The organism is Paenibacillus sp. S150, assembly GCF_019352175.1.
Lineage (GTDB): Bacteria > Bacillota > Bacilli > Paenibacillales > Paenibacillaceae > Paenibacillus_AQ.
Window position 1 is genome coordinate 1 of record NZ_JACBYI010000043.1, and the last position, 57,671, is coordinate 57,671.

55 protein-coding genes and 1 tRNA gene (1 of these 56 running past the window's edge) are annotated in these 57,671 nt (G+C 49.3%); 45 read left to right on the plus strand and 11 right to left on the minus strand.

What is annotated here, in order from left to right; genetic code table 11:
- Positions 1–390: 390 nt before the first annotated feature.
- Both HYD27_RS26185 and gyrA read right to left on the minus strand, forming a co-directional pair.
- The gene (locus tag HYD27_RS26185) at positions 391–1,494 is read right to left on the minus strand and encodes an HD-GYP domain-containing protein (RefSeq protein WP_219220149.1); all 1,104 of its coding nucleotides are present in this window, start codon (positions 1,492–1,494) and stop codon (positions 391–393) included.
- Between the two features lie 194 nt (positions 1,495–1,688).
- Positions 1,689–4,235 (minus strand): DNA gyrase subunit A, encoded by a 2,547-nt coding sequence (gyrA, locus tag HYD27_RS26190; RefSeq protein ID WP_219220151.1) that lies wholly within the window; start codon positions 4,233–4,235, stop codon positions 1,689–1,691.
- A 332-nt stretch (positions 4,236–4,567) separates the two neighbouring features.
- Between gyrA and HYD27_RS26195 the strand changes: the two genes are divergently transcribed.
- A complete protein-coding gene (locus HYD27_RS26195) occupies positions 4,568–5,455 on the plus strand; it encodes a YheC/YheD family protein (protein ID WP_219220153.1) in 888 nt (295 codons plus the stop codon).
- Positions 5,456–5,525: 70 nt separating this feature from the next.
- Here the strand turns inward: HYD27_RS26195 and gyrB are convergent, their stop codons facing one another.
- The 6 genes from gyrB to dnaA all read right to left on the minus strand — a co-directional run bounded on the left by gyrB (position 5,526) and on the right by dnaA (position 11,851).
- Positions 5,526–7,436, minus strand: coding sequence for a DNA topoisomerase (ATP-hydrolyzing) subunit B (gene gyrB / locus HYD27_RS26200; protein WP_219220156.1), 1,911 nt, complete (start codon positions 7,434–7,436; stop codon positions 5,526–5,528).
- 46 nt (positions 7,437–7,482) lie between these two features.
- Positions 7,483–7,731, minus strand: coding sequence for an extracellular matrix regulator RemB (gene remB, locus HYD27_RS26205; RefSeq protein ID WP_219220158.1), 249 nt, complete (start codon positions 7,729–7,731; stop codon positions 7,483–7,485).
- A 16-nt stretch (positions 7,732–7,747) separates the two neighbouring features.
- Positions 7,748–8,866: a DNA replication/repair protein RecF gene (recF, locus tag HYD27_RS26210; RefSeq protein ID WP_219220160.1), complete on the minus strand. Its 1,119-nt coding sequence runs from the start codon at positions 8,864–8,866 to the stop codon at positions 7,748–7,750.
- A 22-nt stretch (positions 8,867–8,888) separates the two neighbouring features.
- Positions 8,889–9,116 (minus strand): S4 domain-containing protein YaaA, encoded by a 228-nt coding sequence (gene yaaA, locus HYD27_RS26215; RefSeq protein ID WP_074112951.1) that lies wholly within the window; start codon positions 9,114–9,116, stop codon positions 8,889–8,891.
- Positions 9,117–9,164: 48 nt separating this feature from the next.
- Positions 9,165–10,307, minus strand: a complete 1,143-nt coding sequence (gene dnaN / locus HYD27_RS26220) for a DNA polymerase III subunit beta (protein WP_219220162.1) — start codon at positions 10,305–10,307, stop codon at positions 9,165–9,167.
- 197 nt (positions 10,308–10,504) lie between these two features.
- Positions 10,505–11,851: a chromosomal replication initiator protein DnaA gene (dnaA, locus tag HYD27_RS26225; RefSeq protein WP_219220164.1), complete on the minus strand. Its 1,347-nt coding sequence runs from the start codon at positions 11,849–11,851 to the stop codon at positions 10,505–10,507.
- A 677-nt stretch (positions 11,852–12,528) separates the two neighbouring features.
- On the opposite strand from dnaA, the gene rpmH reads away from it, so the two are divergent.
- The 12 genes from rpmH to HYD27_RS26285 all read left to right on the plus strand — a co-directional run bounded on the left by rpmH (position 12,529) and on the right by HYD27_RS26285 (position 24,349).
- Entirely contained in the window at positions 12,529–12,663 is a 135-nt protein-coding gene (gene rpmH / locus HYD27_RS26230; protein ID WP_019914530.1) for a 50S ribosomal protein L34, read from the plus strand.
- A 368-nt stretch (positions 12,664–13,031) separates the two neighbouring features.
- A complete protein-coding gene (gene rnpA / locus HYD27_RS26235) occupies positions 13,032–13,385 on the plus strand; it encodes a ribonuclease P protein component (protein WP_219220166.1) in 354 nt (117 codons plus the stop codon).
- 83 nt (positions 13,386–13,468) lie between these two features.
- Positions 13,469–14,386 (plus strand): YidC/Oxa1 family membrane protein insertase, encoded by a 918-nt coding sequence (locus HYD27_RS26240; protein ID WP_219220168.1) that lies wholly within the window; start codon positions 13,469–13,471, stop codon positions 14,384–14,386.
- On the plus strand, positions 14,383–15,117 hold the full coding sequence (gene jag, locus HYD27_RS26245; protein ID WP_219220170.1) for an RNA-binding cell elongation regulator Jag/EloR: 735 nt from the start codon (positions 14,383–14,385) through the stop codon (positions 15,115–15,117). The genes HYD27_RS26240 and jag overlap by 4 nt, the downstream gene beginning before the upstream one ends.
- A 121-nt stretch (positions 15,118–15,238) precedes the next feature.
- Positions 15,239–16,615, plus strand: a complete 1,377-nt coding sequence (gene mnmE / locus HYD27_RS26250) for a tRNA uridine-5-carboxymethylaminomethyl(34) synthesis GTPase MnmE (RefSeq protein ID WP_219220172.1) — start codon at positions 15,239–15,241, stop codon at positions 16,613–16,615.
- A 54-nt stretch (positions 16,616–16,669) separates the two neighbouring features.
- The gene (gene mnmG / locus HYD27_RS26255) at positions 16,670–18,556 is read left to right on the plus strand and encodes a tRNA uridine-5-carboxymethylaminomethyl(34) synthesis enzyme MnmG (RefSeq protein ID WP_219220175.1); all 1,887 of its coding nucleotides are present in this window, start codon (positions 16,670–16,672) and stop codon (positions 18,554–18,556) included.
- Positions 18,557–18,559: 3 nt separating this feature from the next.
- Positions 18,560–19,282: a 16S rRNA (guanine(527)-N(7))-methyltransferase RsmG gene (rsmG, locus tag HYD27_RS26260; protein ID WP_219220177.1), complete on the plus strand. Its 723-nt coding sequence runs from the start codon at positions 18,560–18,562 to the stop codon at positions 19,280–19,282.
- 664 nt (positions 19,283–19,946) lie between these two features.
- Complete coding sequence (noc, locus tag HYD27_RS26265; protein ID WP_219220179.1) at positions 19,947–20,762, plus strand: nucleoid occlusion protein; 816 nt, start codon at positions 19,947–19,949, stop codon at positions 20,760–20,762.
- 210 nt (positions 20,763–20,972) lie between these two features.
- A complete protein-coding gene (locus HYD27_RS26270; protein WP_219220181.1) occupies positions 20,973–21,734 on the plus strand; it encodes a ParA family protein in 762 nt (253 codons plus the stop codon).
- The gene (locus HYD27_RS26275; RefSeq protein ID WP_219220183.1) at positions 21,727–22,569 is read left to right on the plus strand and encodes a ParB/RepB/Spo0J family partition protein; all 843 of its coding nucleotides are present in this window, start codon (positions 21,727–21,729) and stop codon (positions 22,567–22,569) included. Before HYD27_RS26270 ends, HYD27_RS26275 begins: the two co-directional genes overlap by 8 nt.
- Positions 22,570–22,664: 95 nt before the next feature.
- Positions 22,665–23,828 carry an aminotransferase class V-fold PLP-dependent enzyme gene (locus tag HYD27_RS26280; protein ID WP_219220185.1) on the plus strand — a complete coding sequence of 388 codons (1,164 nt, stop codon included), beginning with the start codon at positions 22,665–22,667 and terminating at the stop codon, positions 23,826–23,828.
- A gap of 20 nt (positions 23,829–23,848) precedes the next feature.
- On the plus strand, positions 23,849–24,349 hold the full coding sequence (locus HYD27_RS26285) for a DUF4446 family protein (RefSeq protein ID WP_219220186.1): 501 nt from the start codon (positions 23,849–23,851) through the stop codon (positions 24,347–24,349).
- Here HYD27_RS26285 and yyaC read toward each other — a convergent pair.
- Positions 24,321–24,929: a spore protease YyaC gene (gene yyaC / locus HYD27_RS26290; protein WP_219220187.1), complete on the minus strand. Its 609-nt coding sequence runs from the start codon at positions 24,927–24,929 to the stop codon at positions 24,321–24,323. The genes HYD27_RS26285 and yyaC overlap by 29 nt on opposite strands.
- A 166-nt stretch (positions 24,930–25,095) precedes the next feature.
- Between yyaC and HYD27_RS26295 the strand changes: the two genes are divergently transcribed.
- The 4 genes from HYD27_RS26295 to HYD27_RS26310 all read left to right on the plus strand — a co-directional run bounded on the left by HYD27_RS26295 (position 25,096) and on the right by HYD27_RS26310 (position 26,735).
- Entirely contained in the window at positions 25,096–25,380 is a 285-nt protein-coding gene (locus HYD27_RS26295; protein WP_219220189.1) for a putative Se/S carrier protein, read from the plus strand.
- Positions 25,361–26,389: a mechanosensitive ion channel domain-containing protein gene (locus HYD27_RS26300; protein WP_219220191.1), complete on the plus strand. Its 1,029-nt coding sequence runs from the start codon at positions 25,361–25,363 to the stop codon at positions 26,387–26,389. The genes HYD27_RS26295 and HYD27_RS26300 overlap by 20 nt, the downstream gene beginning before the upstream one ends.
- Positions 26,389–26,601, plus strand: coding sequence for a DUF951 domain-containing protein (locus HYD27_RS26305; RefSeq protein WP_219220193.1), 213 nt, complete (start codon positions 26,389–26,391; stop codon positions 26,599–26,601). Before HYD27_RS26300 ends, HYD27_RS26305 begins: the two co-directional genes overlap by 1 nt.
- A gap of 43 nt (positions 26,602–26,644) precedes the next feature.
- A tRNA-Ser gene (locus tag HYD27_RS26310) sits at positions 26,645–26,735 on the plus strand.
- Positions 26,736–27,088: 353 nt separating this feature from the next.
- On the opposite strand, the gene HYD27_RS26315 is transcribed toward HYD27_RS26310, so the two are convergent.
- On the minus strand, positions 27,089–27,286 hold the full coding sequence (locus HYD27_RS26315) for a YjzC family protein (RefSeq protein WP_219220253.1): 198 nt from the start codon (positions 27,284–27,286) through the stop codon (positions 27,089–27,091).
- A 218-nt stretch (positions 27,287–27,504) separates the two neighbouring features.
- On the opposite strand from HYD27_RS26315, the gene rpsF reads away from it, so the two are divergent.
- From rpsF to HYD27_RS26415, 21 genes are all read left to right on the plus strand, one after another.
- Complete coding sequence (gene rpsF, locus HYD27_RS26320; RefSeq protein ID WP_219220195.1) at positions 27,505–27,789, plus strand: 30S ribosomal protein S6; 285 nt, start codon at positions 27,505–27,507, stop codon at positions 27,787–27,789.
- 48 nt (positions 27,790–27,837) lie between these two features.
- Positions 27,838–28,347 carry a single-stranded DNA-binding protein gene (gene ssb, locus HYD27_RS26325; protein WP_219220197.1) on the plus strand — a complete coding sequence of 170 codons (510 nt, stop codon included), beginning with the start codon at positions 27,838–27,840 and terminating at the stop codon, positions 28,345–28,347.
- Positions 28,348–28,367: 20 nt separating this feature from the next.
- Positions 28,368–28,640, plus strand: coding sequence for a 30S ribosomal protein S18 (gene rpsR, locus HYD27_RS26330; protein ID WP_219220199.1), 273 nt, complete (start codon positions 28,368–28,370; stop codon positions 28,638–28,640).
- A gap of 755 nt (positions 28,641–29,395) precedes the next feature.
- Positions 29,396–30,577: a MutS-related protein gene (locus HYD27_RS32495; RefSeq protein ID WP_255596512.1), complete on the plus strand. Its 1,182-nt coding sequence runs from the start codon at positions 29,396–29,398 to the stop codon at positions 30,575–30,577.
- Positions 30,543–30,785: a hypothetical protein gene (locus tag HYD27_RS32500; RefSeq protein WP_255596513.1), complete on the plus strand. Its 243-nt coding sequence runs from the start codon at positions 30,543–30,545 to the stop codon at positions 30,783–30,785. Before HYD27_RS32495 ends, HYD27_RS32500 begins: the two co-directional genes overlap by 35 nt.
- Before the next feature lie 151 nt (positions 30,786–30,936).
- Complete coding sequence (gene opp4A / locus HYD27_RS26340; protein WP_219220202.1) at positions 30,937–32,664, plus strand: oligopeptide ABC transporter substrate-binding protein; 1,728 nt, start codon at positions 30,937–30,939, stop codon at positions 32,662–32,664.
- A 403-nt stretch (positions 32,665–33,067) separates the two neighbouring features.
- Positions 33,068–34,111 (plus strand): LCP family protein, encoded by a 1,044-nt coding sequence (locus tag HYD27_RS26345; protein WP_228745352.1) that lies wholly within the window; start codon positions 33,068–33,070, stop codon positions 34,109–34,111.
- A gap of 179 nt (positions 34,112–34,290) precedes the next feature.
- Complete coding sequence (locus HYD27_RS26350) at positions 34,291–34,716, plus strand: CBS domain-containing protein (RefSeq protein ID WP_219220204.1); 426 nt, start codon at positions 34,291–34,293, stop codon at positions 34,714–34,716.
- A 188-nt stretch (positions 34,717–34,904) separates the two neighbouring features.
- Complete coding sequence (locus HYD27_RS26355) at positions 34,905–35,207, plus strand: MazG-like family protein (RefSeq protein WP_206105356.1); 303 nt, start codon at positions 34,905–34,907, stop codon at positions 35,205–35,207.
- 6 nt (positions 35,208–35,213) lie between these two features.
- Entirely contained in the window at positions 35,214–36,131 is a 918-nt protein-coding gene (locus tag HYD27_RS26360; RefSeq protein ID WP_219220206.1) for a DUF2232 domain-containing protein, read from the plus strand.
- Positions 36,132–36,142: 11 nt separating this feature from the next.
- Positions 36,143–38,149 (plus strand): DHH family phosphoesterase, encoded by a 2,007-nt coding sequence (locus HYD27_RS26365; RefSeq protein WP_219220208.1) that lies wholly within the window; start codon positions 36,143–36,145, stop codon positions 38,147–38,149.
- Complete coding sequence (gene rplI, locus HYD27_RS26370) at positions 38,146–38,592, plus strand: 50S ribosomal protein L9 (protein WP_219220210.1); 447 nt, start codon at positions 38,146–38,148, stop codon at positions 38,590–38,592. Before HYD27_RS26365 ends, rplI begins: the two co-directional genes overlap by 4 nt.
- Before the next feature lies 1 nt (position 38,593).
- Positions 38,594–39,955, plus strand: a complete 1,362-nt coding sequence (dnaB, locus tag HYD27_RS26375; protein WP_219220212.1) for a replicative DNA helicase — start codon at positions 38,594–38,596, stop codon at positions 39,953–39,955.
- 212 nt (positions 39,956–40,167) lie between these two features.
- Positions 40,168–41,454, plus strand: coding sequence for an adenylosuccinate synthase (locus tag HYD27_RS26380; RefSeq protein WP_219220214.1), 1,287 nt, complete (start codon positions 40,168–40,170; stop codon positions 41,452–41,454).
- 266 nt (positions 41,455–41,720) lie between these two features.
- The gene (locus HYD27_RS26385) at positions 41,721–42,359 is read left to right on the plus strand and encodes a hypothetical protein (protein WP_219220215.1); all 639 of its coding nucleotides are present in this window, start codon (positions 41,721–41,723) and stop codon (positions 42,357–42,359) included.
- A gap of 298 nt (positions 42,360–42,657) precedes the next feature.
- On the plus strand, positions 42,658–44,202 hold the full coding sequence (locus HYD27_RS26390; protein WP_219220217.1) for a M23 family metallopeptidase: 1,545 nt from the start codon (positions 42,658–42,660) through the stop codon (positions 44,200–44,202).
- A gap of 149 nt (positions 44,203–44,351) precedes the next feature.
- The gene (yycF, locus tag HYD27_RS26395) at positions 44,352–45,083 is read left to right on the plus strand and encodes a response regulator YycF (RefSeq protein ID WP_219220219.1); all 732 of its coding nucleotides are present in this window, start codon (positions 44,352–44,354) and stop codon (positions 45,081–45,083) included.
- Complete coding sequence (gene walK / locus HYD27_RS26400) at positions 45,083–46,915, plus strand: cell wall metabolism sensor histidine kinase WalK (protein ID WP_219220221.1); 1,833 nt, start codon at positions 45,083–45,085, stop codon at positions 46,913–46,915. Before yycF ends, walK begins: the two co-directional genes overlap by 1 nt.
- Positions 46,912–48,204, plus strand: a complete 1,293-nt coding sequence (locus tag HYD27_RS26405) for a YycH family regulatory protein (RefSeq protein ID WP_219220222.1) — start codon at positions 46,912–46,914, stop codon at positions 48,202–48,204. Before walK ends, HYD27_RS26405 begins: the two co-directional genes overlap by 4 nt.
- Before the next feature lie 39 nt (positions 48,205–48,243).
- Positions 48,244–48,984 carry a two-component system regulatory protein YycI gene (gene yycI, locus HYD27_RS26410; protein ID WP_219220225.1) on the plus strand — a complete coding sequence of 247 codons (741 nt, stop codon included), beginning with the start codon at positions 48,244–48,246 and terminating at the stop codon, positions 48,982–48,984.
- A gap of 18 nt (positions 48,985–49,002) precedes the next feature.
- The gene (locus HYD27_RS26415) at positions 49,003–49,809 is read left to right on the plus strand and encodes an MBL fold metallo-hydrolase (RefSeq protein WP_219220226.1); all 807 of its coding nucleotides are present in this window, start codon (positions 49,003–49,005) and stop codon (positions 49,807–49,809) included.
- On the opposite strand, the gene HYD27_RS26420 is transcribed toward HYD27_RS26415, so the two are convergent.
- On the minus strand, positions 49,778–49,984 hold the full coding sequence (locus tag HYD27_RS26420; RefSeq protein ID WP_219220228.1) for a hypothetical protein: 207 nt from the start codon (positions 49,982–49,984) through the stop codon (positions 49,778–49,780). The two genes, HYD27_RS26415 and HYD27_RS26420, sit on opposite strands and share 32 nt — an antisense overlap.
- A gap of 433 nt (positions 49,985–50,417) precedes the next feature.
- Here HYD27_RS26420 and HYD27_RS26425 point away from each other — a divergent pair, with 433 nt between their 5' ends.
- The 7 genes from HYD27_RS26425 to cydC form a co-directional block, all read left to right on the plus strand.
- Complete coding sequence (locus HYD27_RS26425; RefSeq protein ID WP_219220230.1) at positions 50,418–51,662, plus strand: S1C family serine protease; 1,245 nt, start codon at positions 50,418–50,420, stop codon at positions 51,660–51,662.
- A 396-nt stretch (positions 51,663–52,058) separates the two neighbouring features.
- The gene (locus HYD27_RS26430; protein WP_019914582.1) at positions 52,059–52,259 is read left to right on the plus strand and encodes a cold-shock protein; all 201 of its coding nucleotides are present in this window, start codon (positions 52,059–52,061) and stop codon (positions 52,257–52,259) included.
- A 192-nt stretch (positions 52,260–52,451) separates the two neighbouring features.
- Positions 52,452–52,682, plus strand: a complete 231-nt coding sequence (locus tag HYD27_RS26435; protein WP_219220232.1) for a cold-shock protein — start codon at positions 52,452–52,454, stop codon at positions 52,680–52,682.
- Positions 52,683–52,905: 223 nt separating this feature from the next.
- Complete coding sequence (locus tag HYD27_RS26440) at positions 52,906–54,309, plus strand: cytochrome ubiquinol oxidase subunit I (RefSeq protein WP_219220234.1); 1,404 nt, start codon at positions 52,906–52,908, stop codon at positions 54,307–54,309.
- The gene (cydB, locus tag HYD27_RS26445) at positions 54,296–55,312 is read left to right on the plus strand and encodes a cytochrome d ubiquinol oxidase subunit II (protein WP_219220236.1); all 1,017 of its coding nucleotides are present in this window, start codon (positions 54,296–54,298) and stop codon (positions 55,310–55,312) included. The genes HYD27_RS26440 and cydB overlap by 14 nt, the downstream gene beginning before the upstream one ends.
- Positions 55,312–57,129 carry a thiol reductant ABC exporter subunit CydD gene (gene cydD / locus HYD27_RS26450; RefSeq protein WP_219220239.1) on the plus strand — a complete coding sequence of 606 codons (1,818 nt, stop codon included), beginning with the start codon at positions 55,312–55,314 and terminating at the stop codon, positions 57,127–57,129. The genes cydB and cydD overlap by 1 nt, the downstream gene beginning before the upstream one ends.
- Positions 57,126–57,671 carry the start of a thiol reductant ABC exporter subunit CydC gene (cydC, locus tag HYD27_RS26455; RefSeq protein ID WP_219220241.1) on the plus strand. It continues 1,254 nt past the right edge of the window, so only the first 546 of its 1,800 coding nucleotides appear in the window; its start codon is at positions 57,126–57,128; the stop codon falls past the right edge of the window. Before cydD ends, cydC begins: the two co-directional genes overlap by 4 nt.

Below are 57,671 nucleotides of genomic sequence, written 5' to 3' on the forward strand. Positions count from 1 at the left end.
CATCTGACGAGAATTTGCATTCTCTTGATGAATTCCCAAGCGTCCAAGACGCTGTGAAACCCACCGGTTTTGGAATCACCGAAGTGAATTCCGATACTCACTCGTTGTTCAGTTTTCAAAGATCAAGCTCGTTGTCGGCGCCGATTATCTCGTCACCAGCAACTCTTATAATATATCACGTTCGGCCGATTAAAGCAAGCACTTTTTTCAGTTACACATCGGGCTAGGCGTTAACCTTTCATGGCCGGAACATGAATATATCATGCACCGTAATTCATTGCAAGCATTATTTTTGAATATACTAATTAAAAAAGCCATTCCATTCTTCACCATCAAACAGACATTGCGGCAAAGAAAGAAACAGCTTCATAGTAGAAGCTAATCATACATCTAAGCAATAATCTCCTGAATGTACAATTCTCGCTCCAGCATTAAATTAACGATTATACCTTCCACCTGTACCATTGGGCGTGTGGGATTGCTGCGATCTGTAAAAATAATCTCACCATGGCGGCCATCGCTAAGCCGTATTCTTGTGCCATTATACAGATCTGTTGTTTTCTGAATGAACGTTTGAACAATGACCGGATCCAGCTTGCCGAAGCTCTCGGTTAGCAGCTGCTCCAACACCAAATAAGGGGACTGAGCCTTTCTGTAAGCCTTTTCCAGTGTCATGGCATGGAATATATCTGCTACTGCCACAATCTTGGCATAGATGTGAATCTGACTGCCCTCCAGCCGTAAAGGATAACCTGAGCCGTCGATTTTTTCATGATGCTGCAGGGCGGCCAGCCGGACTCCTTCATTGATAGCCGTAACATTACGCAATAGCTGATACCCATAGGTAGTATGTCTGCGGACTTCATCAATCTCATCAGCGGTTAACGGCGTTGGCTTCTGCAGCAATGAAGCATCAACCTTAACGTTTCCTATATCATGCAGCAAGCCTGCAAATGCAGTCTGCATCCAATCTTTTTGCGGTTGTCCGCACCATTGAGCAATTTTGTAGGAGGTTAATGCAGAGAGCACCGATTTGTGATAATTATAATCCTGTTCAAAAAGAACGCGTGGTGCAAATTTCAGAACATGGTAGTCCTTCAAGTGGCTGATTAGTGTCTCCAGCTGGCTTCGCAGCTCAAGCATGGGGAGCTGAGCAGCTGCAGCTGAGGCGTAGCTCTTCTTAACAAGTGCCATCATTTTCTCATATTCATCGTGAAGGGGCGAATTGGTCTTGGCAAGCTGAGATTCATTGATGAGCGACCGTGCTTTGACAGGTGTCGGCTGCTTCGTAGCTGCTTTGGCTGTTTCAGGAGCTTTGTTCTCCCCTTGAGCGCCTTCAATCTCTATTTGCTGAATTAAAAAAGCCTGGAGGATTTCGATATCCCGCGGCAGTATAATTTTCCCTTTGGTAAACAAAACACCGCCCAAAGGTGTTACCACATCTTTAATAATCTTTGAACCCGGTTTAACTTCTCCTACGGATATGCTTGGCATAAATTCAGCCCCTCTGTTTCTGTAACACTTGTATTCAGTGATATGACTCCCTAATTATAGTATGGATCAAGGCAAGCGACTAGATGGAAGAGGACCTTTCCATGAATTTTATTACAAAGATATCTTCAAATGCCGGCTGCAAAAAAAGAGCACAAGTCTCTGCAAACAGAAACTCATGCTCTTGCCAATAAATATTATTCGAGGTTATCGTCTTCGCTATCAGAAAGCGTTTCAGACTGCCCCTCATCACCAGTATCCTCTGAAACTGCACCTGGAATCTCTTCTCCACCTTCTTGTTCGAAGAATTCATCCTCTTCCTCATTCTTGTCCGCTCTGCAGAGAGTAGCTACAGCATCGTCTTCACGGATATTGATCAGCTTAACTCCTTGAGCATAACGGCCCATGGTAGAAATGCCATCCATACTGGTACGGATCAGGGTACCACTTGTCGTAATGATCATCAGGTCCTCATCTTTTTTGACAACCTTCAAACCGACTACCGGACCATTCTTATCTGTGAGATTAATCGTCTTGATCCCCTTACCCCCACGGGTTTGGGAGCGGTAATCGAGGGCAGGGGTCCGTTTGCCGTAACCTTTGGTTGTGACAATCAATACCTCAAGCTCCTTGTCTACACAATCCATCCCAATGACATGGTCATTGCCGTCAAGCGTGATACCTTTCACGCCGGTCGCGCTGCGTCCCATAGAGCGTACATCATTCTCCGAGAACGTAATCGACATCCCGCGTGCGGTACCGATAATCAGATTTTGCTTTCCATCCGTCAGCTTAACCTCGATCAGCGAATCCTCCTCACGGAGATTAATCGCAATCAAGCCGCCTTTGCGGATATTGTTGTAATCCTCAAGAGGCGTCTTTTTTACGATTCCTTCACGGGTAGCAAAGAACAGATATTTGTCGCTGTCCGCTTCTTCCACTTGGATAACGGCGCTAATCTTCTCACCCTGCTCAATTTGAATCAGGTTGATAATTGGCGTCCCGCGTGCGGTGCGTCCAAGCTCCGGAATCTCATAGGCTTTGATCCGGTATACCTTGCCCTTGTCGGTAAAGAACATCAGGTAATTGTGGGAGTTGCTCACAAAGAGATGCTCCACGAAATCCTGGTCCTTGGTATCCATCCCGATAACGCCGCGCCCCCCGCGCTTCTGGCTGCGGTAGGTGCTGACCGGCAGACGCTTGATGTAGCCGGTATGCGTAATGGTAATGACAACCTCTTCACGAGGAATCAGATCCTCATCGAGAATACTTTCTTCCCCAACCGTAATTTCTGTACGGCGGTCGTCAGAATATTTATCCCGAATCTCCTGAAGCTCGTTGCTGATAATCTCCAGTACCAGATGCTCATTGGCCAGAATTTCACGGTATTCAGCAATCTTGGCCAACAGCTCGTTATATTCGTTCTCAATCTTTTCCCGTTCCAAGCCGGTCAGGCGCTGCATCCGCATATCAAGAATAGCCTGCGCCTGCTCAACGCTGAGACTGAAGGTGGTCATCAGGCCGTCTCGCGCAATGTCTGTCGTGCGGGAAGCACGGATTAACGCAATAACCTCATCCAGATGATCCAGGGCGATGCGCAGACCTTCCAGGATATGTGCCCGCGCTTCAGCCTTCTTGAGATCAAAAACAGTCCGTCGGCGGATAACTTCGATCTGGTGCTGCAAATAATGGTACAGCACATCGCGTAAATTAAGAATCTTCGGTTCGTTATTAACGATAGCCAGCATGTTAATACCAAATGTTGACTGCATCGAGGTGTGCTTGTAGAGGTTGTTCAGCACCACGCTTGGATTGACATCACGCCGCATCTCAACCACAACACGCATCCCGTTGCGGTCTGACTCATCCCGCAGATCCGTAATTCCTTCGATCCGTTTCTCGCGTACTAACTCGGCGATTTTCTCAACCAATCTGGCTTTATTAACCTGGTAAGGCAGCTCGCTGACAATGATCCGCGCTTTGCCGTTATTCTCTTCGATATTTGCTTTGGCCCGCATAGTGACCGATCCGCGGCCAGTACGGTAAGCCTGGCGTATGCCCTCACGCCCCAAAATGTAACCGGCCGTCGGGAAATCCGGGCCTTGAATATATTCCATAAGTTCCATGGGTGTAATATCAGGATTCTTGATCATCGCCTGTACACCGTCAATAACTTCCCCCAGATTATGAGGAGGAATATTGGTAGCCATACCAACAGCGATACCAGATACCCCGTTAACAAGCAGATTCGGATAACGGGCCGGCAATACTACAGGCTCATTCTCTTCCCCATCATAGTTAGGTGCAAAATCAACAGTTTCCTTGTTGAGATCGCGAAGCATTTCTCCGGCGATTTTGGAAAGACGCGCCTCTGTATATCTCATCGCCGCTGCCATGTCACCATCAATGGAGCCAAAGTTTCCGTGGCCGTCCACCAGCATATACCGCATCGAGAAATCCTGCGCCATCCGCACCATAGTCTCATATACGGCAGAGTCCCCATGAGGATGGTACTTACCAATAACCTCACCGACGATTCTCGCTGATTTCTTATGAGGTTTATCGGCAAACATTCCAAGTTCCGACATCGCAAACAAAATGCGACGGTGGACAGGCTTAAGTCCGTCCCGCACATCTGGTAAAGCCCGGCTCACAATGATGCTCATCGCGTAATCCATAAAGGATTCGCGCATTTCCACACCAATGTCCCGATCTTTGACTTGCGGGTTATTTTGTTCAGCCATGAGTTGCTGGACCTCCTTCAGTTAAAAACCGCTACCCTTTATTATATTACTTTCACAAAAGTAGCACAATTAAACATAATAGCCTTTTATCTTCTAAAATGATTTTCTTTAACGGGATAGGGGTATGCGCCCTTTCCGCCAATGCCTTCAGCACATAGACTGTAAAGACAAGAAGAGCGGCCTTATAACCCTGATTTTGTCCCAAAAGACATAACCTCATATCCACATATTATAACACTGTTTGGTTGGCTTGTCCTGAATTTTCAGCATGACCCGCGCTTAAGTCTACACGCACAAAATGAGTTATAAAATAACTTTTAAGGAGGAAGATCATGGGGATACAACGGGTTTCCAGCAAATGGGCTAAGACCAAGGTCATCCTGCAGAATCGCCAGCTTTCTATTTTCATTCCCGAGACGCGGAAATATAGCCTGGAGGCATTGGCAGAATTGCTTGGAATCTATGGAACGGTATATGTTAAGCCGGATCGCGGCACTTATGGCAGCGGGGTGATGCGGGTTGAACAGCGTACGCTTCATTTGAGTCCCAGCGAGCAGCAGCCCATTAACGACTGTACTCCAAACAACGAACTTGCGGACAGCGAAGAACCCGTAATTGAACAAAAGGTCATGTACATCCTGCGTTACGCCAAAGATGCAGAAGCCTTCTCCTCACCACAAGAGCTGCATGCAGCTTTATTGCCGCGGATCAGGGGACGTATCTATTTGATCCAGCAAGGCATTGATTTGCTGTGCCGTCAGGACCGGCCTTTTGATCTGCGGGTACTTACCCAAAAAAATCTCTCCGGGGCATGGGAAACGACGGGGATGCTGGGCAGAGTGGCCGCTCCTCAAAAAGTCGTGACCAACTATCACAGTGGAGGCAGCATTTTTTCCGTAAATGATTTGCTTAAAGAACATATGAGTCCGGGTGAAATAACCACAACGATTCAGCAGTTAAAGTCCCTTGGAGTCAAAATCGCCGCACAGCTTGAAACCGCCTATCCGGGTCTTAAAGAAATCGGGCTTGATGTGGCTATTGATCCGCATCATGATCTATGGCTGCTGGAGGTCAACACGCTTCCCTCGATTATTGTATTCAGCAGCTTTCAGAATAAAGCTATTTACCGCAAAATTCATCGTTATGCCGTGGCCTACGGCAGATTGAAGAGCATCCGCTCCTCCTCAGTTTCCCGGCATAACCGGGCTAAAGGACGCTAAAAAAAGAACCTTCGCTCTCTTATTCGTGAGGAATAGAGAACGGAGGTTCATTACAACGGTTTACAACAAGCTAGATATCCAAGTTGCGCACGGATTGCGCATGCTCCTGAATAAACTCCCGCCGCGGCTCGACATTGTCACCCATCAGCGTATCAAAAATTCCGTCAGCCAAAATTGCATCCTCAATGGTGACCTGCAGCATCATACGGCTCTCAGGGTCCATGGTGGTGTCCCAGAGCTGAGCGGCATTCATCTCCCCGAGACCTTTGTAGCGCTGAACGTTCACTTTAACATTCTCGCCGAAGCCGGCAATAATCTCATCCCGTTCCTTCTCGGTCTGAGCATAGCGGATAATCTTATTGCGCTCAATCTTAAACAGCGGCGGCTGGGCGATATAAATATAGCCTGCTTCGATAATCTTCCGCATGTAGCGGTAGAAGAAAGTCAGCAGCAAAGTTCTGATATGGGCTCCGTCGACATCCGCGTCGGTCATGATGACAACCTTGTGGTAACGGGCCTTGGACAAATCAAAATCATCGCTGATGCCTGTTCCGAGCGCCGTGATAATCGCCCGGATTTCGGCATTGGACAAAATACGGTCAAGACGCGCCTTCTCAACGTTCAGAATCTTACCGCGCAGCGGCAGAATCGCCTGGAAATGACGGTCACGGCCCTGCTTGGCGGATCCGCCCGCAGAGTCTCCTTCGACGATGTACAGCTCGCTGATTGAGGCATCCTTGGACGAACAGTCAGCCAGCTTACCCGGAAGGGCACTAACTTCAAGCGCACTCTTGCGGCGGGTCAGCTCACGCGCCTTGCGGGCCGCTTCACGGGCACGCGAAGCCTGCATGGATTTCTCCAGCACACGCCGGGAAACCGCAGGATTCTCTTCCAGAAATTCCTGCAGCTTCTCTCCAAAGAGAGATTCCACAATCCCGCGGACTTCACTGTTGCCAAGCTTGGTCTTGGTCTGGCCTTCGAATTGCGGCTCAGGAATTTTGACGGAAATGATTGCCGTCAAGCCTTCACGCACATCATCACCGGTCAGGTTGGAGCTGCTGTCCTTGATTACTCCTGTTTTGCGGGCATAGTCGTTAATAATCCGGGTTAATGCGCTCTTGAAGCCGGATTCATGGGTTCCGCCCTCATGCGTATTAATGTTATTGGCAAAAGAGTAAATATTCTCTGTATAGGAATCGTTATATTGCAGGGCAACCTCCACCGCAATCATATCACGCGAGCCTTCCACGTAGATGGGGTCCTCATGCAGCGCTTCTTTTTTCTCGTTCAGATATTTCACATACTCGACAATGCCGCCCTCGTATTTGAAAACATTCGAAACTCCGGTCCGTTCATCCAGCAGCGAAAGCTCAATGCCTTTGTTAAGAAAAGCCAATTCACGGATACGGGTTAACAGCGTCGTATATTCATACACGGTGGTTTCCGTGAAAATCTCCGGATCTGGATGAAACGTTGTTGTTGTCCCCGTCTCATCGGTATCTCCGATGACCCTGATCTCATACTGCGGCACGCCGCGTCTGTATTCCTGCTGGTAGATATGGCCGTCACGCTTAACGTTGACAACTACCTTCTCGGACAGGGCATTCACAACGGATATCCCTACACCGTGCAACCCGCCTGATACCTTGTATCCGCCGCCGCCGAACTTCCCCCCCGCATGCAGGACTGTCATTACGACTTCGAGCGTCGATTTCTTCAGCTTCACATTCTCGCCGACAGGGATACCCCGTCCATTATCAATTACAGTTACACTGTTATCCTCATGAATCTTTACTTGAATCCGGTCGCAATAGCCTGCCAGCGCCTCGTCAATACTATTATCGACGACCTCCCAGACCAAATGATGCAGACCTTTGGCGCTAGTAGAGCCGATGTACATGCCGGGACGTTTCCGAACTGCCTCCAGCCCTTCCAGTACCTGAATCTGGCTCTCATCATATGTCGGTTGATTCATTGACATGCCTTCACCTACTTCTTTCAGATTATCTCTTGTACAGCATAAACTGCTATATTTCCAACAAGATTTTGGCTCTTTTTTTGAGAGTGGAGGAGGAGATAGGGGAGTAATATACAGTATTCTTGGTGACTACAATGGACTTCGCTTCCTCTTCACCAATTCGTTCCAGTCTTTTGTCCTGCTCGGAATGAATAATGAACTGCTTCGATACCTTGGAGGATTTCTCAATCGAGATATCAAATATAGCAATTAACTCTGAGGATCGTATAATCTTCTCCCCGCCCAAATGAATATACATGCTTTTCCTCCGCTCTTTATAACTCCACTCTGCCGCCATGAACATGATATAGGCTTGCGCCTTTTAATTTATCGGCACTCAGACTCTCAACGCCGGTGGCGGTAATAAAAGTCTGTACCTTGCTTTGAAAGGTTTCGATAAGCTGGGTCTGACGATAGGGATCAAGTTCGGACAAAACATCGTCAAGAAGCAGCACAGGATACTCTCCAATCTCCTCATGGATCAGCTCGATTTCCGCCAGCTTGAGCGATAAAGCTGCGGTACGCTGCTGTCCCTGGGAACCGTAGACCTGAGCTTCTCTTCCGTTGATAAAAAAGGACAGGTCATCCCTGTGGGGACCCGTCAGCGTCATGCCGCGCCTGATTTCCTGATCTCTCGTTTGTGATAACTTTAACATAAAATTGTCCAATAAGACAGCTTCATCTTCCATATCCCGCTCACCGAAAGAGGGAACATACAGCAGTTTCAGCTCTTCTCCGCCGTTTGTAATGCCACGATGGATGCTTTCTGCCCATATTTGCAGCTTCTTTATGAATTGTTTCCTTTTTTTGACGATTTTAACACCGTGCTCTACAAGCTGGGCATCCCATATCTCCAAAAGCTCTTTGCCGGCAGCCTCTTTCCCCCACAGCTGCTTCAGCAAATTTCCTCTTTGGAGCAGCACCTTCTGGTATTGCTGCAGATGAAACAAGTAGCTCGGCTGTACCTGCCCGATCTCCATATCGAGGAACCGGCGTCTTATGCCGGGGGTCCCTTTGACAATTTCCAGATCCTCCGGAGCAAACATGACGACATTCAAAGAGCCGACGAATTCACTGAGCCTGCGCTGCTCCAGTCCGTTAATTCTGGCTTTTTTGCCCCCGGCGGACAGGGTCAGCTCCAGCTTCAGATCGCCGTATTTACGCTCCACCTCGGCTACAATTTGCGCAGAGCCTGCCGGAGCATCGAAGGAAATAAGCTCCTTATCCTTGGAGGTACGGTGGCTTTTGGTCATTGCCAGAACGAATAATGCCTCCATGAGGTTGGTTTTACCCTGGGCATTCTGGCCGAGGATCAGATTTACATCACCCAGGTTCTCCAGACGCAGCAGCCCGTAATTGCGGTAATACTGCAGACCGATATTTTTGACAAACACGAAGCTGTGCCTCCCTGAAGTGTTACTCTTTTATTCCGCCGCCTTCAACCTCAAAAACGCCGTTATCCTGAACCTCTATTTTATCACCCGGGTACAGCTTTCTTCCACGCCGATCTTCCTTTTCTCCGTTGACCCGAACATGTCCTTCTTGCAGCAAGGCTTTGGCCATCCCGCCTGTGGATACACAATCGGAGAGCTTCAAAAACTGGTCGAGCTTAATATATCCACTGTGGATAAGTATTTTTTTCATGATTTTTACCCTTTCTGCCACTTATCCACATGTGTATGGAAAGCGGAATTAATTGGTTGTCCGGTATGGCAGAATGACATACAGGCTGCGGCTCTCGTCCAGCGGCTTCAGGATGATCGGACTCATCATTCCCGTAAAAGCAATTACAAGCTGCTCGCTCTCCACAACCTTGAGGACATCCAGCATATATTTTGAGTTGAAGGAGATTCTTAGCGGTTCACCTTTGAAATCTATCACTTCCAGCTCTTCGCGTACCTTGCCCAGCTCCGATGAGCTGGATGAAATTTCAACGTCGCCGTTTTCGAGAGTCTGCATGCGGACGATATTCGTTTTTTCCTCACGGGACAGCAAATATGCGCGGTCAATTGAGTCGCTGAGTTTTTTTGTATCCAAAGTTAGTTCTGTTTTGTAGGCAGTCGGAATAATTCTAGAAGTATCCGGATAAATCCCGTCCAGGATACGCGAATAAAACAGCACCTTGTCAATTTTGAAAAGAACCTGGTTATCAGCTACGACAATATCCACCAGCATGTTCTGGTCCGGAATGATTTTGCTCAGTTCGTTCAGCGTTTTACCGGCGATGACGACGTTGGCAAACTGGACACTTTCCGTGCCTTCCAGATGCGCAGCCCTTGTTGCCAGCCGGTGGCGGTCTGTCGCCGTGAACTTGAATTCATTATCGCTGAGATTCCACAGAATCCCTGTCAATATAGGCGTTGTCTCCTGGGTGGAGATGGAGAAAGCGGTTTGTTTGATCATATTTTTCAGCAAATCGCCTGGAAGAGAAATGATTTCGTTCTCCTCTATGCTGGGCAGTACAGGGAATTCCTCAGGATCAAGGCCGACGATTTGAATCTCGGTGGAGCCGGAAGAGATATAGGTTTGGAAGCCTTCTTTGACTTCCATGTGAATTTCTTTGGAGGGGAGCTTCTTGATGATTTCGACGAAAAATTTGGCTGGAAGGACAACGCTTCCGGGCTGTTCGACTTTTACGATCGTTTGGTTGTCATCCTCTGCAGGAATGAAGGATTGGATAGAAATATCCGTATCGCTTGCAGTCAGGGTTACTCCCTGATGGCTGACCTCGAACTTAATGCCGGTAAGAATCGGGATCGTGGTTCTGCTGGAGATTGCCTTGGATACGTGTCCTATCGATTCGTTGAGCTCATTTTTAAGAATGCTTATTTTCATGATTTCACTCCTAGCTGAAAAGTTGGTAAACGGGTGGATGGTCATTCTCTTCGAAAGCTGCTCTTAGAAGATGAATTATTATAGTTATTTAATAGTATTAGTAGTAGGGGCGCCGTTTATGTGGATAACCCCGAAAACAGCATAAAATTAAGCCTACCCACATGTGTATAGATTGTGTATAGGCTCTTTGTTCCTCTTTATGAAGGATTTTTAATTTTCTCCGCAAGATTATTTACCACTTTGTACAACTCCTGGTCTACCTTTAATGATTGCGTAATCTTCTCATGGGCGTGAATAACGGTTGTATGATCCCGGCCCCCGAATGCTTCTCCTATCTTTGGCAGCGAATAATCCGTCAGCTCCCGGGAGAGATACATGGCGATCTGCCTTGGAAAAGCCACAGCCTTGGTGCGTTTGCGCGCTTTGAAATCCTCCATGCGCAAATTGTAATACTCGCCAACCTTTTGCTGAATATCGCCGATGGTGATCATCTTAGGCCGGCTGGAAGGGATAATGTCCTTGAGAGCCTCAGCGGCCAGATGTGTGGTTACATCCTGATTGGTCAGGGAAGAGTAGGCCACTACGCGTATTAAAGCGCCTTCCAGCTCACGGATGTTCGTATCGATCTGATTGGCAATGTACATCATGGCCTCATTCGGAATATCCAGGTTCTCTGCCTTGGCCTTCTTGCGCAGAATGGCAATTCGCGTCTCCAGATCCGGCGGCTGAATGTCGGTGATAAGCCCCCATTCGAACCGGGAACGCAGCCGTTCTTCCAGTGTGGGAATTTCCTTTGGGGGACGGTCGCTGGAAATAATAATTTGCTTGCGTTCTTCGTGCAAAGCATTGAACGTATGGAAAAATTCCTCCTGCGTTGACTCCTTGCCGGCGAGGAATTGAATGTCGTCAATGAGCAAAATGTCAACGTTGCGGTACTTGTTGCGGAAGCTTTCACCGCGATTGTCGCGGATGGAGTTGATGAACTCATTCGTAAATTTCTCGGACGAGATGTAGATAACCTTATTGTTCGGGTTATGCTCCAGCACGTAGTGTCCAATGGCATGCATTAAATGAGTTTTCCCCAGTCCCACGCCTCCGTACAAAAACAGAGGATTGTAAGCTTTGGCAGGCGCTTCGGCCACGGCCAGTGAGGCAGCGTGCGCAAAGCGGTTGCCGGAACCGATGACAAATGTATCGAAGGTATATTTGGGATTGAGCAAATGGGTCTGCGCTTCTTCGCGCGATACCGCCGGAGTGGGAGCCATTTGTTGTACAACAGGCTCTGATGGCTTGTTCTCCTCAATCACAAACTTAACGTCCACCTGGTGTCCGGTAACTTCATACACTGTAGCTCCTACCAATTTTGTATAGCGACTTTCCAGCCATTCTACGGCAAAGGTTGTAGGCGCCGAGATGATTAGAGCCTGGGGGCTGAAGGTAAGCGCCTTCGTGGCCTTGAACCAGGTATCGAAGCTCGGCTTGCTTAATTTGGTTTGAATAATCGATAAAATTTGCTGCCATAATTCGGAAGTATGGCTGTCCACAGACTGTCACTCCTTTAAATCTTCCAAATGTGGCATCAGCCATGAAGTGGAAATGTCGAAGAAAATGGGTTGGTACTGAATCTTATCCCCAATAGGCAATATATAGAGACAAAAAAATATGGATAAATTTGAATTGTTCACAACGTTATCCACAGCTTGTTGATAATATAGAGAACAAACAAACCTATTCACATTCAAAAGTAATACCATCATAGCAAAACCACCCTTATTTTTCAATGAGCACGGCCATTTTATCCACAAATTCAATCACTTGTGTATAATTTTTAGGAACAACACTACATATTGTTGATAATTTGTTCACCGTTCGACAATATCTCCTAAGCCTTCGATTTTTTTATACACAGGTTGTGCGCAGCTGTGAGTAGTTTAATGAAATTTTGATCACAAGTGGATAACTGTAAAATGCTGTGGATTATTTTTTTGTATAATCAGCATTGTGGATAAAAGCTGCGAATGATGCGGGGGCTGCGGGGAAGGTGTACAAGGTTGACTTTTTCATTGATTATGTGTTTAAATATATAAAGGTGTTTTCTGTGAGGATTTGTCTCCAAATTATAATGATAATACTTGTAGATACTGTCCCTACTCAAAGGACGGCTTAGTTCCGTTTCTGCTTATATGACAGTAATTATGTTCCTGTAAGGGAGGTGCAATACATGAGACCGACGTTCAAACCGAATGTGAGCAAACGCAAGAAGGTGCATGGTTTCCGCAAAAGAATGAGCACGAAAAACGGCCGTAAAGTGCTGGCAGCCCGCCGCTTGAAAGGCAGAAAAGTTTTGAGTGCGTAAGTTAGGCCATTTAGGGACCACTATGGTGGTCCTTTTTTAGATGTTAAGGAAATAGTACGTATAAACGTATTATTGATGTAAGCAAATTAATTGCTTCCTTATATACGCGCAGAAATGGTCTCACTCTTATCGGGGAGTGAGAGTCCCCGTTTCTTCATATTGTATAGATACTATTCGGCTCTGCAGAGGAATACGCCCAAGATAGCGTTGGCTAACTTTGCGGGGCTTTTTAATGTATGCGCGTACTTGGAGCAGCATTCAGAGGCGTGCAGCTTAAGAGCCGTTTATGTCGGCTTCCCGATGACCATACTAATTTAGAAGATAAATTCCGGAGTGCTCTGAATCCGGTCTTTGAATAGGAGATTCCCGTGCACAAAAGTTTACGATTACGAAACCGTGCCGACTTCAGCCGCGTATACCGCCATGGGAAGTCATTTGCCAATCATCAGTTTGTGGTGTATTGGTTCAGCAGAAAAGAGGTTGAGCGGTTCCGGCTGGGTGTATCGGTCAGCAAAAAGGTCGGAAACGCGGTTGTACGCAACCGGATGAGACGGCTGGTGAAGGAGATTGTAAGGCACCATGAGCCGGAAATTGCCGGAGGAATTGATATGGTGTTCATCGTAAGAAAAGGAGCGCTCTCCAAGGATTATGCCGAACTGGAGAAAAGCGTGCTGCATGTGCTGCGCAAAGCCAAGCTGCTCAAGGCTTCACGCATGTCTTAGGGGCAGAAGGGGCTTGTTTATTTGTATTCATAATTATGGTATGATTTACGGTGCAATGGAATGTTTAAGAGAGGGGTTTTGAAGTGTCTCTATTGAAGACTAAACGAGGAAAATGGTTTTTTCTCCTCGGTGTAATGGTATTGATGATTGCTGTTCTGTCTGGGTGTGCTCCGACGACGACAGTGACGCACACTACGGAGGATTTGAAGAATGGAGGCTTTTGGCAGAGTAATGTCGTTTACTATTTTGCCACTGCCCTGGACACTTTCGCTCGATGGTTCAATGGGCAATATGGATTAGCCGTCCTTGTAATGGTTATCATTGTCCGCACGATTATCTTGCCTCTAACTATGAAACAGGTGAAGAGCTCGCGTGCAATGCAGGCCATTCAACCGGAACTTGAGAAAATTAAGAAAAAATATAAAGATACGCCTGAAAAGGTGCAGCAGGAAACCATGCGCCTGTTCCAGGAGAACAAGGTTAACCCAATGGCCGGCTGTCTGCCGCTGATTGTGCAGATGCCGATCTTTATTGCGCTTTACAACTCGATCTATTACAACCCGTCACTCCGTGAGCATTCGTTCCTGTGGCTTCAGCTTGGCAAGCCCGATCATCTGTTCATCCTGCCGCTGCTTGCGGCTGCAACCACATTCCTCCAGACCCGGATGATGACCAAGATGAACCCGGTTCAGCAGCAGGGTCCAATGCAGTTCATGATGATGGTATATCCGGTTCTGATTTTCATCATGTCCTACAATTTCCCGTCAGCACTTCCGCTGTATTGGTTCTACAGTAACCTCTATACCATTATTCAGAACTACTTCTTATACCGCAACAATGACAAGACCAAATTGGCTGTCGCTACTGCAGGTGCAGGCATCGGGGGCGCCAAAGAAGTAAATCTGGCGAAGAGCAAGAACACTAATGCGCGCAAGGATGTTACTCCAGCTGCGAAAGGCAATAGCAGCAAAGGAAAGAAGGAGGCCAAAAAGTCAAAATGAGCAAAGTCGTCGCGACAGGGAAAACCATTGAAGAAGCTGTAGAACGGGGACTGGGCCAGCTAGGGGTTCACAAGGACCGGGTAACGGTCAACGTACTGGAACAGCCGTCAAGAGGATTCCTGGGATTGATCGGTGCGAAGGATGCCAAGGTGGAGCTGACCTTGATTGCCGAAGCCGCACCGGCATCAGCGGCGAGTGCTCCGTCACTGCCTCAGCAGTCAACAAGAGAGAGCAAACAGGAGGCTGCCGGCGGTGTACCGCCCCAAGATTCCGGACACCCGGTAGAGGAAGCTTACCAGGAAGCTGTTCATTTCATTGTGGATGTCGCCAAGAGCATGGGGCTCGCGGTGGAAGTGGAAATCGTTCACGCCAAGGAATCGACTGTTCTGCAAATATCCGGTCCGGATCTGGGGCTGCTGATCGGCAGAAGAGGACAAACTCTCGATGCTCTGCAGTATTTGGCCAATATTGTTGCCAACCGTTATTCCGATAGTTTTATCCGGCTTGTGCTGGATGCGGAGAATTTCCGCGAACGCCGCAAGAAGACGCTGGAGGAACTGGCTGACCGCTTGGCAGGCCGCGTTGTCCGTACCCGTAAAGAGGTTGTGCTGGAACCGATGTCACCGCAGGAGCGGAAGATTATTCACTCCAGATTGCAGGATCACCGGCAGGTCAATACGCTCAGCAAGGGCGAAGAGCCGAACCGCCGCGTTGTCATCACATTGAAGTAGAGACTATATTGCCGCAATGACTCCTTGACCAATGTAAGGGGTCATTGTTTTTTTGAAATATAATAGCCAAACGAACCTTTCAGCTGAGCTGAAGTGCAGATAAAATTGAGGTGAATACAGTATGCTTAGTGACACCATTGCTGCCGTTTCGACGGCATTGGGCGAGGGAGGAATTGCAATTATCCGGGTCAGCGGCCCGCAGGCGATTGCCCAGGTAGCTCCACTATTCCGCAGCAAGACGCCGCTCTCAGCAGTAGAATCGCATACCGTTCATTACGGACATATTATTAGTCCCGGTGACGGAGAACGAATGGAAGAAGTGCTGGTAACGGTAATGAAGGGGCCGCGTTCTTTTACGACTGAGGATGTAGTGGAAATCAGCACCCATGGCGGAGTGATCTCGGTTCGCAGAGTAATGGATCTGCTGCTGCAGCAGGATATCAGACTCGCGGAGCCGGGGGAGTTCACCAAACGCGCATTCTTGGGTGGACGTATTGATCTTTCCCAAGCAGAAGCGGTTATCGATCTGATCCGCTCCAAGTCGGACCGGGCTTTTGCAGTTGCCCTGAAGCAGGTTAGCGGCTCCTTATCCGAACGTATTCACACCCTTCGCCATACCTTAATTGAGATGCTGGCTCATATTGAAGTGAACATTGATTATCCTGAGCATGATGTGGAATCCCTGACTGCCGAGTTCATTAAGGACAAAAGCAATGAGGTAATGGAGGGTATCAGTAAGCTGCTCAAAACAGCAAATGAAGGAAAAATACTGCGTGAAGGCATCACAACGGCAATTGTAGGCCGTCCCAATGTAGGCAAGTCCTCCTTGCTCAACGCCCTTGCCCGTGACAACAAAGCGATTGTAACCGATATTCCCGGAACAACGCGTGATGTTATAGAAGAGTATGTAACAATTAACAATATTCCGCTCAAGCTGCTGGATACTGCAGGAATTCGCGAAACAATGGATATTGTGGAGAAAATTGGGGTTGAACGTTCGAAAGCTGCTTTTAGCGATGCGGATCTGATTCTGCTCGTGTTAAATGCAGCCGATGAGCTGCATGAGGATGAATTGGCATTAATGGAACAAATCCAAGGTAGACAAGCTCTGGTAATCATGAATAAAATGGACTTACCTTCCCGGCTGGATAAAGACAAGCTGCTCTCCCATTTCAGCGAATCGAGCATTGTTCCGATGTCTGTGCTGGAGGAGGAGGGGCTTGATAGGCTGGAAGAAGCGATCTCTGAACTCTTTTTCGGAGGCAAGCTGGAATCGGGTGACCTGACTTATGTCAGCAACGTGAGACATATCGCTCTGCTCAAAAAGGCATATAAATCCCTGCAGGACGCCTATGAGGCTGCGGAGTTGCATATCCCTATTGATATGATCCAGATTGATGTGCGTCTTGCGTGGGAGCAGCTTGGAGAGATTATTGGCGATACGGCTGCTGATTCGCTTTTGGATCAGATTTTCTCGCAATTTTGTTTGGGTAAATAACAGCGCTAGGCATAGCGTGTCTACTATAAAAGAAGAACCTGGGAGGTATCACAAATGAACTATGATGGAGGCAGCTATGACGTAGTGGTCATTGGCGCGGGCCATGCCGGCTGCGAGGCTGCGCTTGCTGCGGCGCGAATGGGCTGCCGCACACTAATGATAACAATCAACCTGGATATGGTGGCCTTCATGCCCTGCAATCCTTCTATTGGCGGACCGGCAAAAGGGCATGTGGTACGTGAAATTGATGCGCTCGGCGGGGAAATGGGACGCAATATTGATAAAACCTTTATTCAGCTGCGTATGCTTAATACAGGCAAAGGCCCTGCGGTTCATGCTCTGCGTGCGCAAGCAGACAAATTCCTCTATCAGCACGCGATGAAGGAAACGATGGAGAAAACGCCAAATCTGACACTTCGCCAGGGGATGGTGGAGGAACTGATTGTTGAAGACGGAAACTGTGCCGGTGTCATTACAAAGACAGGAACGGTATATCATAGCAAAACAGTCATACTGACTACAGGCACCTATCTGCGCGGTAAAGTGATTATGGGTGAGCTGACCTACGAAAGCGGCCCGAATAATCAGCAGCCCTCGGTAAGACTTTCCGAGAATTTGCGGGAGCTTGGGTTTGATCTTGTACGCTTTAAGACAGGCACACCACCGCGGGTGCATAAGGATACCATTGATTTTTCCAAAACCGAAATTCAGCCTGGGGATGAGAAGCCGAAGTTCTTTTCCTATGAAACCAAGTCATCCGATAATGAGCAGCTTCCCTGCTGGCTGACCTATACCTCTGAGGTAACCCATCAGATTATTAATGACAATCTGCACCGGGCTCCGATGTTCACCGGTATTATTGAAGGAACAGGTCCAAGATATTGTCCTTCCATTGAAGACAAGGTTGTCCGGTTCAGCGATAAATCACAGCATCAGATTTTCCTTGAGCCGGAAGGGAGGAACACTGCAGAATACTATGTTCAAGGCTTGTCGACCAGTCTTCCGGAAGATGTCCAACTGGCCGTACTCCGCTCCATTCCGGGAATGGAAAAAGTTGAAATGATGCGCAACGGTTATGCAATTGAATATGATGCGATGGTTCCAACACAGCTTTGGCCCTCCCTGGAGACCAAACGTCTGCCAGGACTGTTCACAGCGGGACAAATCAACGGAACATCCGGATATGAGGAAGCAGCAGGGCAAGGAGTAATCGCCGGCATTAATGCTGCACGCAAGGTGCAGGAGAAGGAGGCGGTGGTACTGGACCGCTCACAAGGGTACATTGGCGTACTGATTGATGATCTGGTAACCAAAGGAACCAACGAACCTTACCGTCTATTGACCTCACGTGCGGAATACCGTTTGCTGCTCCGTCATGACAATGCGGATCTGCGTTTGACGCCAATCGGTTACGATATAGGGCTGATTCCACAACAGCGTTATGAAGCCTTTCTGGATAAAAAAGAACGGGTGGAACGTGAAATTGTTCGACTTCGGGAAACTAAGGTTAAGCCTGTTGACGTCAATGCTGCACTTGCCGAGTTTGAATCCGCACCAATTGTGGACGGAAGCAACCTTCTGACACTGATGCGGCGTCCGGAGCTTGCATACAGTTTTGTGGATCAGATATCACCTTCTCCTGAAGGCTTGGATGAAGAAATGAAGGAACAGGTGGAAATTCAAATCAAATATGCGGGATATATTGAGAAACAGCTTCAGCATGTTGAAAAACTGCAGAAGATGGAGAAGAAGAAGATTCCGGAGGATATTAATTACAACGTGATCCACGGCTTGGCTATGGAAGCACGGCAAAAGCTGACGAAAATTGCTCCAATATCCATAGGTCAGGCATCACGGATTTCTGGTGTAACCCCGGCAGATATTTCAATACTTCTTGTGCATTTAGAGCATTACAACCGTGTGACGGCAGCGAAAGGATAATCTATGGATAACACTGCAGCGCAGTTTACCGCTTTACTGGAAGACAAAGGAATTATATTAACTCCTGAGCAGTTGACGCAATTTGAGCTTTATTTCAAAGAGCTTGTTGTCTGGAATGAAAAGATGAATTTAACCGGGATAACTGCACGTGATCAAGTCTATACAAAGCATTTTTATGATTCACTTTCCCTGGCCTTTTACTTGAATATGGGAGAAGTGAATAAGCTGGCGGATATCGGTTCCGGAGCGGGCTTTCCTGGTCTTCCTCTAAAAATCTGTTTTCCGCATTTGAAGCTGACGATCGTGGATTCCCTCAGCAAGCGTATTACATTTCTCGAGCATGTCTGCGACTCTTTAAAGTTAGATGGAGTACAGTTAATCCACGGCAGAGCAGAGGATGTAGCACGGCAGTTTGTTCACCGGGATGCTTATGACTTGGTTACAGCCCGTGCAGTGGCACGCCTGTCACTGCTCAATGAATTTTGTCTGCCATTCGCCCGCAAAGATGGGATTTTTGCCGCAATGAAGGGGAATGACCCTTCCGAGGAACTGGCTGAAGCTGAACGCAGCTTTAAGGAATTGCGTGCTGAACTGCAGAAGGTGGAATCATTCAGTCTGCCGGTCGAGGAATCGGCAAGACATATTGTGATCATACGAAAAACCGGTGCAACGCCTGCAAAATATCCGCGCAAAGCAGGACTGCCTGCCAAAGCTCCACTCATCTGATTGTTTCACGTGAAACATTTACCATGTGCTTTGTTGAGTACAAAATCAAGCTCTTCAGCAAATGAAGGCTTGATTTTTTTTGAAGAAGATGCAAGTGTGTTAGCTGAACTAAGGCAAGCGGAAGGATGAATTCCCTGCGGGCCAAGGGTTTGACCAGAATATCAAGTATATAGAGCAAACTTAAGAATTCAACTTGCTGCACTGGCGGAATTGTTTTCCCATACATTTGATCAGTCAATTGGCCATCATTCTTAAGTTCAGCTTATATAGCTACTTAAGTTCGCTTCATATAACAGAAAATGCAGGAAAAATAGGTCCCTATGGAGAATAGGATTATAAGTCAAAAAGTGATAGAATACTATAGTAAGACTTTTCATGTGAAGGTGATTCATGCGCTGGATTATTCCCTATATATGGAGGCTTCAGGCCTGAGTGGATTCCAGACTGCTTCATTGGAATTGAAGGATGTTTTTGTCCTCATGTTCTATCCCCCTTCTATTTTTCGGTGAAATGGATACCTCAAGCGATATGGGATATTGCTGCTTCGGAAGCATAGGCTCCTTTTGAGGAGGGTGTAGCCGCTTTTACTTGCTGTACGATAAACTTTTCGCTAAGCAAGGTCAAGATGATCGTACTATAACGAAATTAGGTGGTTATGAACGGAATGAAAGAACAATTCACCAAGCTTTTTGGATTTACCGAGCGGAGCAGCGGAGAAGAGATCAAACAGATCCCGGTTCATGAGGTCATCAGCAGTCCTTATCAGCCACGGACGATTTTTGATGACGAAAAGATAGACGAGCTATGTCAGACTATCAAAACTCATGGGGTTATCCAGCCGATAGTTGTTCGTGTGCGTGATTCCCAGTATGAGATTATTGCAGGAGAACGTCGCTGGCGGGCAGTTAAAAAGCTGGGCATGGACACGATCCCGGCCATTGTTCGTGAGTTCAATGATTCACAGGCTGCATCTATTGCTTTGATAGAAAACTTGCAGCGTGAGGGCTTGACCTCAATTGAAGAAGCCATCGCTTATCAGAAATTGATAGATCTTCATCAGTTGACTCAAGAAAGCTTGGCACAGCGGCTCGGCAAAAGCCAATCGACCATTGCTAACAAAATCCGCTTGCTGCAACTCCCCGAACAGGTTAAAACAGCATTAATGGAAAGACAGATTACGGAACGGCATGCGCGCTCACTGCTGTCACTTGATACGGTGGAAATGCAATTGAAGGTTCTGGGTGAGATTATTGCTAAAGGATTGAATGTGAAACAAACAGAAGCACGCATTGCTTTCTATAAAGCGGCAACACAGACCAAAAAATCAAAACGGGTCTCCTACACCAAGGATGTTCGTCTCGCTCTTAATACAATTCGTCAATCCATAGATATGGTTTCCGGTTCAGGAATGGAAATCAAAACCTCTGAAAACGATCGCGGGGACCATTACGAGATTGTTATTCAAATTCCAAAAAGATAAATTGGTTTAAAAAGCTGAAGGCGGCCCTGAGGTGATTGGCCGCCTTTTCTGTGATTTTAACTGGAGCATATTGCATAAGACCAAATAGGACCTGCCTGTATATTTGCTTATATTGCACGTATAAATTGATGCCACAATTCTAAAGGCGGATTACGCTGTTACAACTACGATCTACAAGATGATTCTTTCTAACAATTCGAGGTGAAATTAGTGTCCAAGATTATTGCCATAGCAAATCAAAAAGGTGGCGTCGGTAAAACAACAACCTCTGTTAACCTGGGGGCCGGAATGGCTACTTTGGGGAAAAGAGTGCTTCTTGTTGATATTGATCCACAAGGAAACACTACCAGCGGCGTTGGCATCAACAAAGCGGATGTAGCAAATTGCATTTATGATATTCTTATTAATGAAGCAAACCCCCAGGATACGATATTGGAGACACAAATTGAAGGCCTTCATATTATCCCTGCAACTATTCAATTAGCCGGAGCCGAGATTGAATTGGTATCGACCATCTCCAGAGAATTGAAGCTGAAGAAGGCACTGAATGCTGTGAAGTCAAATTACGATTACATCATTGTTGATTGCCCTCCCTCTCTGGGCATTCTTACCATTAATTCGCTTACTGCGGCTGATTCAGTTATTATCCCGATTCAATGTGAATATTACGCGCTGGAAGGGCTGAGCCAATTACTAAATACAGTTCGTCTGGTTCAGAAGAATCTCAATCCTCACCTAAAGATTGAAGGCGTATTGTTAACCATGCTGGATGCCCGGACCAATCTGGGGATTCAGGTTATCGAAGAAGTGAAAAAGTACTTCCAGGAGAAGGTTTATAGAACGATCATTCCACGTAATGTAAGACTGAGTGAAGCTCCGTCACATGGACAGTCGATAATTACTTATGACAATCGTTCAAAGGGAGCGGAAGTGTACCTAGAGTTGGCAAAGGAAGTGATCTCTTATGAGTAAGCGTTTAGGGAAAGGTCTAGATGCATTAATTCCATCCTTGTCCATCAACGAAGATGATAAGGTTGTGGAGATACCTTTAGGACAATTGCGGGCGAATCCCTATCAGCCGCGTAAGGATTTTAATGAAGAAGCCATTCAGGAATTAGCCGAGTCGATAAGACAGCATGGGGTAATACAGCCGATCATCGTCCGCAGTGTATTAAAAGGTTATGAAATCATTGCAGGTGAACGCCGATTCCGGGCATCGCAATATTGTGGCAAAGCGACCATTCCAGCAGTTGTCCGCAGTCTGAGTGATCAGCAGGTTATGGAAATTGCACTGATTGAAAACCTGCAGCGTGAGAATCTGAATGCGATGGAGATTGCAGTCGCTTATCAGGGGCTGATGGATCAATTCGCACTTACCCAGGAAGAGCTTTCGCTGAAGGTAGGAAAATCGAGATCGCACATCGCCAATTTTTTGCGTTTGCTTTCTTTACCCGAAGAGGTGAAGGATTATGTTTCACGTGGAACAATTTCCATGGGACATGCCAGAGCTATTGTTGCCTTGAAGGATCCCGAAACTATAAAGCAACTGGCTGAACAATGTGTGGAACTGCAATGGAGTGTCCGCGAGCTGGAAGAGGTTGTGAAAAACATAGACCGTAAACCAGCTGGTGCGATTAAGGCGAAGGTAGTGAAACGTGATCCCTACATTGATAACGTGGAAGAAATTCTGCGCGAGCGATTTAAAACAACGGTAAAGATCAAGCAAGGAAAAGAAAAAGGGAAAATCGAATTAAACTATTACAGTGCCCAAGACCTGGAAAGATTGCTTGAACTGTTAGGGAACTGAGATGGATATCTGTGCCCGGAAACATATCCTGAGATGTCCCTTAAAAAGGATGTTTAGGGGTATGTTTTTTCAATGAAAAGGAGAGGGTGAAAAAGATGGAGGAACTCGTTTATTTGGATCATGCGGCTACATCATGGCCAAAACCGCCAGAGGTTGGCGCTGCAATGATGGATGCGCTGGAACACTCCGGAGCCAATGCCGGACGTGGAAATCATTCGCTGGCGATAGGAGCGGGGCGGGTGCTGGTAAGAGCGCGAAGTAAGCTGGCTGAACTCTTTTCTGTCTCCAACGCTCAGGATATTGCCTTTACCCATAACACTACAATGGGACTGAATATGGCCATTAAGGGCACACTTCAACCGGGGGATCATGTTATTACAACAATGACGGAGCATAATTCCGTTCGCAGACCACTGGAATTTCTGCGTCAAGCAATGAATATATCCATTGACTATGTGAGGGTTGATCATGAGGGCCAAGTCGACCTGCTTGAATTGCAAAGGATCTTTAAGCCTAATACCAGAATGCTGATTTGCAATCATAGCTCTAATCTGCTGGGAAGTATTTTGCCCATTGGAGAGATCGGAGATATAGCGAAATCAAAAGGCGCGATTTTTCTCGTGGATGCTGCTCAAAGTGCAGGTTCCTTGATGATTGATGTAAAAAAGATGAATATAGATCTGCTTGCTTTTCCGGGGCATAAAGGGCTGCTGGGTCCACAGGGGACAGGAGGGCTGTACATAGCGCCTGATCTGGATTTAATTCCTCTGATGCAGGGAGGGACGGGCAGTCAATCGGAAAATAGCGAGCAGCCTAATGTTCGCCCGGATCGTTATGAGGCAGGTACGCAGAATGGGGTGGGTATCGCCGGTCTCCTGGCGGGAGTGACGAAAATCCTGTCATTGGGGACGCAAAATATCCACCGCCAGGAATGGGAGTTGACCCAAAAGCTAATGGAGGGACTGTCTGTTATTCCGGGAATCCGATTGCTTGGGCCCAAAATAGGCACGGCACGCAGTGGAATCGTATCGTTTATCATCGAGGGGCAGGATTCAGCCGATATTGCTCACCGTCTGGATCGTGGATATCATATTGCTGTGCGCGCAGGTATGCATTGCACTCCGCTGGCTCATACAGCTGCAGCTACAATGGAGAGCGGAGCGGTAAGGGCAAGTGTAGGCGTTACTTCAACAGAAGAGGATATTAACAGAATGCTGTCTGCCATGTTGGAAATGTATGGCCGTACAAGCATAAGATAAAGATAAAGGATGGTCCATACATGTCGGAGTTAAATCAAATAATTACTGGGCAGCTCTCCTTGTTTATTATGGGATTTGCATTTGCTATCATCGTGCTGGCAATTGTGCTGATTGTTCAGGGGTCAAGGATTCGGAAAATGCGGCAGAAATATGAGAAGATGATGACCGGAAATGGGATTGAGGATTTGGAGGGCCTGCTGATTGATCTCAGAAACCAGGGAGACATGCTGGAAGAAGCCCAGCGTGAACACAAGACGATGATCGAGGCAGCACAGGTCAAGCTCCGCGGCATGAAATCGAAGGTTGCCATGAAACGATACAATGCTTTTGGAGAGCGGGGGAATGACCTGAGCTTCTCGCTTGCTATCATTGACGACAACCGCAGCGGAATTGTCCTGACCAGTCTTCATAATCGTGAAAACTCATATATATATTCCAAACCGCTTGAGAACGGGGAATCAGAATATTCTCTGTCTCCTGAAGAAAAGGAAGTTATTGCTCTCGCGTCGCAGCAGATCTAGCATGAAGGTTCCATTGTTTTAAGGCGGAATAGAGACTGGAAGCAATGATATCCGACAACCGCATGACCAGACTTAACCTTGTATTCTGCAAAACAAAATACTCCATAAACCCGCCGACATTCACAATTCCGGTAAGATGGATATCTCCGACTGGAGGCAGCTGTTTGTTCACCCCGGCTCCGGGTCTCAGCGGACCGTCAACAACCTGTATGCAGCCAACACTGGCGGAATGGCCCAGGCAGGCATCAATGCCGATAATGAATGGGTGATTATGTTTTTCATGAATACGGGTTAACGTCTCTTCCAAATTCACTGCATGTACCGGCTCGTCTAATGTGCCGTACAAATGGAACAACGGGCTATGGAAGCGGGCCAAGGCTGTGCCAACAAGCGGTCCTAGAGAATCGCCGGTCGAACGGTCTGTACCAACACAAACGATAATGATCGGTGTGTCTGAACGGGTGCGTGAAAAATGGAACAGCAGCCGATGGGTAATGGCGGAATAGATATTGGGATCAGCATGTGATATTTTTAAACAAGACGGTTCCGGCAACGGGACAGCTTTAGAAGAGTAATTCATATGATCTTCCTTTCTGAGACGGAGCATATGCCAAAATACCAGCAGGTCAAGCGATATGGAATGGTGGCTTGAAAGGCTGCTAATGTTTCTAGTATATGGATGGAAACTGTTTTTTATACTTCGCCTGAAAGAGATAGGACGATAAACCCAGAAGGAGGAGCTGCGTTTGAATGAAGAACTGCTTATTGCCTTTGATTCGACACAGCAGGCGCTACGCGCGGAGATGCTGCTTGAATATGCGGAGATAGAAATTGATATATTCCCTACTCCAAAAGAGATAACTGCCGGTTGCGCCATGTCGATTCAGTTCTTTCGCGGCGCGCTGGGGGCGGTCCGGAAAATTATAGAGGAACAGAATGTTGAAATACGCGGGATCTTTAGAGAAGCCGGGGAAGGCGGCTATGCCTTAATCGGGGACAAGGAGGGATTGGATGAACCGGTGGATTCTTGAAGTAACTACTGCGGATGAAGCTGTGCAAAGTGCGGTACGGTTCAAAGATAAGGTGTGGAACTGGGTAACAGATGCCGAAATGTGGGCGAATGTGCTATTTGCAGGATTGCGTATTCTTCTAATTTTCATTCTGACCCGCATCATTATTAAAGTTGTATCCAAGGTCATTGACCGTTCGATGGAAAGAGAGACACGCGGAAGAGTATTGGGGGATAGCCGCAGGTTCTCGACGGTAGGCGGACTGCTGAAAAATGTGGTGACGTTCATTTGCAATTTTGTCATGATCATGCTGATTCTGTCCGAGTTCAATTTCGATCTGGGGCCTCTGCTGGCAGGAGCAGGGGTGGTCGGGCTTGCCATCGGTTTTGGCGCGCAGAGTCTGGTCAAGGATGTAATCACGGGCTTTTTTATTATTTTTGAGGACCAGTTTGCTGTTGGCGATGTTATTCAGACGGGAACCTACAAAGGGACGGTAGAGATGATTGGCCTTAGAACGACGAGACTGCTCAGCAGCACGGGAGAGGTACACATTATTCCCAATGGTACGATTGTCAACGTAACGAACTATTCGCTGGCCAATGCGTTGGCGGTAGTGGATGTACCAGTGAAGATAGAACGCGGACTGGAGTCTACGCTTGCACTGATCGGAGAAGCGCTTAAAGGGATAGAGATCCGGAATCCGAATGTGATTGCTTATCCGAACATTCTGGGAATTCAGTCCATGAATACCTCTGAGTATGTGATTCGTGTGGCGGCGAATTGTCTTCCAAACGCCAGGGAGGCTGCAGAACGGCAAATCCAGAGTGACATTAAGCAGGCATTGGAGAAAGAGAACGCCCTGGAGGCGGCTAAGGCAGAGCAGGAGGCTCGGGAGCAAGCGGAGCGGGATTGCAAGGCGGGAAGAGAAGCGGAAGCCCTGGAGACGGTGCAGGGAGGGCGGGAATCAGCGGAAGTGAGACCAATCAATCAGGTGGCTGCCACACATGAGGGAGAAGAGGGGAAGGATTAATGGAACGGAAGATTTTTGAACTGGGCGATATTGTCCTCATGAAAAAGCCGCATCCTTGCGGCACCAATGAAATGGAAATCATCCGGATGGGAATGGACATCCGGATTAAATGCACCGGATGTCATCACAGTGTCCTGATTCCCCGTGCAAAGTTCGAGAAGAATATGAAGAAGGTGCTGCGCCCGGCGAAAGGTCAAGCACCCAATAATTAAGCTTGCAAAAGGAAATCTGACATGCTACAATAATTCTTGCTGCGGAGAGGTACCCAAGAGGCCCAAGGGGGCTGACTCGAAATCAGTTAGGCGTGTCACAGCGTGCGTGGGTTCGAATCCCACCCTCTCCGCCATTTCAGTTCGACATACTTCGTTCATCAGTCCTTCGTTGAGAAAACGGAGGTTTTTTTATTTACTGGATGAATGATTATATACAAAAGAGAGACCTTTTCAGGTCTCTCTCCAGAGGCAGTACATCAATGACGTTCGGATTTTTCTGTCTATAGCCGCTAAAGTGAAGCAGGTGCTGCCAGGCTTATCCCTTTTTTAAGAGGAAGCCTTTACTCTCCCCGACTAACAATAGATGCTGTTTCAGAATCCTTGTGATCGTGTTCGTCTACGACGTCCAACGGAACCACACCTCTCTTTTGTACTGCCTGATTGTATTATGTGCAGCAGCATTCTTTTTATACACGCTTCAGAGGGATTAATGAACCCGGGCCTTGTCAACCTTTTTCCACTTGCGGTTTTTGTTTGTGGTTTCCGGAAAGGTGCCGCCTTTTTCCATTTCAATCCGTTGCGGATGCTGGATTTCTGTGTGAAAGCTGCGCGCTTCGCTTACTTCGGTATAGATACCGGGATTGGGCGCTTTGTCGCCTTTTTCATATTCAGTTTTCTCACCCATCGTAATCGCTCCTTCGCTGTCGTATGAAATGCGGTTATATTGTGTGCACGGAGAACGGGCTTCATGTAAATCAAAAGAGACCATGATCTGCCTTGTATTATTTATTGCTTGCACCCGAAAGAACAATTTGGTATATTAATATGGTGCGAGTCTATGTTTGTGCTCGTTCCTTGCTCCTGACGTGATCAGGGGCCGCAGACCATAAGGAGGTGAAAATTATGCGCAAATATGAAGTCATGTACATTATTCGTCCTGACATTGAACAAGAAGCCGTTCAAGCAGCAGTCGAAAAATTCCAAGGCATCATCTCCAACGGCGGAGAAATTACAAAGCACGATGTGCAGGGTAAACGCCGTCTTGCGTATGAGATCAAGAAATTCCGTGATGGCGTTTATATTTTGGTTAACTTCAATGCAGAACCTGCAGTAGTTACCGAATTGGAACGTATCATGAAGATTTCCGACGAAGTCATTCGTTATCTCATTACGAACGACGTTGCCTAAGATCTTGACAAGCTTTGTAACGAATCGCTTATAAGGAGGGGAACAGAATTGTTGAACCGTATCATTCTGATCGGTCGGTTGACCCGTGACCCGGAACTTCGTTATACTCCCTCTGGTGTTGCCGTAACGCAGTTTACGCTTGCCGTAGACCGCAACTTTACGGGCCAGAACGGTGAACGCGAAGCGGACTTCATCCCGGTGGTAACCTGGAGACAGCTGGCTGAGACCTGTGCCAATTACTTGCGCAAAGGACGTCTGACAGCCGTGGAAGGCCGCATCCAAGTTCGGAATTATGAGAATAATGAAGGTAAACGTGTATACGTCACTGAAGTTATTGCCGATAATGTCCGTTTCCTGGAATCCTCGCAAAACCGTGAAGCTGGCAATGCTCCCAGTGCTCCCAGCGGCGGAAATGTACCTGAAGAACCATCATATGGTGGCGGCGGTAACAGTGGACGCGGAAATAACAATAATTTCTCGCGTAACAACAATAATCAAGATCCTTTTTCGGGCGATGGAAAACCGATCGACATATCGGACGATGATTTGCCATTTTAATAAGGAAGGACTGAACTGACATGGCTTTCAAACAAAGAGAAGGCGGAGACAACGACAAAAGACCGGCACGTCGTGGTGGACGCAACAAGCGCAAAAAAGTGTGCTACTTCACTGTGAACAAGATTACTCACATTGACTATAAAGACACTGAGCTTCTGAAGAAGTTCATCAGCGAACGCGGTAAGATTTTGCCGCGCCGTGTAACAGGAACAAGTGCTAAATACCAACGCGCTCTGACCATTGCTATAAAACGCTCGCGTCAAATCGCGCTGCTGCCTTACACAACGGAATAGGACGTTTTACGAAGCAGCCGGGCAACCGGCTGCTTTTTTGAAAGATAAGAATTTATATGTTTTGGGGTCCCGGCAAAGTACCTGAGTCATCATCGAAGCCAAGGCCCCACTACCCTGGAATTAACTTTACGGATGAGGATAATCGCTTAAAGGCCGCAAGAAATTAAACGCAACAAAATCCACCCCCATTTCCATCCTCTGTGGTGCCGCGTCAGCGGCATGGATGGCTTTGTGGGGTTATTTTGTTTTCTCCGCAAACGCTTATTTATGCTCTACGGGGAATTGACGCAAGCTGAGGAATGTAGTAAATTACAGATATCCTATAACTAAAGGGGAAATATTGATGTTGGTGAGCGTTCTTAACTAAGCAATTTCATATCATCTGATTCGTAAGCTGCTCAAATCCGCTCTATAGCGGTGTATGCGCTTGTGTTTGAGTGTACCCCGCAAGGGATATGTTCAAAGCTTAGGGTTAGGTGGATGATTTAGTTAAGAACACGTGCGAAGCGTCATATGGCCTCTTTACGGCTAATGTTCTCTTTGTGGTTAAACCGTGCTCTTGCAGCACGGTTTTTTCTATTTCAGGCCTGGTTCCCCACCAAGTGGCGGAAACTGACTGAAGCACAGGGAGAGCGGCAGCAGGAAATGAGGGCAAGGACAGCCGTAAGTGGCAGTCTTTGCCCTTTTTTGCGTTATGGATTGTTGAGCAAGCAGCCCGTCTGGGCAATCAGGAGATCAGAGGAGGAATAAGACGGATGGATGCACAGAGCCAGATTACATTGCAATATGAGGAAATTAAGCAGGAGCTTGGGAGGCACGCAGTATCTTATGAAGGAAAAAAGAGAGTGATTGGGCTGGAACCCATGACCTGTCTGCCTGCAATTCACCGGGCGCTGGACGAAGCGGCAGACGCAAAGGAGCTGCTTGAGAGAGGGGCAAGCGTACCGGTTCCTTCTCTGGAGGGGATGGAATGGATGATGTCGCTCCTTGGAACAGGATATTTGTATAATGAAAAAGATTTTATGGCGGTCTCTGCGTTTCTGCACAGCTGTGGGCAGCTGCGCAAGTACATGCAGGCCAAGGAGCAAAGTGCTCCGCGGATCGCCTCCTATGCCGCATCTCTGGTGGAGCTGAGAGAGCTGCGGGAGGAAATTGAACGCTGCATCCGTTTGGGGACTATAGATGACCATGCCAGCAAGGGGCTGGAACGGGCCCGCAAACGGCTGTCCGCAGCCAGGGAGCGTCTCCAGCGAAAGATTGAGGCCGTGATGTCAAGGCATAAGGGGATTTTGCAAGAAAATCTGGTCAGTATGCGCGGCGGGCGGTATGTAATTCCCGTGAAGCGGGAATATCACAAACAGGTAAAGGGAACGGTTCTGGATCAGTCGACCAGTGGCCAGACCGTATTCGTTGAACCCTATGAGCTTGCTTCGCTGCAGGAAGAGCTAGAATTGCTGGCGGCTGATGAGTCCAGAGAGGAGATACAGATTCTAAGCATGCTGACAGGGCTTCTGGAGCGGGAGCAGCCGGCGCTGCGGCTGAATATTGAAATTGCGGGCAACTATGATTTCATCTTCGCCAAAGCTAAATATGCGCGAACTCTCGGGGCAAGAAAGGCGGCTTTGAATGACTGCGGCTATCTGAGAATGAACGGTGGCCGGCATCCCAGGCTGGAGGGGATGGTTCCGATCAGTCTGGAATTTGGCAAAGGATATAGATCGCTGATTGTCACCGGACCGAATACCGGGGGCAAAACGGTAGTGCTCAAAACGCTGGGCCTGCTGACCTTAATGGCGCAGTCGGGGCTGTTGGTTCCTGTAGAGGAAGACAGCGAATTCCCCGTGTTCACGGATGTAATTTGCGTCATTGGCGGCAGGTACAGACCCCGGGGAAGGGTTTGCGTTGTCCATTGCAATTCTGGAGGAATTGAACCGTAAAGGGGCCAATATTATGGTCACTACCCATTTTAATGAGCTCAAGGTCTTTGCTGCTTCCACCAGCGGCTTCCAAAATGCACGGATGGAGTTTGATAAGGATACGCTGCAGCCGCTCTACCGGCTTACCATTGGCGAAGCAGGTGAAAGCTATGCCCTCCAGATCGCCTCTGAAGGCAGGCTTTTTTCGCTATTTGGCCAGAGGCCATAAGAGGGGAATTTGCATTAAGTGCTTCACTTTAGAAGGAATATTGTATATTCTCAATAATGTAGTCTCTAAAGGCTGTGATTTTTAAAGGTAAGAGAACAATAAGGAAAAGACCTTTAAATAACGCTTACATTTCCGTGAAGGGAGGGATGATATGATTAAGCGCAGATCTGCAGGGCTGGTGCTGGCGATGGCTATAGCAATGGGAGCTGTGGTGTCTGCTTGCGGCGGGATCAGCCCCGGGCGGCTTTCCTATGGAGTTCTTTCGAATAAAGCGGCAGAGGCGCCTGCAGCTGGAGGAACGATTACATATGGATACTCTTCTCCATTCCAAGGGTTGTTTGAACCCGCTTTTTATGAAGGCGAGGATGATTATCAGGTACTGGAATTTATTACAGAGCCTATGTTTACAGTAGAAGACGACTTAACCACGGTTCCGGGCATCGCTGCCTGGCAGGAATCGGACGACCACAGCGTGTTTACGTTTAAAATAAAGGCGGGTGTCCGCTGGCACAATGGCGATGAATTAACGGTCGAGGATTGGAAGTTTGCACTGGAGACCATTGCCAGTCCGGAGTATACGGGGTCACGCTACTACAGTGTCGAAATGATTAAAGGCGCAGAAGCCTATCATAAGGGAGAAGCCAGGGAAATCAGCGGCATTAAGGTAATAGATCCCTACACACTAAGAATTACTATGAATGGAGTGCGGGTAAATGCGCTCGACAATCTGTGGCCGTACCCGATGAACAAGAAGGTTTTCAGCGGAATTGCGGTTAGGGATATGCCAGACAGCGATCCCGTGAGGAAGCAACCCGTCGGCATAGGGCCGTTTGAGGTGACAAATATCCAGCCGGGGCAGCTTGTGGAGATGAAGCGTTTTGATGATTACCATAAAGGAAAGGCTCTGCTGGATGGGGTGCGGTATAAGGTGTTTGACGATAAGGAAATCGTGAAGCTTCTTGATGAAGGTACGATTGATATTGCTCTAGCTCCAAGAGATGCATATGCCTCGCTGAAGCAGCTGGACCAAGTGGAGATTCTGCAATCACCCGAGCTGTCTTACGAATACATAGGATTCAAATTTGGTGCTTGGGATCAGGAATCCCAGCAAATTGTTATGGATAATCCCAAATTCGCGGATAAACGCCTGCGGCAGGCAATGTACTATGCGCTGGACCGCCAGGGGATCATCAACAAGTATTCTTACGGTCTTGGCAGTCTGCTTGAAACTCCGGTGCCCAGCTCCAGCTGGGCGAAGATCCCTGACTCGGAGATCAATACCTATCCCTACAGTCCGGAGACGGCAAAAGCGCTGCTGGACGAAGCGGGATACCTGGATAAGGATGGCGATGGATTCCGCGAGGACCCGCAAGGGAATTCATTTGTCATTAACTATGATGCCATGACCGGAAGCACAACGGCTGAAGCCCGGACCCAGGCTATTCTGCAGAACTGGCGCGATGTCGGATTGGATGTTCGGCTTAACGGCGGACAGCTTAAGGAGCTCAACACCTTCTATGAGGCTGTAGAAAATGACGACCCGTCGGTTGAGCTGTTTAACGGTGTATGGGGGCTGGCCAGCGACCCTGATCCTTCCGGCTTGTGGAGAGCCACGGATCTGTGGAATTATCCGCGCTTCAGCTCCAAACGAAGCGAGGAATTGATCCGTGAAGGCGTCGGAATCAAGTCATATGACAAGGAATACCGCAGGCAGGTCTATTATGAATGGCAAAAGTTAATCAACGACGAAGTGCCAATGATCTTTTTTGCCGAGCGCACGAGCATTACAGCCGTCAGCAAACGTCTGCAGAACGTGCGGGTCAATTCCATGAGCAATATCATTGAACCGCAGACATGGTGGATAAAGGATGAGGAGTAATTGCAAGCAAAGCCCGGGAGCCGCAGCCTGATGGAGGCAGAGCCCGCAGTTTTGCTTCTTTTTTTGTTGAATATGCATCAAAATGAAGTTTCGGCCGTCATATACTTTATGGAAGACAAGGAGCCGCAGTACTAAACCTGTCGTTATTTGTTGTTTCTTTTTGCGCCGCAAGTGATTACAATAGAAATATTGTTTGTGTGTCAAAGCAGTTTTCCAAGTTTATTCTACATTTAGATTGACCCGAATTCCGGAAAGGGGGGAATCCTAATATTGAGATCGGGCGAAACCCATAACAGCCGAGAAAAGCCCAGCCATGACTGCCAGGTACGTTCCAGGCAAGCATTGTAAATAGATCGCAAGCAATCATATCTACATTCCACCATAAAAGAAGGAATTAAAAATCATGAAAAAATTAAAAAAAATGAAGACAAGATATATTGTCCTGATTGCTGCGCTTGTGGTAATCATCGGCGGCGGCCTGCTGTTCCAAAAACCGCTGGCCGTGCTGGCCTTTGATCTCTTCCTGTCGGATCGGGTCGAGAACAAGCTGGCGCAGGAATCTTACCAGCCGCTCGTGAATGACAGCACCACTACGGTCAAACCCGAACCTGTTGTATACAAAAGTGACCCGTTCTCGCTGATGCTGCTGGGTACTGACCAGCGCGAGAATGAAACCGCACGTTCCGATACAATGATCTATGCGGTTGTACGTCCGGAGGATTACAAAATCCTGCTGATTTCCATACCCCGGGATACGTATACCGAAATTATAGGGCATGACGGCAATAAGAAGGATAAAATTACTCATGCCTATGCGTTTGGCGGCCAGCAGATGGCTAAGGATACCCTGGAGAACCTGCTTGGGCATGATATTCAATATTATGCCACAATTAATTTTCAAGGCTTAAAGGATGCGGTGGACGCGATTGGGGGCGTACCGCTGCCCATCAAAAAAGACATTGTAAACAAGGGCAAGGATCACGAAAAATTCACCATTGAAGGCGGCAAATCCAATTATAATGGGGAAGAGGCGCTTAACTACACGCGCTACCGCGAGGACAGCGACTTCAACCGGACGAAACGGCAGCAGGTATTCATTGATGTGGTGGCGAACAAAATGCTGTCCATCAGCCAAATCGGCAACATCCCCGAGCTGCTGGACATTATGGGCGACAACTTCAAGACAGATATTGCACCTTCAACAATTACCAGCCTCGCCAAGAAATTCATGGGGGGCAAGGATATGGATATTTCCAGCTTCACGGTGATGGGTGAAGGCGAGCGAATTGACGGAATCTATTACGATATCGTTGATGAAGAGGATTTAACTGAAGCCAAAGCCATGATCGACAATTGGATGAATGCCAGCACACCGATCGGCCAATTAATCGAGCCGGGCAAAGCGCAAAATGCGCTGGAGCCTGCGGCTACAGCCGCAGCGCAGTAATCCCCGCAAGATCATAAGCAGCAGCCATATGCAATCTTAATGGCTGCTGCTTGCTGTTCTCATGTTATAATGAATTGGAACGGATGATAGGCTAAGACGTATAAGTACGGATGGCCCTTATAGCAAGGGAAGGGTAAGACATAATAATTCCTTCGGAACTCTTTGAGGAGGATCAAGAGATGAATATTGCGTTTTTTTTACTGCCGAAACAGGAGGTAGCCTGCGTTACATTGGATTCAACGTTGCGCCAGACCCTGGAACGGATGGAATTTCACCGCTATACCGCCGTACCGATTCTGAACCAGAATGGAGAATACGCCGGCACGGTAACGGAAGGTGATCTGCTCTGGTATATGAAGGATTCGGGCGGAGCAGTGACGTTCGAAAATGCTTCAAAATATCTGCTGAAGGATGTGCCGCTGCGGATGAACAATCTGCCGGTATCCATTGATGCGGATATGGAGGATTTAATCAATTTGGCCAAGGTACAGAACTTTGTGCCTGTGGTCGATGACATGAACCGGTTCATTGGCATTGTCCGCCGAAGTCAAATTATTGAGTATTGCGAAAAAGTTGTTTCGCGCCAATCGCAGGAATCGTTATAATCTCTTCTTACCGGCAGTTGAAGTAGGATGTACCAAGGCCTGTATTTCCGGCGATCACGGAATGCGGGCTTTTTTTGAAAGCGCAGACGGGCATTTCCGGGACGGTGGACGTCCCGTGTAGCTGGTAATTATTTATGCTATAATGGAGAATAATGCTTTTTGCCGGAGGTAGAGAGACTGTGCCCAATGTGCCGAAGGACCTGGATGTGGCCAAACGCGCCAAGGTAATTGAGTGGTTGAAGACCGAAGTAATTGATCAAGTTTCGCGGTTGTTTAAAGCGCTCTGGGAAGGCAGCACTGCGCGTGTAGGTGACAGTCTGGCCAGTCTGATTATGAGCTCCTACATTCTGGGGCGCAGGCTGGGAATCCCGTATCGTGAGCTTGATGACCTGCTGCTTGAGAAGCTTAGGAAGCACAGGCAGGAAGGGCATCAGCTCGAAGAATGGTACCAGGATATATCTGCGTTAGAAGAACATATGCGTAAGAGGTGAATACTGTTGAAATTTCGCTGGACATCGGTGGCATGGAGCGTAGCTTATCTGCTGTTGCTGCTCTCGTTATCAACCCCACTGCTCATTATCACTACACTCTTTTTGATTATTCCGGCAGTAGTGCTGTTTACTACTCTGGACACGAAGCAGTTTATCTTCCATATTTTGCCCGTGCTGCTGATTGTCGGTTTGATCTCACCCGTCTATGTCTTGCTAGCGGTCTATTTCTTAATACCCGCCCTGGTTATGGGACGCTGGTATAAGAAGCGCTCTTCAGCGGTGTCCACTTTGCTTGCCGGAACGATTACCATCCTTGGTGAATTTCTGCTGCTGCTGCTGGTGGGGACGGCAGTGTTCAATTTTGACCTTTCCGCCTATGTGTATGATGTGCTGCAAATGGTAAATTCGCCGCTGTCGGAGCTGGGCGCAGGCAATCCGCTGATGTCCGATTTGAAGCTCACCTCAGAGGATGTCAGTACGATTAGCCATATGACCGTTCAGATTATTCCCATGACGCTGATCATCAGCGCGTTCATGATGGCAGTAATCACGCATTCTATTGTCCGTCCGATTCTGAACAGCATGGAGTATGCGGTACCCAGAATGAAGCCGGCCCGCGAATGGAGGCTTTCGCGTTCGTTCATCTGGTATTATCTGCTGGGTGTCGTGGTTAGCCTGTTATTCGGGGGAGCAGACAGCGGCTTCATGCCGATGATTTCGGACAATCTGCTTCCGCTGCTGCGAATTGCCTTTATTATTCAGACCATCGGGTTCCTTTTCTTCCTGGTCTATGAGCGGAAATGGAGCAAGGTTGTGGCGCTCCTGCTGGCGATACCCGTGATTTTCATGCCGGGGCTGTGGATTATCGGTATAGTCGACCTGGCGTTCCCGCTGCGCGAGCTTGTGACGAAATCGAAACGATAGGGTGAGAGCTCATGCCAAAATTTCTGCAAAGACGCTGGCACGGCTATCATACCGTCTGGGCGTTTATGCTGCTGCTGCTGCTGATTATAGTAGTCAGTATCTATAACTGGGTTATTGGTGTGGCAAGTCTGTTTCTGGCCGGCACCCTCTGCTTCTCCATGCTGCAGGCGGAGCTTTCGTTCCGCCGAAATCTGGTGGACTACATTAACGGGCTGTCCTTTCGCATCAAGCGGGTTGAGGGTGAAGCGGTCAGCATGCTTCCGCTCGGCATTATCCTGTACAGCGAGGACCGGAAGGTTGAATGGAACAACCGCAGCGCCGCCGAGATATTTTCCCGCAAGTCCTTGGTAGGAGAGGAAATCGAGGAGCTGCTGCCTGACATTGCGCCTTCACTGGCCGGCAGTGTGCCGGTTAAGCGGGAAGCAGCCAAGGAGAATGCACTGAAGGATGTCCGTCAGGAAATTACAGTGGATGACCGTTATTATCAGGTGGTTGCAATTCCTGGCGAGCGGCTGCTGTACTTGTATGACATCACCGAGCTTGTTGTGCTGCGTGAACGCTACGAGGAGGAGAAGCTCGCCATCGGCATTGTGATGATGGATAATGTCGATGAGGCGGCTCAAGGCATGGATGATCAGCAGCGCACCTCGCTGATTGCCAAGGTAGCCAGTGAGATTACGGAGTGGAGCAAGCAGTTTGAAGTGTACCTGCGCCGGTTGTCCTCGGAGCGGTATCTCATGCTGCTTAATCACCGCAGCCTGCAGGCGCTTGAGGAGAGCCGGTTCGTGATTCTGGATGAGGTGCGGGAAATGACTGCGGATCTCAAGGTGCCGATGACGCTGAGCATCGGGCTGGCCTATGGTTCGGAATCGGCCAGTGAGCTGGGTGCGCTGGCGCAGTCCAGCCTGGATATGGCACTTGGCCGGGGCGGAGATCAGGCTGCCGTTAAGGCAGGCCAGCGGCTGTCCTTCTATGGCGGCAAGAGCAATGCCGCAGAGAAGCGCACAAGAGTGCGGGCCCGTGTGATTGCCCACGCCCTGCGTGATCTGATGCAGGAAAGCGACCGGGTCCTGATTATGGGCCACCGGACGCCGGATATCGACGCTGTAGGGGCGGCAATCGGTCTGCTCAAGGCAGCGCAGATGTACAACGTGGAAGCCCACATTGTGATGGAGACCCCGAATCCTTCCATCACACGCATGATGGAGCAGATCCGCCGGGATGAGGAACTGAATAAGTCCTTTATCTCTACGGAGCAATCGCTGCAGATCATGACGGAGCATACGCTGCTGATTGTAGTGGATACCCATAAGGCGTCGATGACGATGGAGCCGCGGCTGGTGCAGCGGGCCAGCCGGATTGTGGTTGTTGACCATCACCGCAGAGGCGAGGAGTTCATCAATGACGCTGTACTGGTCTACCTGGAGCCTTATGCCTCCTCCACCTGTGAGCTGGTTACGGAGCTGCTGCAGTATATTCATGACAAAATCAGGCTAAGCCCGCTGGAAGCCACGATGCTGCTTGCCGGAATTACGGTGGATACGAAGCATTTTGCGCTGCACACGGGGTCGCGCACTTTTGAAGCAGCAGGATTTCTCCGGCGGGTCGGTGCAGATACGATTCTGATTCAGCGCATGCTGAAGGAGGATCTGCAAGAGTATATATCCAAGGCGGAAATTATCAAACACGCCCGGATGGTGTATGATCATATAGCCCTGGTCGTGACGGCCCCGGGAATGAAAATTCCGCAGCTGCTGATTGCCCAGACCGCGGATACGCTGCTGGGCATGACGAACGTGGTGGCTTCATTCGTCATCAGCGAGCGGCCTGACGGTCTTATCGGCATCAGCGCCCGGTCACTCGGGCGGATGAACGTGCAGGTGGTTATGGAAAAGCTTGGAGGGGGCGGACATTTGTCCAATGCCGCCGTACAGCTGGAAGGAACATGCAAGGAAGCAGAAGCCAGACTGCTTGCAGTGCTGGCCGAAATTGAAGCGAAAGAGGGGCTGTTCGAATGAAGGTCATTTTCATAAAAGATGTTAAGGGTCAGGGCAAAAAAGGGCAAATCAAAGAGGTATCAGAAGGTTATGCAGCCAACTTCCTGCTGCCGCGCGGATTGGTTCGCCCGGCAACCGAAGGCAATGTGAAAACCCTTGAGAATCAGGCGGCTGCCGAACAGCGCCGCAAGGATCAGGAGAAAGAGGAAGCCTTGCAGCTGGGCAGGAAGCTGGACGAGCTGACGCTTACGCTGAAAGCCAAAGCCGGTGAAGGCGGCCGGTTGTTCGGTGCCATTACAAGCAAACAAATCGGTGAAACTCTGGCAGCAACCCAGGGCATCTCGATTGATAAGCGCAAAATCGAACTGGCTGATCCGATCCGCCATCTGGGGACATTTCAGGTGACGGTGAAGCTGCATACCGAAGTAAAGGCTAACCTTACGGTTCAGGTAACGGAGGAGTAAGATGGGTGGAGATCTCTTTTTCGATCGGATTCCCCCGCAGAATCTGGAGGCGGAGCAGGCCGTAATCGGCGCTGTCCTCCTGCAGGATGAAGCGCTGATTACCGCGATGGAGCGGGTGAATACCGAAGACTTCTACGATAAACCGCATCAGATGATCTTTGAAGCGATGGTGCAGCTCGGAGAAGAGAGCCAGCCGATTGATCTGGTTACACTGACGTCCAGACTGCAGGACAAGGGACAGCTTGAGGATATCGGCGGTGTCAGCTATTTGGCTAAGCTGGCACATGCGGTTCCGACTGCAGCGAACGTGGATTACTACGCACAGATTATTGAAGAGAAGGCGATGCTGCGGCGTCTCATCCGTACAGCAACGCAGATTGTCAGTGAAGGTTATACAGGCGGCGAAGATGTAGCCAACATGCTGAGCGATGCCGAGCGGCGGATTCTGGAAATCTCCAACCGCCGCAGCGGCAGCGGATTTATTGCCATCCGTGATGTGCTCATGCAGGTGTTCGACCGCGTAGAGATGCTGCATCAGAACAAGGGTGGCACTTCAGGGATTCCTACCGGCTTCGCCGACCTTGACCATATGACCAACGGCTTTCAGCGGAATGACCTGATTATTGTGGCAGCCCGCCCTTCCGTAGGGAAAACGGCGTTTGCGCTGAATATTGCCCAGAATGTGGCGGTTCGGGCCAAAGAGACCGTAGCTATTTTCAGTCTGGAAATGTCGGCGCCGCAGCTGGTTCAGCGTATGATCTGCGCGGAAGCCAACCTGGATGCCAACATTATGCGTACCGGTGAATTCAAAAGTGACGATGACTGGTCGAAGCTGACGATGGGAATTCAATCTTTGTCGGAAGCGGAAATTTATATTGATGATACTCCGGGGGTTACGGTTACGGATATCCGGGCAAAATGCCGCAGGCTGAAAAAGGAAAAGGGCCTCGGGATGATTGTCATCGACTATTTGCAGCTCATTCAGGGTCGCGGCAAGAGCGGTGAGAACCGCCAGCAGGAAGTGTCGGAGATTTCCCGTACACTGAAGCAGATTGCCCGGGAACTGGATGTGCCGGTCATTGCCCTGTCCCAGCTCAGCCGTGGTGTGGAGCAGCGCCAGGATAAACGTCCGATGATGAGTGACCTTCGTGAATCCGGTTCGATTGAGCAGGATGCTGATATTGTGGCTTTCCTGTACCGTGACGATTACTATAACCAGGATACCGAGAAGAAAAATATCATCGAAATTATTATAGCCAAACAGCGTAATGGTCCTGTAGGCACCGTAGAGCTTGTGTTCCTGAAAAATTTCAACAAGTTCGTTAACTACGAGCGTGCCCATAATGAACCGTTTGCAGGTTAGGCAGTTTTCGCACAATATCCGAACGATCACGCATTTCCTTGTGAGATCGTTCGTTTTTGTTTGACTTTAAAAAGTACCGCTGTTACACTGGTTATTGTGCTTTAGCGGGTTAAACCGCTGGGCGCCCGGAGGGCTGCGTACATAAGAAGCGCGTACAGAGCCCATATTATGAAAAATAATGGTGCTAAAGCAGCACCTACGGAGGAATGAACATGTCAACGGTAGTCGTCGTGGGAACACAATGGGGAGACGAAGGCAAAGGCAAGATCACGGATTTTCTGGCAGAGAGCGCAGATGTGGTCGCCCGGTATCAAGGGGGTAACAATGCCGGTCACACGATTCTGATTGACGGGAAGAAGTTCAAGCTGAGCTTGATTCCATCAGGAGTATTTTACAAAGAGAAGACTTGTGTCATCGGCAATGGAATGGTTATTAATCCAGAAGCGCTGATTCAAGAGATTAATTATATTCATGAAAACGGTTTTGACACCAAAAATCTGGTGATCAGTGACCGTGCCCATGTTATCATGCCATATCATATGCTGCTGGATGCACTGGAGGAAGACCGCAAGGGTCCGAACAAAATTGGCACCACACGCAAGGGCATTGGCCCGGCCTATATGGATAAGGCTGCCCGTAACGGTATCCGTATTGCCGATCTGATGGACGCAGAGGAATTCGAGCTGAGACTGCGCCACTTAATGGAAGAAAAGAATCAGGTGATCACTCAGGTCTACGGAGCGGAAGCACTGGATGTGGAAGAAATACTGGCTAAATACCTGGAATATGCGGAAATACTCCGCAGCTATGTTACAGACACCTCTGTAGTGCTGAATGAGGCAATTGATGCCGAATCCAGAGTGCTGTTCGAAGGCGCGCAAGGCGTGATGCTTGATATCGACCAAGGAACTTATCCATTCGTTACTTCATCCAACCCGTCGGCAGGCGGCGTCTGCATCGGTTCCGGTGTAGGACCTTCCAAGATTAAGCAGGTTATTGGTGTGGCCAAGTCTTACACAACACGTGTCGGAGATGGTCCGTTCCCAACCGAGCTGAACGACTCCATCGGTGATTATATCCGTGAGACCGGGCATGAATACGGTACTGTAACTGGACGCGCCCGCCGCGTAGGCTGGTTCGACAGTGTAGTGGTGCGTCATGCACGCCGTGTCAGCGGAATTACCGGCCTGTCTCTGAACTCGCTGGATGTGCTCAGCGGCTTGGAAACCGTGAAGATATGCACGGGCTATAAATACCGCGGGGAGGTCATCACCCATTATCCGGCGAGTCTGAAAATGCTGGCTGAATGCGAAGCCGTCTATGAAGAGCTGCCGGGCTGGAGCGAGGATATTACTTCTGCGAAGACCCTGGACGATTTGCCGGTAAATACCCGCAAATATGTAGAACGGGTGTCGGAGCTTACGGGCATTCCGATCTCGATTTTCTCCGTGGGGCGCAACCGTGAGCAAACCAACCAGGTGCTGCCGGTCTATATCTAGGCTGATTATAAATTAATTCCTTGGGGGGCCTCTTTTGAGGCTCCTTTTTAAAAAGATAAGAATTTATATGTTTCACTCTAAAAATTAGTTTTATCTTTCTCGCTGAAACGGATACCGTCCTTATAAGGACGGTCCGTTTCTACTTGGTTAGTTTTAACTATCCAACGTTTCTCTGGCAGCGTTCTAGTCAATACTGGAAGAATAGAAGGAACATAGGCCTGATTCTCCAGAGATTGGCAATGAACAGAAGCAAGGGAGAGATGAAGATGAGAATCGTAAAACGCATGCTTGCCGTCTGCCTGATTGTGGTGCTTGCCAGTGCACTTTCTATTCTGACTACAGCCTTCGTAGTCAATACGTATATCCAGTCGGTACTGGCAAGCTTTGATATCAAGCTGGATGCCCCGGAGCCGGGAATTGGCGGATTCGTGAAAAGTCTGACCGGAATGAATTCCAAAGCTGCCGCCACCGATACGGAAGACAAAGGCGCTGCAACACCGGATACCCGGGAGGCGGATACAAGCGGTACGGGCGGAACAGACAGCGATGGGAAAGCTGTGGAAGAAGAGGTTCCCGAGGATGCTCTGCCAGTAATGGGGGAAGCGTCCAGCAGCGGAGACCAGAGCGGAGGTGCGCTTGACCAGCAGTTGGTCATGACCCCGGAAGCGATGCGGGATTTGAAGGAAAACCTGCCAACCGACGAAAAAACCAATATTTTCAATATTTTGATGACCAAGCTGCCTCAGGAAGAAATGCAAAAAATATCCGCGGCTATGGAGGATGGACTTACGGAGGGTGAAGTCAAGGAGCTGCAGCAGGTTATAGCAAAATATGTCGATCAAGAGGAATATGAGGCATTGATGAAAATGCTTACACCGGATGTTAATGACAGCTCACAAAATTGAAAATTGTCACTTTTTGGACACGAGAAGGCTGTTTAAACATCATAATTTTGGAATAAACCCGCGAATTTCGCGGGTTTTGTCATGCATGGAAAGTTGAAATTTTTCTACCGGCTGTGGTACAGTAAAAAAGGATTAAAAGGGGTTAATTTTTTGTAACCTTTTTCGGGTATCTGACAACATGATCATTCATACTAACGCAAATAGAAAAATAGATGAAGCAGCATATATAAAAGGGGACGTATAACAAAGCTTGGCCGCTCTAAGCGGTATGAATGGGCGGACTGAAAGGGAGAGTTTCATGAAGGGATTTAAGTTCATGCACCGGATGGGGAAGCTGCGGAGCAATGAAGAGCATTCCGCAGAATTCGGGGCAGCAGCTCAACAGGGCAGCGATGCCGCTAGCGAAACTAATGTCTTTCATCCGGAAACCAAACCCAGGAAATTACGGCGCTCCTGGATTGCGGCTTCTGCGGGTCTGGCGCTGCTGGGTGCCTTTCTGGTCGGAGCCGAGAAGAGGTATGTGACTGCCAATACAGTAACTTACTACAAGGTTCTGGTGAAGGGCGAGGAGATCGGAAAGATTAGCCAGAAATCGGAGCTGGATCAGCTGTTCGAGCAAAAGCGGCAGGAATATCAGCTGAAGTATCCCGACTCGGTGATGGTCCTGCAAACGGACGGCATATCCACAGAAGCGGAAAAGGCCTTTAAACCTGAGATCGACAGCAGCGCGACTCTGGACAAGCTGGATGGCATGCTTAAGGCTTATGCGGTAGGCGTGCAATTGACCGTGGATGGAGAGGTGCTTGGCATTGTCAAGGATCAGGAGACCGCAGCTGCGGTGCTGAATGGCGTCAAGAACCATTATCTGCCGGAGGCGGAAGCTTCCGCAGGAGCCGAGCTCAAGAAAATGTCAGCTTCAAGTTCGGCCAAAGCACCGGCTGCAGATACCGTAGAATCGGCTGCAATCCGCGAGCAGGTGGCCATTGTACCGGTCAAAGCCGATCCGAACAAAGTCTTAAGCGTGGATGAGGCCGTCAAGGCGCTTACCGAGGGCAAGGAGGAGCCGCTGCTCTACACGGTGCAGGAAGGCGATACGATTTCCGGTATAGCCAAGCTGTATGATACGACGCAGGCTGAAATCTTCAAGAACAATCCTACGGTCAAGGAATTGACCCTGCAAATCGGCGACACCCTGCAATTGACGGTACCGCAGGCGCCGCTGACTGTTGTTACTGTAGAACAGGTTGAGGAGCAGGTTGTCACCGAGCCTGAAGTGATTATACGTACAAGCGATCAGCTTGCCGCCGGCAAGAGCAAGGTGGTCCGTCCGGGGCAGACGGGTCTCAAAACGATGCAGTACCGTTTAACCAAGGAGAATGGCCTGGTCGTCAAGGAAGAATGGCTGGGGCAGACGGTGATTAAGGCTTCGCTGCCGGAAGTGGTGTACCAGGGGACGAAGGTAGTCGGAGAAGGGACAGGGAAGTTCGCCTGGCCGGTGAGCGGGGCGTCGATTACCAGCAGCTATGGCGAGCGTTGGGGCCGCGTACATAAAGGCGTGGATCTGGTATCCGGAAACCGTACGATCAAAGCAGCCGATGCCGGCACCGTCAGCTTCGCCGGTGTACAGAGCGGTTACGGCAACGTAGTTATCGTGGATCATCATAATGGTTATGTCACGTATTACGGCCATCTGAGCAGTATCTCAGTCTCCGCGGGGCAAAAGCTTGAACAGGGCGCACAAATCGGAATCATGGGCAGCACCGGGCGATCAACCGGGACGCATCTGCATTTTGAAATCCGCAAAAACGGGGGTGCGCTCAACCCTATGAAGTATCTGCAATAATTTATATTTAAGCCAAGCCGTCCGGATAATTTGGGCGGCTTTTTTTTCGGAAATGACAAGAATGCGCCCCGCAGGATGTGACGCCAGGACAGGTATGTTAAAATAAGAGAATCAATGCTAAGTATGGTTAGAAAGGTGAAGCGGAGCATATGCAGATGGGGACGATTCTGGTAGTAGACGATGAACAGCCTATTGCTGATATATTGAAATTCAATTTGGAAAAAGAGGGCTATGAGGTGATCTGCGCCTTTGACGGCAACAGTGCAGTAGAGCTGGCATTGTCCAAACGGCCGGATCTGATGCTGCTTGATCTTATGCTTCCAGGCAAGGACGGCATGGATGTCTGCCGTGAGGTGCGTTCCGCGCATCTGGATATCCCAATCATTATGCTTACCGCCAAGGACGGGGAGATTGACAAGGTGCTGGGCCTGGAGCTTGGCGCGGATGATTATGTGACCAAGCCGTTCAGTACGCGGGAGCTGCTGGCAAGGGTCAAAGCGCAAATGCGGCGCCAGCAAAAACCGGTCCTCTCGGAAGCGGTCAATGAACCGCTGGAAAGCAAGCAGGGCGTACACCATTTTGGCCTTTTTGTGGATACCGACATGTATATGGTTTACAAGGAAGGCGAACCGCTTGATCTGACGCACCGTGAGTATGAGCTGCTCTACTATATGATTCGACACGCCGGCAAGGTGATGACCCGGGAGCATTTGCTGCAGGCCGTATGGGGCTTCGAGTATTTCGGGGATGTGCGGACCGTTGATGTGACGATCCGCCGTCTGAGAGAGAAAATTGAGGAGAATCCCAGTAAGCCGGAATATATTTTTACCCGGCGCGGACTTGGTTATTTAATGCATAGCCCCAAAAGCGGAGGGTTGTGATGAAGGGACTGTCCTTTTTCCGGACGATACAGGCCAAGCTTATTATTATTTATGTGCTGCTGATTCTGATCGCCATGCAGCTGATCGGTGTGTACTTTGTCAGCTCAATGAAAAATTCACTGACCGATAATTTCACCAAAGATCTCAAGGCGCGGGCGGAGATGCTCTCGATTCTGACAGCGGACAAATTCGGCAGCGAGGCCGGGACGGCAGATGAAGAAAATACTGTGGAGAGCCTGCGCGGCATGGTCAACAATCTGTATATCAATGGCGCCGAAATCCAGGTACTGGATGCAAGCGGCAAGATTATCACCACCTCGGTGCCTTCGCAGAATGATTATGTGGGCCAGCGCAACACGCAGACGGTAGTCAGCCGCGCCCTGCAGGGGATCAGCGATAACGAGGAGTATATCATCGCCGATGATAATGTGCGTAAAAAGGTAGTTGCGAAGCCGGTGCTTTCCGGGGACAAAGTTGTAGGGGCGATCTATATTGCTGCGGATATGAAGGATCTGTATGCCACCATGGGCCGAATCAACAGCGTATTTCTCTCCGGGCTGCTGCTGGCGCTGGCATTGACGGCTGTCCTGGGCGTTATTCTGGCCCATACAATCACGCATCCGATCAAGGAAATGACCCGTCACGCCACAGCGGTGGCTGAAGGGCGCTTCAACCGCAAGATGCCGGTCTTCGGCAACGATGAGATTGGCCAGCTAAGCCAGGCTTTTAATTATATGACCGGAAGACTCCGGGAGGCTTTATCCCAGAATGAGGAGGAGAAGGAGAAGCTGGCCTCCATTCTGGCGAATATGAGCGATGGGGTGGTAGCCACCGATGAGAGCGGCGGGGTCATTCTAATGAATACCCGGGCAGCACATATGCTGGGTTCGGAAGGCCCGCTGCCCGAGGGTGCCCCCCTTGATGAGCTGCTGGGCCTGGATCATGAGCAGTCCGGGTCGCTGGCCCGGGGCAACGCCCAGTCCGCAATGCTTCATCTCTCTCCGATAGGGGGCGGGGACCCCAACATTGTGCGGGTTACCTTCACCCCGATTCACCGCCGGGGAGGCGGGGGGATCGCGGGTACGATTGCAGTCCTGCAGGATGTTACGGAGCAGGAAAATCTGGAGGAGTCCCGCCGCGAGTTCGTAGCGAATGTGTCGCATGAGCTGCGGACGCCGCTTACAACGATCAAAAGCTATGTCGAAGCGCTGGATGACGGCGCACTTGAAGATCCGCAGCTTGCCGTGCGGTTCGTTGGGGTTATCCGCAATGAGACGGAGCGCATGATCCGCCTTGTGACCGACCTGCTGCATCTCTCGCGCCTGGACTCGAAGGAATCCAGCCTGCGCATTCAGCAGACGGATATCTCCGAGATGCTGGAGGATGTGGCCGACCGCTTCTCCTTTCAAATCCGCCAGAAGCGGATTCATATCAGCACCAGAGTCCGCAAGGAGGTGGCGAGCGCCTGGCTTGACCGCGATCAAATTGATCAGGTGCTGGGCAATCTGGTCTCCAATGCGCTGAAGTATACGCCGGAAGGCGGAGCGATTCAATTGGAGGCGCTGAAGAATGAAGAGGGAATGCTGGCGGTTTCAGTCCGGGATTCCGGGATCGGAATTCCCAAGAAGGACATCGAGCGAATCTTTGAGCGTTTCTACAGGGTGGACAAGGCCCGCTCACGCAATATGGGGGGCACCGGCCTGGGCCTGTCCATTGCCCGGGAAATTGTCAAAGCGCACGGCGGCTCGATTACCCTGCAATCGGAGCTTAATGAGGGCTCACTGGTCACCTTTACACTGCCTTTGAAGCAGGAAGGGGGGAGTGGGTCATGAAGGAAAAAGTGAAGTCTTGGATTCTCGCGCTGCTCGTTTTTGGAAGTCTTGTAGAAAGCTATTATCTGATCTACCGGCTGCCGGGCAGCGATTCAGCGGTAATGTCGGAAAATCTGTATGTGAAGACGGATAATATGGGCCCGGAGGAGAAAGTGGAAAACATGCTCTATCCCGATAAAATGATCATTCATATGGGAGAAAGCAGGCATACCCTTTTTTATCCCAATACCACCTTCTATAATCTCATCCTCAACCGGCTGAAGGGGCGCAGCTTTGAGAGCTTTCAGCGGCGGTCGGTGCAGGATTTCGACTGGGATAAAATCCGGAATGAAAATCCGGGCATTGAGCTGTCTTTCGGTGCAGGCATCCCGGTAACACTGCTGCAGCGGGTGATGCAGCTGTCACCGGATTCGCTGTTTGAGGGGGAAAGCATCGACCGGATCTGGATTTACAATATTAAAAATGATTCCAAAGCGCATGCCATCTTTTTCAGTACCCGGGGTGATATTGTATATGAAGCGGCCAAGGCCGACCTCACTGTGCAGGATGTGCAGCAGCATGTGGATTTTGGCAAAGACCTGATTAATTATACAGCGGTGAACGGCGATTACTATGTGCCCGCAGCCCAAATCCCGATGGTTGAAGTGGAAATGCCTTCAGGCTTGTATACCATTCAGCAAATGCAGAGCAATCTCTTTTTTGATTCGGGAAGCACCAGATATATTCCTGAAAAGGACGGTTCGGAGATTTATACTGACAGCAAACGCAGTCTGCAGGTGGATCAGGAACAGAACTGGATGAGCTACAGCGATCCGGCCGCCCTTCCGGCCGGAGAGAGCACGCCGGCCAAGGATGCCCTGGAGGCCGTTGATTTTGTCAATGAGCACGGAGGCTGGAACGGAACATACCGGCTTGCGGCAACCGAAGAGGGCAGGCAGGAGCGCAAGGTTTCTTTTCAACAGTTCTATGGCTCTTCTCCTTATGGTTCGTATCCGATTATCAGCCGGCTTCAGCTGCAGTACGGGGTGATTAATCTGGAGCTGCAGCAAGGGACGGTCTCCTCCTATGAGCGCTCGCTGATGTTTGTGGATGAAGCTAAGGCGGTGAAGAAAATTGTGGAGCTGTCATTTGGAGAAAAGCTGGAGAGCCAATTGGCGCAGATCAGCCAGACTTCCGGGGTGCAGGATCTGACTCCGGCTTATGTGCCCGCAATAAAGGGAGACATGCTTCAATTGGTTCCGGTGTGGCGGGTTACGCTTAATGATGGAACCGTGCTTACGTTGAATTAGGAGAGATAACTGCTTATACAACTTTGAGGAGGGGAAGGTATGGATTGGGGAAGAGCAAAAAACGTGCTGATTTACGCCTTTCTGGTGCTGAATCTGCTGCTGTGCTACCAGCTGTGGATTGATCTGCGCGATCAGGCCAGCGCCAACCTTGATTTCACCTCCTTGTCCCAGGAAACGCAAGCTGTCATGGAAGAAAAGGACATCCGGGTGCTGTGCCCCATTCCGGCTGCCACGCCGCAGCTGCCGGATATTACTTATCATTACTCCGGCGAGGAGCAGAACGAACCTCCTGTAGAGCTTAAGGAGCCGATAGACAGCAAGCTGATCTATTCCTCGTTCGCTGAGCTCAGCAGCGCGCTGCAGGACCAGATCCCGGATATTGCCAATTACCGCTTCGATTCACAGGAGAGCGAGGTTGGCAAGTCCGTGCTCCATCCGCTCGTGGATAAAAAATGGTCGCTGTTCCGAGTCAGGCTGGAGCTGATCAACAGTGATCAGAAGATTGTGGCCTACCGCTGGCCCAAGATTGAGATTGTAGCCGGCAGCAGCGAAAATGTACAGAAGGTACTGCCGGCCTCGCAGGCGCTCAGCAGCCTGATCGAGAAATATTTTCCGGCGAATTCTGTAGTCAAGGAGATTGAGCTGGGGTATTACGGGGAGCTGTTCAATTCCGAAAGCCAGGTAGCCTCGCCGATGTGGCGGTTCATGCTGGAGAATGGCAATGCCTATTATGTGGATGCCATTAGTGCGGACATTATCAGTCCGAAGACAACAGAGTAAAGGGAGCAGGAGAGAGAGATGGGAATATCATTTACAGTGCTGTCCAGCGGTTCTACCGGGAATGTGACAGTGGTGCGCAACGGGGAGACAACGCTGATGATCGACGCGGGGCTCAGCGCGAAGCGGATTGATGAGCTGCTGGCTATGCGTGAGCTGGCAGGAGAGGATATCGACGGAATTCTGATTACGCATGAGCATTCCGATCATATTAAGGGACTAGGGGCCATGGCGCGCAAATACGATCTCCCGATCTACGCCAACACCAACACCTGGCAGGCGATTGAGAAGGGCATCGGCAGGATTGCCGAGCAGAACCGGGTCATTCTGGAGACCGGCCAGTACAGGGACTTCGGCAGCCTGCGTGTGGAGTCGTTCGCGATCTCGCATGACGCTGAGGAGCCGGTGGGCTATAACTTTTATGATGGTAAAGAAAAGCTTTGCGTGGCGACGGATTTGGGGTATGTCAGCGATAAGGTGCGCACAGCGATTTCGGATGCCGATGTGCTTGTGCTGGAGGCCAATCATGATATTGAAATGCTGAGAATGGGACGCTACCCATGGAACACCAAGCGGCGGATTCTTGGCGATCTGGGCCATTTATCCAATGAGGCGGCAGGTGCGGCACTGAGCGAAATTCTTACGGGGCGGACCAAACGCACCTATCTGGCACACCTGAGCCGGGACCACAATATGATGGACTTAGCCAAAATGTCAGTGCGAGGGGCGATGGAAGACCGGGGCTGTTTTTTCAGAGATAGTGAATTCAGGCTTTGCGATACTTTCTATGACCGCCCTACGCCATGGGATAGGGTGAGCCAGTCATAAGCCGGTCCACCTCCGCGATTTTATGCTCCAGTTCCTGGCGCGAAAAGAGGCCCTTATCAATCAGCAGCTCAATCATGGCACTTTGGACAAGCACCAGATGATAGTGTTCATCCTTAAGATCACCCAGCTTGCCGATAAACTGCACCAGGTCCATGCTGGCCGAAAAAGATTCCATAGTACACTCCTCCTTAAAGTTTGGTAAGCATCTAGAGCTATTTCGGCAAAGCTAACTTCGGAAGCATCAGGCTGAATTGTAATGGCCGTCAAAGCATGAATAAATTTACATTAATTTTACGGCAGAAAAAACGCGGTGTGGCATCTGCCTGTGATACAATCAATTAGTAAGAACCGATGGGCATCTACATCCATCCATTTCTATTATTGTAGTCTTTTAGGCTGCAAAATATTCCTGCTAAGCAGCAACGTTTAATGCTAGGTTGCAAGAATAGGAGATTCTGTACGCTTACCTCCGCACTTATGTGATGAATAAATAAAATGAAACCTTTTGGCGCTTCCTGGAGTCTAAGAGAAGATGAGATAAGCTCGGACGTGGTTGCTTGGCGTTCAGGTCTTGAATGCAGCAGCATTAGAGGGGAGAGGATGTAGCGGTGGGACTGTTTGACGATGATTTCTATTCAACGAAAGTATCACGGCGAAGAAGAAGCAAGCAAGGTGCCTCAAGTGCGCCGGGCGGGTATAAATGGCCCCGCAGATCGCGGAGGAGCCTGGCCACCTGGCAGGTAGCCATGATCTGCTCCATAGTCAGTGCTGTGACGGCCGTGCTTCTGTTCAGTCTGGTGACGGGACAGCTGACCCGCGAGAAAGCCGCCTCACCTGCGGTCATTGACAAGGTTGCTGCAAGCAGCGGTGATCCCTATGATCGTATTATTCAGGCTGCAGCCCTTGTTCGCCCAGCGGTAGTAAGCATTATTAATCATAAGGAAGACAACGAGGAGCTTAATATTCTCGATGAGTCGGCACTTGGATCGGGAGTTATCTATAAAAAGGACGACGGCAAGGCTTTTATCATTACAAATAATCATGTAATTGAAGGCGCAGGGAAGCTGGAGGTCGTTACGGTGGATGGGGAGACCCGCAAAGCAGCGCTGGTGGGAGCGGATAAGGTCAGTGATATTGCGGTGCTCTCCATTGACGCCAAAGGTATTAATACGATCGCCCAAATTGGAGATTCTTCTAAGCTGCGGCTGGGAGAGACCGTCATTGCCATCGGCAATCCTCTGGGTCTCGGGGATACGTTGACTTCCGGAATCGTCAGCTATACAGAGCGGACCATTCCCGTATCACTCAACCAGGATGGCGTGTATGACTGGGAGCAGGAGGTCATTCAGACCGATGCCGCAATCAATGAGGGCAACAGCGGCGGCGCTTTGGTAGATTTGGACGGCAAGGTGATCGGCATTAATACAATGAAGATCTCCGACACGGGCGTGGAAGGGCTTGGTTTCGCAATTCCGGCGAACCATGTGATGGAGGCGGCCGATGAGCTGGAAGCCAATGGGAAAATAGCCCGTTCCTACTTAGGGGTGTATTCGGTGGATCTGAATAATCCTTATGTACCGCTCGCTGAGGATCAGCGCAAGGAGCTGAATCTGCCTACCAGTGTGAAGGACGGGGTGGTCGTACTGGATGCGGTGGGACCGGCGAAGGCTGCAGGCCTCCAGTTCAACGATGTAATTACGAAGTTCAACAACCAGTCCATTACATCCACATTGTCATTGCGTAAATATCTCTACGATCATACCAAGATCGGGGATGAACTGAAGATTACTTTTTACCGCAATGGAGAAGTAAAGCAGATCACAGTAAAACTTCTTGAGAAGCCGGAGGAATAAAAGCTGTTTTCGCAGTATATAATATAGAGGCAGTCACGTGAAGGAAGCGGTTCGCACGCCCTTAATTTTTGTTGGATTTAAGGGCGGCGGCCGTTTCTAAGTTGTAAATAGGGGGTAAAAGATAACGTAGAGGCCAAAGAATTGGCTGACTTCACTACACTGGCAACCCTTACATTGGAAAGTTAACCTAATAAGTGAAAAAACGGAGAAATTCGGATGGGACAGCTTGCCTTTGTTATTGAGGTGTGGTAACATAAAAATAATCATACAATTGATACCTAATTCTCGTATTGAAAAGGGCTGTCAAATGGAGTACAACCTTTCTCAATGTGTGAATTTTTTCTTTGTTTGAAGATAAAAAGAACATATTAATTTAAATTTGTGGAGGTAACACACATGCAAACAGGTACAGTTAAATGGTTCAACGCAGAAAAGGGATTCGGTTTCATTGAAGTTGAAGGCGGAAGCGACGTATTCGTTCACTTCAGCGCAATTACTGGCGACGGCTTCAAAACTTTGGACGAAGGCCAACGCGTTGAATTCAACGTTGTTCAAGGCAACCGTGGACCACAAGCCGAAAACGTTGTAAAACTGTAATATAGAAGGTGCCGTCCCCGCTTATGAAAGATGGGACGGTCTTTTTTTAAAATATAAGGAGCGATATGCTTCATGCAATACCGATCCTTATATTACTCGTGAAACGGTTGCCGTCCTTAACATCAAGGACGGCAATGTCGTTTCTACTTGTCTGGATTCTCAACTTGTGCATAAAGGAAGGGAGGAACGGCAATGAACTACCGGAAGAAGCCTTTGGAGGAAGTACCGGAAGAAAATACCGCAATTTGGGCCTGCACCAACGATGGGTGCAATGGATGGATGAGGGATAATTTCGCATTTGAACATGCGCCTTCTTGTCCTCTCTGCCACTCTTCCATGGAGCGCAGCATGAAGATGCTGCCGCAGCTGCTCAATTCCAATGGCGATTTGAAATCGCTGAAGAAGGGTATTTCCATTACCTGACCAATGCCTTTATGAGTCAAGCTTTCTATAGAATACTGAACACATCCAAGACGGTAAAACCGTCTTATTTTTTTTGCTTTCTAGGGGTTATATTGTGATATTTGTCACAAATTTATTGAATTTCAAGGCTAAACAGGGTGTTTGATGTGACAAATGTCACACTTTGACCTCTGGATTTTTGACAGAATAGACATATTGAATGGGGATAAGGAAGGGGAGAAATATGGATACAGTTATGCTGTCGCGTATACAATTTGCGTCAACGACGATTTTTCATTATTTCTTTGTACCGGTGTCAATTGGACTCGCGCTCTTGATTGCAATTATGGAGACGATGTATGTCAGAAAAGGCAATGATGAGTACAAAAGAATGGCCCAGTTCTGGGGAAAGCTTTTTCTGATAAACTTTGCCGTGGGCGTAGTGACAGGAATATTGCAGGAGTTTCAGTTCGGGATGAACTGGTCGGATTATTCGCGCTTTGTCGGTGATGTGTTCGGTGCACCGCTGGCGATTGAAGCCTTGCTTGCCTTCTTTTTGGAGTCGACCTTTATTGGAATTTGGATTTTCGGCTGGGATAAGGTATCCAAACGCATCCACCTGCTCTCGATCTGGCTGGTAGCGCTTGGAACGATGCTGTCGGCCTTCTGGATTCTGCTGGCCAACTCGTTCATGCAGCATCCGGTGGGCTTCGCTGTCAATAATGGACGGGCAGAGATGAACGATATCTGGGCACTGGTTACGAACGGACAATTGCTGGTCGAGTTCCCGCACACGGTGCTTGCGGCTTATGCAACAGGCGCATTTCTGGTTACCGGTATCAGTGCGTATAAATTGCTGAAGAAGCAGGATGTTTCTTTTTTTCGGAAATCCTTTGAGATTGCTGCGATTGTTGGCATTATCTCTTCGTTTGGCGTTGCCATTGCCGGTCATGCCCAGGCACAGTATCTGGTAGGTACCCAACCGATGAAGATGGCCGCTTCCGAAGGGCTATGGGATGACAGCGACGATCCGGCTGCGTGGACGGTGTTTGCAGCCATAGATCCCGAGAACAAGATGAGCACTCATGAAGTTAAGATTCCATATTTGCTGAGCTTTCTCTCCTACAGCAAGTTTTCCGGGTCTGTGAAAGGAATGAATACGTTGCAGGCTGAGTATGAGCAAGCTTACGGCCCTGGCGATTATATTCCGCCGGTACGCACGACCTTCTGGAGCTTCCGGATCATGGTCGCTGCAGGCTCGCTTATGATTGCGCTGGGAGTATACGCCATCTACCTGATGTGGCGCAAGAAGATGGAACGCCCGAACACCTGGTTCATGCGCTTCATGTTCTGGGGGCTGCTGCTTCCGCCGATTGCCAATACGTCGGGCTGGATCATGACCGAGATGGGGCGGCAGCCATGGACGGTATTTGGATTAATGACTACAGAGGATAGCGTATCTCCTAATATCACGAGCGGACAGGTGCTGTTCTCGGTGATTTCTTTTACAACGATTTATGCAATTCTTGGTCTGGTACTGGTTGGCTTGTTCATCAAGGTGATCAAAAAAGGTCCTTACGCCATGGATAACGATCACGGCGAATCGCATGATCCGTATAATAAGGAGGGGTCCCATGCTTTCTCTTAATGAATTATGGTTTGTGCTGATTGCTGTGCTTTTTGTCGGCTTTTTCTTCCTGGAAGGCTTTGACTTCGGGGTAGGGATGGAAACTCAGATTCTGGCGAAGAATGATACGGAGCGACGGGTGCTGATTAACTCGATCGGGCCGTTCTGGGATGCCAATGAAGTATGGCTGATTACCGGCGCGGGGGCCATGTTCGCTGCCTTTCCGCACTGGTATGCCACACTCTTCAGCGGATTCTATATTCCCTTTGTCTTCGCGCTGCTGGCGCTCATTGCCCGTGGTGTTGCCTTTGAATTCAGAGGTAAAAGGAATTCGCTGGCCTGGCAGAGAACCTGGGATGTCTGCATCTTCTTCGGCAGCTTCCTGCCGCCGTTCCTGCTTGCCGTAGTGTTCGCCAGCTTCATCAAGGGGCTGCCGATCGACGGGGAGATGCAGATGTATGCCGGATTCTTCGATATTGTGAATACCTATACCGTAGTGGCAGGAATTACTGTAGTGCTGCTCTGCCTGGTGCACGGGCTGATGTTCACTACACTTCGTACGTTGGGTGATCTGCAGGAACGAGCGCGCAAGCTGGCGCAGAAGCTGCTGTTCCCGCTGGCCGCGCTGCTGCTGGCATTTGTCGTAATGACGTATTACATGACGGATATATTCGAACAACGCGGAGGACTGCTGTCCGTTATCGTTATCCTCGGTATTGCTGCTTATGTGCTATCCGGCTATTTCATGAGCAAGAAGAGAGACGGGCTGGCCTTCGGCATGACCGGTGCTGTTATGGCATTGTCGGTCGTCTCCATCTTTGTCGGACTGTTCCCGCGGGTAATGATCAGTTCGCTGGATCAAGCCTTTAATCTGACGATTATTAATAGCGCTTCAGGCCATTATTCACTGAAGGTCATGACGATTGTGGCGTTGTCGCTGCTGCCGTTCGTGCTTGGCTATCAGATCTGGAGCTATTTCGTCTTTCATAAACGGGTTCATGAGAAGGAGCATCTTGAATACTGATGGATAAAAATTTGCTTGGGTACAAAGGAGTTAAGCCGGTCTTTCTGATCGTGGGCTTCCTTACCCTGGTGCAAAGCCTGTCCATTCTTCTGCTGGCCAAGTCGCTGGCGGAAGTTGTCTCTGCGCTGTTTGCGGGAGAACCGCTGAAGGAACAAGGGGCGAAATCGCTCTTGTTCCTTCTTGCGTTTCTGGCGCGCCATGCCAGCGCCATGCTGATGAGCCGCGTGTCGTACCGCTTCGCCGAAGCGACCGGCAGCAGCATGAGAAGACAAATGATGGACAAGCTGTTCCAGCTGGGACCAAGGCTGGCAGGCGACCGGGGCACCGGGGAGCTGGTTACGCTTGTGCTTGAAGGAGTCGCGAAGTTTCGGACGTATGTGGAGCTCATTATCCCGCGGATGGTGGGGATGGCGGTGACTCCGGCGCTGCTGCTGGTGTATATCTATACCCAGGATACCTCAAGCGGTGTGATTCTGACCTTGACGATGCCGATCATTATTGTCTTTATGATCCTGATCGGAATGACGGCCCGCAAGCAGATGGACCGGCAATTGAAGTCGTACCGCACCTTGTCCAATCACTTTGTGGATTCGCTGCGCGGGCTGGAAACGCTGAAGTTTCTCGGGCGCAGCCGCAGCCACAGCGGAAGTATTGCAGCTGTCAGTGACCGCTACCGCTCAGCGACCATGCGCACGCTGCGTGTGGCTTTTCTGTCTTCGTTCGCCATGGATTTCTTCACCATGCTGTCAGTGGCTTCGGTTGCGGTAAGCCTGGGCCTTCGGCTCGTGAATGAACAGATGACGCTGGTCACAGGGCTGACGATTCTGATTCTGGCACCGGAATATTTCCTGCCTGTCCGGCTGGTTGGCGCTGACTTCCATGCCACCCTTGACGGCAAGGAAGCGGGAGAAGCGATGAAGAGTATTATCGACCGGGAGGAGGCAGAGGCCAAGCTGCTGAATTCGGCTGGAGACAACGCTGGAGCTGGAGATAAGGCTGGAACGCTTACAGGAGACGGTACTGGTGCCGCTGCTTCCGGAACTGGACAACTCAGGGCTGATGTATTCTCCTGGAAGAAGGACAGCACGCTTGTGCTTCATCAGGTGGGCGTGAAATATGAAGCGGACGGAATTGCTTCGCTGGCTGAAGTGAACCTGGAATTCAGCGGAAATGCCAAAATCGGCATTATCGGTGAAAGCGGAGCGGGGAAGTCCACGCTGGTGGATATTCTGGGCGGCTTCCTGCATCCGACCTCCGGCACGCTTGAGGTGAACGGCAACAAGGTCAGCGCGCTTACGGATGAGGAATGGCGCAAGCAGACCGCCTATATTCCGCAGAAGCCTTATATCTTCAGCGGCACGCTGGCGGATAATGTGCGCTTCTATTATCCGGAAGCGGCGAAAGAGGCTGTTGCCGGAGTTGTTGCGGCTGCCGGATTATCGAAGCTGGCTGCTTCATTGCCGCATGGGCTGGATGAAATGATCGGCGGCGGCGGGCGTTCACTCAGCGGCGGGCAGGAGCAGCGTGTAGCGCTGGCCCGGGCATTGCTGAGCAGCCGGCCGATCATGCTGCTGGATGAGCCGACCGCTCATCTTGATATTGAGACGGAGTACGAGCTGAAGGAAACGATGCTCCCGCTTTTTGAGGGAAAGCTGGTCTTCCTGGCGACGCACCGGCTGCACTGGATGATGGATATGGATCTCATTGTCGTCATGCAGCAGGGACAAGCGGCCGAGGTTGGTACACATCAAGAGCTTATAGCCCGCAGAGGGGCTTATTATGAGCTTATTCAGAGTCAATTGGAGGGAATCCATTGAAACGTGAAGGATGGCTTGCTCCCTATTTCAATTCTTATTTCTGGCGGTTTCTGCTGATCATAGCCTTGGGTGCGCTGACGATTTTCTCAGCCTCATCCCTGATGTATACCTCGGGGTTCCTGATCTCGAAGGCATCCATACCGCCGGAAAATATTCTGATGATCTATGTGCCGATAGTTGGCGTGCGCACCTTCGGTACGAGCCGGGCGGTAATCCATTATGCGGAGCGCCTGGTCTCGCATGATACGATCCTGCGTATTCTCTCCAAGATGCGTATCCGGCTGTACAATATTCTGGAGCCGCAGGCGCTGTTCCTGTCCTCGCGCTTCCGTACCGGAGATATTCTCGGTATGCTCGCCGATGACATTGAATACTTGCAGAATGTGTACTTGCGTACCGTGTTCCCCAGTATTATTGCACTCTTGATCTACGCCGCTGCCATTATTTCGCTGGGCGCGTTCGATGTGGCCTTTGCGCTGCTGATGGGACTTTACATGCTGGTGCTTGTAGTTGTGCTTCCGCTGATTTCACTGCTGCTGACG

Excerpts from the sequence above, each read along its gene's own strand:
- HYD27_RS26185 (WP_219220149.1), bottom strand. The coding sequence starts at position 1,494 with ATGCCAAGCATATCCGTAGGAGAAGTTAAACCGGGTTCAAAGATTATT.
- gyrA (WP_219220151.1), bottom strand. The coding sequence starts at position 4,235 with ATGGCTGAACAAAATAACCCGCAAGTCAAAGATCGGGACATTGGTGTG.
- HYD27_RS26195 (WP_219220153.1), top strand. The coding sequence starts at position 4,568 with ATGGGGATACAACGGGTTTCCAGCAAATGGGCTAAGACCAAGGTCATC.
- gyrB (WP_219220156.1), bottom strand. The coding sequence starts at position 7,436 with ATGTCAATGAATCAACCGACATATGATGAGAGCCAGATTCAGGTACTG.
- remB (WP_219220158.1), bottom strand. The coding sequence starts at position 7,731 with ATGTATATTCATTTGGGCGGGGAGAAGATTATACGATCCTCAGAGTTA.
- yaaA (WP_074112951.1), bottom strand. The coding sequence starts at position 9,116 with ATGAAAAAAATACTTATCCACAGTGGATATATTAAGCTCGACCAGTTT.
- dnaN (WP_219220162.1), bottom strand. The coding sequence starts at position 10,307 with ATGAAAATAAGCATTCTTAAAAATGAGCTCAACGAATCGATAGGACAC.
- rpmH (WP_019914530.1), top strand. The coding sequence starts at position 12,529 with ATGAGACCGACGTTCAAACCGAATGTGAGCAAACGCAAGAAGGTGCAT.
- jag (WP_219220170.1), top strand. The coding sequence starts at position 14,383 with ATGAGCAAAGTCGTCGCGACAGGGAAAACCATTGAAGAAGCTGTAGAA.
- mnmE (WP_219220172.1), top strand. The coding sequence starts at position 15,239 with ATGCTTAGTGACACCATTGCTGCCGTTTCGACGGCATTGGGCGAGGGA.
- mnmG (WP_219220175.1), top strand. The coding sequence starts at position 16,670 with ATGAACTATGATGGAGGCAGCTATGACGTAGTGGTCATTGGCGCGGGC.
- rsmG (WP_219220177.1), top strand. The coding sequence starts at position 18,560 with ATGGATAACACTGCAGCGCAGTTTACCGCTTTACTGGAAGACAAAGGA.
- noc (WP_219220179.1), top strand. The coding sequence starts at position 19,947 with ATGAAAGAACAATTCACCAAGCTTTTTGGATTTACCGAGCGGAGCAGC.
- HYD27_RS26275 (WP_219220183.1), top strand. The coding sequence starts at position 21,727 with ATGAGTAAGCGTTTAGGGAAAGGTCTAGATGCATTAATTCCATCCTTG.
- HYD27_RS26280 (WP_219220185.1), top strand. The coding sequence starts at position 22,665 with ATGGAGGAACTCGTTTATTTGGATCATGCGGCTACATCATGGCCAAAA.
- HYD27_RS26285 (WP_219220186.1), top strand. The coding sequence starts at position 23,849 with ATGTCGGAGTTAAATCAAATAATTACTGGGCAGCTCTCCTTGTTTATT.
- yyaC (WP_219220187.1), bottom strand. The coding sequence starts at position 24,929 with ATGAATTACTCTTCTAAAGCTGTCCCGTTGCCGGAACCGTCTTGTTTA.
- HYD27_RS26300 (WP_219220191.1), top strand. The coding sequence starts at position 25,361 with ATGAACCGGTGGATTCTTGAAGTAACTACTGCGGATGAAGCTGTGCAA.
- HYD27_RS26305 (WP_219220193.1), top strand. The coding sequence starts at position 26,389 with ATGGAACGGAAGATTTTTGAACTGGGCGATATTGTCCTCATGAAAAAG.
- HYD27_RS26315 (WP_219220253.1), bottom strand. The coding sequence starts at position 27,286 with ATGGGTGAGAAAACTGAATATGAAAAAGGCGACAAAGCGCCCAATCCC.
- rpsF (WP_219220195.1), top strand. The coding sequence starts at position 27,505 with ATGCGCAAATATGAAGTCATGTACATTATTCGTCCTGACATTGAACAA.
- rpsR (WP_219220199.1), top strand. The coding sequence starts at position 28,368 with ATGGCTTTCAAACAAAGAGAAGGCGGAGACAACGACAAAAGACCGGCA.
- HYD27_RS32495 (WP_255596512.1), top strand. The coding sequence starts at position 29,396 with ATGGATGCACAGAGCCAGATTACATTGCAATATGAGGAAATTAAGCAG.
- opp4A (WP_219220202.1), top strand. The coding sequence starts at position 30,937 with ATGATTAAGCGCAGATCTGCAGGGCTGGTGCTGGCGATGGCTATAGCA.
- HYD27_RS26345 (WP_228745352.1), top strand. The coding sequence starts at position 33,068 with ATGAAAAAATTAAAAAAAATGAAGACAAGATATATTGTCCTGATTGCT.
- HYD27_RS26350 (WP_219220204.1), top strand. The coding sequence starts at position 34,291 with ATGAATATTGCGTTTTTTTTACTGCCGAAACAGGAGGTAGCCTGCGTT.
- HYD27_RS26365 (WP_219220208.1), top strand. The coding sequence starts at position 36,143 with ATGCCAAAATTTCTGCAAAGACGCTGGCACGGCTATCATACCGTCTGG.
- rplI (WP_219220210.1), top strand. The coding sequence starts at position 38,146 with ATGAAGGTCATTTTCATAAAAGATGTTAAGGGTCAGGGCAAAAAAGGG.
- dnaB (WP_219220212.1), top strand. The coding sequence starts at position 38,594 with ATGGGTGGAGATCTCTTTTTCGATCGGATTCCCCCGCAGAATCTGGAG.
- HYD27_RS26380 (WP_219220214.1), top strand. The coding sequence starts at position 40,168 with ATGTCAACGGTAGTCGTCGTGGGAACACAATGGGGAGACGAAGGCAAA.
- HYD27_RS26385 (WP_219220215.1), top strand. The coding sequence starts at position 41,721 with ATGAGAATCGTAAAACGCATGCTTGCCGTCTGCCTGATTGTGGTGCTT.
- HYD27_RS26390 (WP_219220217.1), top strand. The coding sequence starts at position 42,658 with ATGAAGGGATTTAAGTTCATGCACCGGATGGGGAAGCTGCGGAGCAAT.
- yycF (WP_219220219.1), top strand. The coding sequence starts at position 44,352 with ATGCAGATGGGGACGATTCTGGTAGTAGACGATGAACAGCCTATTGCT.
- walK (WP_219220221.1), top strand. The coding sequence starts at position 45,083 with ATGAAGGGACTGTCCTTTTTCCGGACGATACAGGCCAAGCTTATTATT.
- HYD27_RS26405 (WP_219220222.1), top strand. The coding sequence starts at position 46,912 with ATGAAGGAAAAAGTGAAGTCTTGGATTCTCGCGCTGCTCGTTTTTGGA.
- yycI (WP_219220225.1), top strand. The coding sequence starts at position 48,244 with ATGGATTGGGGAAGAGCAAAAAACGTGCTGATTTACGCCTTTCTGGTG.
- HYD27_RS26415 (WP_219220226.1), top strand. The coding sequence starts at position 49,003 with ATGGGAATATCATTTACAGTGCTGTCCAGCGGTTCTACCGGGAATGTG.
- HYD27_RS26420 (WP_219220228.1), bottom strand. The coding sequence starts at position 49,984 with ATGGAATCTTTTTCGGCCAGCATGGACCTGGTGCAGTTTATCGGCAAG.
- HYD27_RS26430 (WP_019914582.1), top strand. The coding sequence starts at position 52,059 with ATGCAAACAGGTACAGTTAAATGGTTCAACGCAGAAAAGGGATTCGGT.
- HYD27_RS26435 (WP_219220232.1), top strand. The coding sequence starts at position 52,452 with ATGAACTACCGGAAGAAGCCTTTGGAGGAAGTACCGGAAGAAAATACC.
- HYD27_RS26440 (WP_219220234.1), top strand. The coding sequence starts at position 52,906 with ATGGATACAGTTATGCTGTCGCGTATACAATTTGCGTCAACGACGATT.
- cydB (WP_219220236.1), top strand. The coding sequence starts at position 54,296 with ATGCTTTCTCTTAATGAATTATGGTTTGTGCTGATTGCTGTGCTTTTT.
- cydD (WP_219220239.1), top strand. The coding sequence starts at position 55,312 with ATGGATAAAAATTTGCTTGGGTACAAAGGAGTTAAGCCGGTCTTTCTG.